Raw genomic sequence first — 57,300 nt, forward strand, 5'->3', positions numbered from 1 at the left:
GCAAAAAACGGTCTCAAGGCCAGGCAAGGCCGGTCAGTAAAACCAGCAAGCTGCAAAAAAAAACAGAATATAACGCGGGGTGGAGCAGCCCGGTAGCTCGTCAGGCTCATAACCTGAAGGCCGCAGGTTCAAATCCTGCCCCCGCAACCAAAACACCTGATGAATACAAATAAAAGCCCCGGACGCAACAGCGCCGGGGCTTTTGTCGTTCTGGAGCCGTGCGCTCCTATCGCCAAATCGGCACCCTTGCTGCCGTGCGACAGGTTCGAGCCATTTGCTCAATTAGCCCAATTTTCCAGAGGTCGTGGGCGCTCATAAAATGGGGACAAGATGGGTCTTGTTTAGCCTTCTCTTGCCATAATTTATTCGGTAGAAAATTTTGTGAAAAAAATAATATATGAATGATATTTGTATATTAATGTATTTATTGATTATTTTTTACTATTATATGGATATTACTTTGATTCAGATAGTTTGCGCCATCTGGGGGCAGAAATACAACGATAATTATGTTAACAAAATTTATCGCCAAATCACCTGTAAAACAACGGAGGAATTCCGGTTTATTTGTTTAAGCGATCGGCAAGACAGGAAATTCGACGCAGGAATAGAGATTGCTTCGTTCTCTACGCTCGGTACGTCTTTCGAAATGCTTCGGGTGGGTTGTCGAGCGAAACTCTCGATTTTCGACTGTATCAAGTTGGATCCAGACAAGGTTACCATTTTCTTTGATTTGGACACAATGATTATTGGTGACGTTGCCTTGATTGCACAGCAAGTCAGAAAAAGGCCGGGCATTTATATGCTGCCGAATCATCTTGTTCCGCACTGGCGTTGTAAAACATTGGTAAGTTGGCTGTTCCCAAAAATGTACTATTTTGCCAACTCATCCGTTATTGGGTTCTATCCGAAACAGATGGGTTTCATAGCGGAGCAATTTCGGGAGGAATTCTCCTGTTCCGCTGAACGAAATAATGGCGGTAGTTCGGCTCAAGCGAAACATTTTGGCGGTGACGACCGCTACATTAGTTACGCTGCCAGGAAGCATGTAAGGGTGCTCAGCAATCGTCTGGCTGTCAAGTATACGGACGAATATATGAGCTTGTCGGCTACGCTAAGTGCTTTAAAAAGCAAGTTGCCCTGGGTCAGAAAACGGCGAGCGAATCTTGTCGCCGTGACGTATCAAGGAGACGTGTGCAAACCTGAAAACCTGGTGCGATTTCGCGCCGGCAGCTTAGTGCGTTACAAGCATTACAGATGCTGGTGGGCGGATGAGGGGCGGTCAGAATATTGGAGCTTCTTGGAGAACTCCTAATGCCTCCAGCTTTGTCGCTGGCGCGTTGGGGCGTATTCATCTGGTGCTTTCATCTCGAACCAGCACCGCCCGGCGTCCTCAACAATGCTCTGAGCTAGATATTCGAGATATCCAGGGGCTGTCTATTCCTAATTAAAAGAGCTTCTATCGGCCGTGTTGGTGGAGCGATGTTCTCGTGCGGCAGATAGAGGCCCGTTGCCACTCCTTGCCCTTCCTTATCCGGGGCCGTCGGTTTGCCGGTAAGAGGGTGTCTATGCGGCGTTTGCCTGGGCATCCGACAAGAAGGCATGGATTGCCGCCGCATCGCTTGACCCACGGATCTTGGACGCCACATTTGCGTCGCGCATGGCGCGGGCAATGCGCGAAAGGGCCTTGAGATGATCGGCCCCAGCGCCTTCCGGCGCGAGCAAGAGAAATACGAGATCAACCGGCTGTTCGTCGATGGCTTCGAAATCCACCGGCGTCTCCAGTCGCGCGAAGACACCTATGATCCTGTTGACCCCCGGAAGCTTTCCGTGCGGAATGGCGATACCATTCCCGACGCCGGTCGAGCCGAGGCGTTCGCGTTGAAGGATAACCTCGAATATCTGGCGTTCCGGTACACCAGAGATCTCGGCTGCCTTCTCGGAAATTACTTGCAGAAGCTGCTTTTTCGAATTGACCTTGAGCGCCGGCAAGATGGCCGATTCTGTAATCAGATCACTCAGATACATGTCATTGCGCCCTTCAATCCGTCCGGCATTTCACAGCCGTTTCAAGGCTGATTATCGTACCCATAAACGAAAGCGGCCGCTATTTCGAGCCGCTTTCGTCTCTTGTCGCCCGATCCACAACACATCTTGCACTGCCTAGATCAAATCACCGCTACAAGTAAAGGTGATGCAGGTCGGCTCCGCAAGAAAATCAATAGCCGAACACGATGCCGTCATTGGGGTTCCGAGACCTTGTTCAGTTGGGTTTCTTTGCGGCGTTTGAAGGATCGATCCAGCCAATATTCCCGTCATTGCGCCGATAGACGATGTTTATAGCGCCGGTGCCGGCGTTGTTGAAGACGAGAACAGCCCCTCCTTGCAGATCGAGCTCGATGACGGCTTGCGCCACACTCAGGGTCCGCAGCGCCAGAGTCTGTTCCGCGACGACGGTCGGAGCATAATCATCAGGTATTTCTTCGTCGTCTTCGTCAAAGCCGGACATAACGGTGTAGGAAATGTCAACAGCATCCTGACCATTCCCGTTTCCTTGATGGGACTTCAGGCGACGCTTGTAACGCCTCAAGCGCTTCTCGAACCGCTCAGCTGCATCATCGAATGCCGCGGTGGGTTCCTGAGCCTGGCCGGAAGTCTGCAGCGCGACACCTGAATCCAGGTGCACGAGACAGTCGGCCGTGAAACGAGTGCCAGTTTTCGCCACTGTTACTTGTCCGGAGAAACCGCCGTCGAAATATTTGTCGATCGCTTCTCCAATTCGTCCTTCGATGCGTTCACGGAAGGCGGCGCCAATATCCATGTGCTTGCCAGAAACACGCAGGTTCATAATCGACCTTTCCTATTGCCAACATCTTCAAAAGCCACGTCTCCGCTCCGCCGATTTTGCTTCACGAAGGTGACTGCCAAACCATAATCCGCCTGTTTGGGCTTGGTTGCCAGCGATTTTTTTGCCCCGCCTTGCGCGGCGGAGCTTATTTGGCTCAGGAAGTCGGACTTTGCTGCTTCATCCGTTTAGCGTGCGGTTTAGTCGCTTTTCGCGTCTGCGCTGTACGGAGGAGGGAATGTCCATGGCTTCGCGGTATTTGGCGACCGTTCTGCGGGCGATGTCGACCCCTTCCTTTTTAAGAGCGTCGACCAACATATCGTCGGACAGAATGTGGTCCGGGCTTTCCTGGTCTATCAGTCGTCGAATTTGATCGCGGACGGATTGAGCCGCGTGCGCATCTGCCCCGTCTGTGCCGTTGACGGCTCCGGTAAAAAAGTACCGGAGCTCAAAAAGTCCCCGCGGAGTCATCATGTATTTGTTGGAGGTTACGCGAGAGACAGTCGATTCATGCATGCCAATGGCTTCCGCAACGACTTTAAGGTTGAGTGGACGCAAGCCACTAACGCCCAGGTCGAAAAAGCGCTGCTGTTGCCGCACAATCTCGGTGGCGACGGCCAGGATCGTGCGCATTCGTTGATCCAGACTTCTGGACAACCAGCTGCCGTTCTGCAGGCAGTCGGCGACAAATTGTTTCTCCACGCTGTTCATGTTGCGCGAAACGCGTCGGGCATAGGATCGATCGAGCAGGACGCGCGGAAGGGCGGAGTCTTCGATTTCCACGCGCCAGTCGCCTTCTTGTGAGCGTGAGACGATCACGTCAGGGATCACCGGGATCGCATTATCCTGTGAGAAGGCGTGGCCGGGTCTGGGTGACAAACTTCGGATTATCTTTACCATATCGGCCAGCTGCGCGGAGCCGACGCCGCAAAGCCTTGCTATCTTGCCATAGTCCCGCTGTGCGAGAAGGTCCAGGCGTGCCAGAAGTAGCTGGAAGGCAGGTGTCAGGCGGCGCGCAGCAAGAAGTTGCAAGGACAGGCATTCCCTAAGATCGCTGGCAAAGATACCTGCGGGGTCAAATCCTTTGCATGTCGCCCATACGCGGTCGACTTCATCAGCAGCAAAGCCCATTTCAGTGCAGAATGCCTTTTTGTCGAAGCGTAGATATCCATCATCATCGAGATTGTCGGCAAGAGCGAAGGCGATCGCCAATCGGCGCTTGTCGGGGAAAGTAAGCGCAATTTGTTCACGGACATGCTGGCGAAGACTCCTGCTTTCGGGAACCTGCGTGAAATCGAACCCCTCCCCAGATCCGGACGCTGCCTGTCGAAAATTCACGTCACGGGAGCTGTCAAGCTTGACCTCGAGAAACGGGTTCTTCTCCGCTTCTCCCGAAAGAAACTGCTCTAGCTCCTGTCGGGTCATCTGCAATAACCGGATGGACTGAAGCAATTGCGGCGTCAAGGACAGGCTCTGAGCCTGCTTCAGCTGCAATCTCGTATTCAGAGCCATGATTTTCAGCCTGCGGGTGGCACACGTGAATCAGCCGCTCGGCTGTAGACGAACGGCATTGCGGGTATTCCTTCTCGCGGAAATATTCAGCGATTAGCGGATGGTTTATCAAACTGGCCCATTCCTTGCTTGTCAAGGAAATCATTTATCCATCAGCTATCCGAAAAGCCAAACGGTGCTTCCGTACGACGATAATCGTCGGAGAGGATCTGTCGTCCTATGGGTGGCTCGGCGCGCGCCACGCAATCCGTACGTTGGCAGAGGCGACAAGCTATGCCGATAGGTGTTGCTGGTGACTGATTTGCGGCGTGATAGATTAGGCGTTCGGCATGGCGTGCCTCGCAGACGAGTGCGATCGCGCGCTCTATGCGGGGCGATCCAAACGCACCTCCCTCTGAGTTGACGGTTCGCGCGACGGAAAAGAAGCGCTGACCGTCAGGCAGCTCCAGCCATTGTGTCACTACGCGCATGGGCGATGTGAAAACCTGATGCACCGTCCAGAGCGGGCAGCCGCCTCCATGACGTGCGAATGGGAAATTGGCGCTGTTCAGTCGTTTGGAAACATTCCCAGCCACATCCACACGCAAGAAAAAGAATGGGATCCTTTCCTGGCCGGGCTTCTGTAGTGTCGTCAATCGATGGGCGGTCTGTTCGAAGCTCGTATCGAATTGTCGTGACAGAGCTTCAATGTCGTATTTTTTCTGATCAACCGCTTTCACGAACGGCGTGTACGGCATGAGAATAGCCGCTGCGCAATAGGCGCCTAGCGCGCGGTGCGCTAGGCGCCTCGCATTTTCCGATCCAAAGCGCGCCTCTTCGACGATCGAGACGATTTCACGCTCGAATTCGAGATATGACAGTTGCTGGGCGAGCTGGAAGTTAGTGCTGGAGTGGTCGAGCCTGTCATCGAGCAAGATTTCATGTCGGTGCCGATCAAATCGGCGGCGCATGCCATGCATGATGTTTGACGGCAATCGACGGATACGTATGCCATGTTGCTCCTGGAGATAAGCGCGCATACTGCCTATCTCCGCCATTTTGACGACCAGCCGCTCGGCAACTGTGTCGAGAACAGGAAAACAGTTCAGCCGTGCGGAGAGAAAATTGCGTACTGCTGCGACCGGGTCGTGATCATCATCGCCTGCACTGCCGCCTTGGCGGCTGCGATGGTCGGCCAAAGCGAGTTGTTCCTCGCGATACGCCGTGTAAAGCCTTAGCAAAGCCTCACTCAGGCCAGGGGAGTTGCCAACGCTATCCGTTATCTCCAGAGGGAGGAAATCTATGTCGCCGAAGATCGGATCCTTCATGATGCTTTGGAGGCGCGCGATCTGTTCTGACATCGTGTCTTGGGCAAATTCTGCCATATCCAGACGATAGGTCCTGGCGAGGCGCAGCAAGACCTCCGCAGTCACGGGACGCTGATTGCGCTCCATTAAAGCAATATAGGAGGAGGAAATCTGAAGATCCTCCGCCATGTCAGCTTGGGTCAGTCCGAGGTCGCGTCTTAGACGTCGCAACCGGGGTCCCATATAAACACCCTGCTTTTCCACGTCCTTACAACTTTACATTCTATCGTTGTAAAGTTTTACAGATGGACACGGATCGCCCTCCAAGTCAATTCGCAGCGCTGCTAGCCTCCTCTGAAGCAGGAACCGGAGGAAACCATGGCCTATCAAGAACGCATAAATTCAGCACAGGAAATAATTGCAGGCCGGGACAACTGGACAGGGATCGACAGCGAAGCCGTAGCCCGTATGCAATTGCAGAATCGGTTTCGCACCGGCCTGGATATTGCGCGCTACACGGCCGCAATCATGCGTCGTGACATGCGAGCCTATGATGGGGACTCGTCTCTTTACACGCAATCGCTCGGCTGCTGGCATGGCTTTATCGGCCAGCAGAAGATGATCGCCATCAAGAAGCACTTTGGGTCGACCGACCGGCGTTATTTGTATCTGTCGGGTTGGATGGTCGCTGCTTTGCGTTCGCAGTTCGGTCCGCTGCCGGATCAGTCAATGCATGAAAAGACCAGCGTCCCCGCCCTGATCGAAGAGCTTTACACGTTCCTGCGCCAGACGGATGCACGCGAACTTGGTTTGTTGTTTCGGGAAGTTGACAGGGCGCGAGAAGCAGGTGACTCGGTTCGAGAGCGGCAACTTTTGCAGACAGTTGATAAATTTCAGACCCATGTCGTGCCTATTATTGCCGACATCGACGCAGGCTTCGGTAATGCTGAGGCGACCTATCTGCTGGCAAAGAAAATGATCGAGGCAGGAGCGTGCGCCCTCCAGATCGAGAATCAGGTTTCTGATGAGAAGCAGTGCGGACACCAGGATGGCAAGGTCACTGTACCGCACGACGAGTTCATCGCGAAGATTCGCGCGATTCGTTACGCGTTTCTAGAGCTGGGGGTCGAAGAGGGTATTATAGTGGCGCGGACGGATTCGCTCGGTGCGGGTCTTACCAAGCAGATCGCCTATAGCGAAAAATCGGGCGATATTGGCGATCTGTACAATTCCTACCTCGAGTGCGAGGAGGTTTCCGAGGGCACTATCCGCCATAACGACGTGTTGGTTCGGCGCGATGGTAAAATTCTTCGTCCGAAACGTTTGCGCTCTAATCTTTTCCAGTTTCGCGAGGGAACGGGCGCTGATCGCTGTGTGCTGGACTGTATCAATGCGCTGAATAATGGCGCCGACCTGCTTTGGATAGAGACGGAGAAGCCTCATATCGAACAGATTGCCAGCATGGTCGATCGTATCCGGGAGAAAATTCCCAATGCGAAGCTGGTTTATAATAATTCTCCGTCCTTTAACTGGACGCTGAATTTCCGTCAGCAGGTGTTCGATGAGTGGGGGAAGAGCGGGCGAGACATGACAGTCTATGACCGCAGCAAGCTCATGAGCGCCGATTACGATGATACGGAGTTAGGTCGTGAAGCTGACGAACGTATCCGTACCTTCCAGCAGGATGCAGCGAAGCGGGCAGGAATCTTCCATCACCTGATCACCTTGCCAACCTATCACACGGCTGCCCTGTCCACCGACAATCTGGCGAAAGAGTATTTCGGCGAAGCGGGCATGCTTGGCTATGTTGCAGGCGTTCAACGCAAGGAAATCCGCGAAGGGATCGCGTGTGTCAAGCACCAGAACATGGCTGGTTCGGACATTGGCGACGATCACAAGGAGTATTTTGCAGGCGAAGCCGCGCTCAAAGCGGGAGGTGCTCATAACACGATGAATCAGTTTGCCGCTTGAAACGACAATGAACAATGCATCCGATAGGAGGATACGATGTATACCGAAACGCAAACGAATGAAATGCCACAACCAAGCCGGTCGCGCGCAGTCTTTTCTCAAGAAGATTCCGAACTGATCCGCACCGCGATTGCGCACTATCTTCAGGATATTCGCGACACTCCGGAAGCAACCAAATATTCCCATCTCTACCACCGTTTGGGGCGCTTGGCCTGAGGCAGGGCATGGAAATTCCAAGGCTCGTCGAATGATCTTCGACGGGCCTTGGTCTATTCGTCCGAAAGGATCAGAGACTAAAGCTTTCGCCGAGGTAGAGGCGGCGGACATCCGGGTTCTGGACGATCTCATCCGGCAAGCCGTGTGTCAGTACCTGGCCAGCGTGAATAATATAGGCACGGTCAATCAGACCAAGCGTCTCGCGGACATTGTGATCGGTGATCAGGACACCAATGCCGCGCGCCGTCAGATGGCGCACAAGCTGCTGAATATCTGCAACTGCAATTGGGTCGATGCCTGCGAATGGTTCATCGAGCAGCATGTAGTTCGGTCGGCTGGCAAGCGCACGGGCAATTTCGAGACGGCGGCGTTCGCCACCCGACAAAGCGATTGCCGGCGACTTGCGCAGGTGCACTATGTGGAATTCTTCCAGCAATGCGTCGAGCTGCTTCGTGCGCTCCTTCGAGCTTTTCTCGACGACTTCAAGGACTGCCTTGATATTGTCTTCAACGGTCAAGCCGCGAAAGATGGAGGCCTCTTGTGGAAGATAGCCGATGCCCAGGCGCGCGCGTCGATACATTGGCATGTTCGTGACATCGAAGCCATCGACTTCGATTACGCCTTGATCGACGGGAACAAGTCCGGTCACCATGTAGAAACACGTAGTCTTGCCGGCGCCATTCGGACCAAGCAAGCCCACAGCTTCGCCGGCGCGCACACCGAGCGAAACGCCGCTCACGACCTGGCGATTCTTGTAGCTCTTCGTCAACCCGCGGGCGATCAACGTGCCCTTGAGCTGACTTTTGTCAAGAATGAGGTTCGGCGCAGCGATGTTGGCAGGGGGCCTTTTATCAGGCACGTCCTCCGACTTCACAGCCGCACGTCTTTTGGAAAGAAGCGTTTTGATCACTGATTCTGGCTGCCCGGTTGAAGAAGCATACGTACGCGGCCCGAACCGCTCTGCTGCGACTTGCACCCTTCCAGGTCGGCTTTGCCGGAGTTCATCTGGATCGTGAGCTTGCAGCCAGTCAGAACATTGTCGCCCTCTGAGAGAACAACCTTTTCGCCCGTCATTATGAGCACCTCGGTTGCCATGTCGAATGTAGCCCTGTCACCCGTGGCAACACGGTTCTCCGATTTCACGTAGACCTTCTGTTCGACTTCCAGCCGTTCTATATTACCGCCCTGAGACGAGGTGCTGGCGTCAGCGCCTTCCGTCCGGTAATGCACTACCATGCGACCCGCGCGCATGACCGTTGGTCCCTGCGTCGCCTGGACATTGCCGGAGAACACGGCCACACGTTCTGCATCACGTACTTCGAGCCGATCGCTTTCGATTTCGATGGGCTGGTCGCCTGACAGGTTGAGGTCGGCAAGCCCTGAACGGGATTGCTGGGCATACGCCATAGTTCCGGTGCTCAGGATCAAGAGAAGGCCGAACAGAGCGGCAGAGTGCTTATTCCAAAACAGTGTCTTTTGCATCTACCATCGTCCCCTGGGCCGGCTCATCCTGTCGATTTGTCTTTTGTTGATTGGCCGATTTTGAATCAATACGCAACCGTACGCTATTTTCGAAGAGGATGATCTTGCCGTTTTCGCTTATTTGCATGGAGTTTGCCGTTAGGTTTGCTCCCTCCATGGAGATCGCGACGGGGCTGCTGGTGCTAAGAGCACCGCCGCGAATATCAATAGAAGCATCCTGCAATTCGGCACGCTTTCCATCGCTTGTCTCGACAATGATGGGCGAGGGAACGGTAAGAGAATTCTCAGTCCGGTTGAAGATGCCTTTTGCCGCTGTAATTCGGGCAGAAACGTCTGCGTCCATCGGAATGCGCGCATTAACATCTTCCAGCGTAATAATGTCGAGTGCTGCCGGATCTTGAATTGCTCTGGCTGCCGTCAGAAGATAGGGCAGATTTTCCTGCGTGAAACCATTGAGCGTCGGATTAGCCATTACAAGCTTTCCATCCGACGTTGCGCTGTCGACAACATTGACCGTCTGGGGTGCGTCTGGCGTCACGGCATAAGTATAGGCCAGGAAGGTGCCGCCCAGGAGGACGGCGAGCGCCGGCAGAATGATCTTGAGGCGTTGAACGCGGCGCGAATGACTTTGCGCCTTCGCGAAATCGCGATTGCGTTCAATGACGATCCCGTCGCCAGTCATTTGTTTCTTTGTTCCAGCCAAACGTGCCAGGTCCTCATCGGTGGAAAGGCGGCTTCACATAGGGCAGACGATTTGCGACGCCCGGAATATCCTAGTATGCAGCCTGCTCTTTCGGCTTTTGAAATAGATCGGTCTGTCGGCCTGATCCTGGCGAGAATCCATGCGCTTTAAGAAAGGCCGTACGGTGCCCGGTATATGGTGCTTTGATGTCCTTTGCGAAAGAAGGCAACGAAATTTTCGTAACAGTCCGACTTGAAAGGGAATATATACCTGTTTTTCCCTTGTCGCTTCTACTGATCGTAAAAGTCATGTAGGAAAACGCTCGATGAAAAGATATGGGTCTGGAAGGGTCGAAGCGCGATGGCATTTCAAGTCGAGGAGATGATTGATCGCAGCCGCCTGCGGCGCAAGCTGAGCTTCTGGCGGATCATCACTCTATTTGTCATTGCATTTATGGGTGTTTTCGTTGCGTCGTCCTTTGGCTTGTTCAAAGACGCCGGGACTGCTCTCCCTCACATCGCGAAGATACGTATCGAAGGCACAATCCTTGAAGATGAGGATTTGATTGAGCGACTAGGAAAGATCGCCAAATCAGATACCGTCAAAGGCCTGATAGTCGTTATCGATTCTCCCGGTGGCACAACTGTCGGAGGTGAAGCAATTTTCGGCGAATTGCGTACCGTCGCCGAGAGGAAACCGGTTGTAGCACAACTCGGAACGCTCGCAGCCTCTGCTGGGTATATGATCGCTAGCGCGGCTGATCACATCGTCTCGCGCGAGACCTCGATTGTCGGTTCGATCGGCGTATTGGCTCAGTTTCCAGACGTTTCAGAGTTGATGGCAAAATTGGGCATTCGCTGGGAAGCCATAAAATCTTCACCACTTAAGGCTGAACCTAACCCCTTTACGCCAACGACCGATGACGAGCGAGCGATGATGCGGGCCATGATCATGGACAGCTACGACTGGTTCGTTGACCTTGTCGCGTCACGCCGGCCATTGACGCGTGAAGAAGTGCTTCCTCTTGCAAACGGTGCCGTCTTTACCGGTCGCCAGGCGCTCACCAACAAGCTTGTCGATCAACTCGGTGGAGAGCGGGAAGCGATTGCGTGGCTGCACTCCAAAGGGGTTGATGAAACCCTTCAAGTCATAGAGTGGAAGCCGAAGGAGAGTAGTCTACCGCTATCATTGGCGCCTTTTGCGCAAGCCAGCCTCAATCCGCAGGCTCTTGGAGCGATTTTGAAGCAAATGGGTCTTGATCGCTTCGTCCTTGACGGCATGGTATCGGTCTGGCACCCTGACGCTTCTTTCGGGGGAAAGAGTGTCCGTTAGCTTTTTTCAAGCGCATATTTCCGCATTCAGGATGCAACGTTCATGATCAAGTCGGAGCTGGTCCATATCATCGCCGAGCGCAATCCGCATCTCGCGACGCGCGACGTCGAGGCCATCGTTAATGCTGTTTTGAATGAAATTTCCGATGCGTTGGCAGACGGAAATCGCGTGGAGCTTCGGGGCTTTGGCGCCTTTTCCGTCAAGAATCGTCCTGCCAGAACGGGCCGGAACCCTCGGACGGGTGATGCCGTTGAGGTCGATGAGAAATGGGTTCCGTTTTTCAAGACCGGCAAGGAACTGCGCGAGCGCCTGAATATGGACGACGAATAGGCCGTCAATATTTCTGAAAGGACATGGGTATGATCAATCGGCTGGTGGTCGTTCTCATCATCGTACCGATGGCGGCGCTTCTGATCGCGTTTTCCGTTGCGAATCGCGCGCCGACCTTGCTCACCTTCGATCCTTTCAATCCCGGCAATCCAGCATTAAGCATCCAATTGCCGCTGTTCCTGCTTCTTTTCGTGGCCTTCGCGCTCGGCCTGCTGGCTGGCAGCATGATTACTTGGTCGCGGCAGAGTCGATATCGCAAGCTTGCACGGGAGCGCGACCGCGAAGCGCAGTCTCTTCGTCATGCCGCTAAGGCGCAAGGCCAACAGAGTGTTCCAGCGCTTCGCCCCTGATAGCCTTCACTCGAAAGCGTTTAGCTTTTTTAGAAGTGGCGGAAGTTCGATGAAGGTGCGCACGACGTAATCTGCGCCGTTCTTCGCCAATGTATCGTAATGCTCCGCACCACAGTGACCTCCTCCAGCAAAACCGATAACCGTCATTCCTGCCGCTTTCGCGCCACGCATGCCGTTGATGCTATCTTCGATGACCACGCATCGTGATGGCTCTGCGCCTAACGTATGAGCCGCATGCAGGAAGAGATCAGGCGCGGGTTTTCCGTGCTGGACCATTTGTGCGGAGAAGACCGCCTCGCCGAACAGTGGAGCAAGACCAGTATGAGCGAGCTTCCAATGCAGGCGCTCTGTGCCGCTGTTGGATGCTACGCAAACTTTCTTTTTGATCTGCGAGATCACGTCGTTCGCATTGGCCATGGCAGTCAGTTTGGTCTCGATCATAGCCGCTACGACTTGATGAAGGCCTTCAAAGAACATCGGATCGGCCGGTTTCCCGGTGCAATCGAAGATGAGTTTCTCGATGCGCTTTTGCCATTCCGGGTAAGAAAGGCCCATATAAGTCGCGACATAGAGGCTGCGCTCGATCGTCACTCCGATTGTTCGGAGTTGCGCCAGCTCGCAAGCGAGATAGATTTCCTCGCTGTTGACCAGAACGCCGTCGCAGTCAAAAATTACGAGATCCATCATTCACCCCCGGGATACCAATTTCGATGTCTGAGGGTTTGTCTGTTCGGCTTCGTGAAATCAAGCCAAGATGGAAAATGGACAAAAAAAGCGTTTGGTTGCCACCATGAGGCAAGCTGTGGCAAAAGCCGCCTTGAAACAAGTTTACTGAAAGAGCAGAAGTGGCGAAGGATCGCAAACGCAATGGCGCTGGGCGCAAGGATCAAGGAACGCCGCGCGTTGCCAGACCGGCATCTGTGCCGCGTGAATATGCCGTGCGCGTCAAGGGCGCGAGGACGAAGCTCGACCGCCCTGCCCAGAAGGTTTCCACAAGCGTAGTTCATCCGAACGAAGGTGGGTCATCAGAAGCAGCGGCCAAGCGGGAACTTTTACCTCCGCGCTCCGACGCGCCTTTGCCCGAAGAGCGTCTTCCAGTCATTCTGGAAGTTATGCCGGAAGAAAATTATGCATTGCTCGACAGCGGCAATGGGCGCAAGCTCGAGCAGTACGGCCACATTCGCATCATGCGTCCGGAAGGCCAGGCATTGTGGCAACCGGCTCTTAATGACACAGAGTGGGAGAAGGCCGACGCTATCTTTACGGGCGATACGGATGAAGAAGGCATGGGCCGCTGGCGCTTCCCGCATGAGCCGCTCGGCGAAACTTGGCCGATGAAGCATGATGAAATCGATTATCTCGGTCGCTTCACTTCGTTTCGGCATGTCGGCGTTTTTCCGGAACAGGCACCGCACTGGCGCTTCATGTCCGAGCAGATCAGAGATCGTCTGAAAGGTCGTAAGGGTTCAGAGGTTCGCGTTCTCAATCTCTTCGGCTATACAGGCGTTGCGTCGCTCGTTGCCGCACAGGCGGGTGCCCACGTCACCCATGTGGACGCCTCGAAGCGCGCGATCGGCTGGGCGCGTGAGAATCAGGAAATGGCGGGCCTTGCTGATAAGCCTATCCGTTGGATTTGCGAAGACGCCATGAAATTTCTCGAGCGCGAGGTTCGTCGTGGCAACAGCTACGACATTCTGCTGCTGGACCCACCGGCATATGGTCGAGGACCAAAGGGTGAAGTTTGGCAATTGTTCGAGGATTTGCCGGCGCTTTGTCATCTTGCGCGTCAACTGACCTCACCCGACGCGCTTTCCGTAGTGCTGACGGCTTATTCAATCCGGGCTTCTTTCTTCGCAATTCACGCGCTCCTGCGCGATTCTTTCGCGGGTATGGGTGGCCGCATCGAGTCTGGCGAGTTGGTTATCCGTGAGAAGTCAGCCGGTCGCGCGCTTTCCACCTCTCTCTTTTCCCGATGGATCAACGCATGAACGACCGTGAAAAAAGACTGCAAGGTCCGGGCCGCGTCAAGGAAGTTACCAGCCTGAGCAATCCGATTGTCAAGGATATCAAGGCGCTACAACTTAAAAAACATCGCGATGAGCAAAAAGCCTTCATGGCCGAAGGTCTAAAGCTCGTGATCGACGCCCTGGAACTGGGCTGGTCGATGACGACGTTGATCTTCGCGAAAAGCGCACGCGGTAATCCTTTGATCGAGAAAACAGCGGCGCGTGCCGTGGCTAGCGGCGCAGATGTGCTGGAAGTGTCGGAAAAGGTGCTGGGTGCAATTACAAGACGCGATAATCCGCAGATGGTCGTCGGTATTTTCAAGCAAACGATGCTACCCCTCGACAAGCTGAAACCTGCGGGGACGGACGTCTACATCGCGCTCGATCGTGTGCGTGATCCAGGCAACCTCGGAACGGTCATTCGCACGGCCGATGCTGTAGGGGCAAAGGGGGTCATACTGGTTGGCGATACGGTTGATCCGTTTTCGCTGGAAACCGTGCGTGCAACAATGGGCTCCATTTTTGCCGTGCCGCTTCTGAAATCGTCTGCCGGCGAATTTCTCTTCTGGCGCGAAAAGATTAATGCCCTCGTGGTGGGAACACATCTTCGGGGATCGGTTGATTATCGCTCGGTCGATTATTCCGGGAGACCTGTCATTCTCCTTATGGGTAATGAGCAGCAAGGGCTGCCCGATCCGCTTGCTAATGGCTGTGAAAAGCTGGTTCGCATTCCGCAGGAGGGGCGCGCGGATTCGCTTAACCTTGCGGTCGCTACGGGCGTAATGCTCTATGAGATTCGTCGCTCGGTCTTGCCGGACGGAGGCTACCATGCCTGAGGCAAAGACTGGCATACGCGCCTGGTTATGGCTGCTTTTTACGGTAGTTGCGACCGTTGCCGTGGACCAATGGCTCAAAATGCTGGTTACCATGCACATGGAACTCTACCAGCAAATCGATCTCCTTCCCTTTTTTGCACTTTATCGCACGTTCAACACGGGCGTAGCTTTCTCCATGCTCTCTTTCATCGATGATCGTGGCTTGGTGCTTCTTTCGCTCGTGGTGATCGCCTTCGTCCTTTATCTGTTCTACAAGTCCGATCCGAGGCAGAAGATTGCCCGTCTTGGTTTTGCGCTCGTTGTCGGCGGAGCCGTCGGTAATGTGATTGACCGCGCTCTACTCGGCCACGTCGTCGATTATTTCCTCTTCCATACGCCAGGATGGTCCTTTGCCGTGTTCAATCTGGCCGATGCGTTCATCAGTGTAGGCGCAGCATTGATCGTTCTTGACGAATTGCTTCAATTGCGCCGAAACAAAAAAGCAGATCGATAAAATTTTAGTGCTCTCGAATATCGTTACATAAGGGCTTTCTGTCATTGTAGCGCTTATGGCAGCAAGAACCCAACGACAGAACGGCCTCATCCGGTCTCTCTTCAGCTCTATTGGAAGATCTGGTCCAGGTGCTGATGCGGAACGAGGCCCTCCTTCCCTTCCACTCCGCTCTCTTTCTGCGGAGCTGGTCTATCTGCGATCCCTGATGCCGTCGCAAGAGGCGGCCGTGCTGTGCTTTGTGGCCGGCGCGGTTTTGCTCGCCATGTCCTTCGCATTTATCTTTGCAGGATTAAGCGGCCCCGCCTTCGCGCTGTCGTTAGCGCCCTCCGCTCTTCTCTTGTACCTGGGTTATTCTCTGAGAGACAAGGCGAACGCTTCCGCGTCCGAACTTGCTCGCGTCAACTGTCTCATCGAAGCCGAGCGCCATAGATGGCGGTTGCGCCTCGATATGCAAGCTGAGGAACTGACACGGCTACGCGAACTGGTTGCCGCGACCGGAGACATGCTGATCCAGCGGGATGACAAGGGCAAGATCGTCATGACAAGCCCCGCGTTCGGAACGCTTCTGCACCGGGATAGTCTCCGCGGCCTCACGCTTGCGCAGCTTGGGATCGAGCTGCCACCGACAACGACGTCGATGAGCGCCACGGAGGGTGTGGATGAGACCCGTTTTGAAATTCCGATCTCCACCGTGCAGGGCGCGCGTTGGTTCGAATGGCACGAGCGCAGCAGTTTCGATTCTTTCGCACAAACGGTGGTTCATCGCGCCATTGCGCGCGATATAACGGATCGGCGTCGCAGCGATCTGGCACTTCTGTCTGCTCGGGAGCGTGCCGAATTAGCGAATGAGGCAAAGTCGCGCTTCCTCGCGACGGTAAGTCACGAAATTCGGACGCCGATGAACGGCATCATAGGCATGGCGAGCCTCCTTGCCGAAACACGACTTTCTGCAGAGCAGAGGACGTATGTGAACGCAGTTTCTACCTCCGGCGCCGCGCTTCTGGCGCTCATCGAAGATCTTTTGGATTTTTCACGGATCGAGTCGGGCAAGTTTCACGTCCAGGCACAGACCATGGCAATCGGCGAGGTCGTGGAGAGCGTAATCGAGCTGCTTGCCTCCAAGGCCCATCAAAAACATATTGGCCTGGGTTATTTCATAGCGCCAGATGTGCCTGCGGTCATCGAATCGGATCCGGGACGTCTCCGTCAGGTCCTGGTCAACCTCGTGAGCAACGCGCTTAAATTCACTGACGCAGGTGGCATCGCTGTCATTCTCTCATTTGATGATGACAAGCAGGAACTGAGCTTGCAAGTGCGCGACAGCGGTTATGGCATCGCGGCGGACGATCTCGATCGTATCTTCGACGAATTTAGCCAGGTAGACAATTCCTCAACTCGCAAACATGAAGGAGTGGGCTTGGGGCTGTCCATCTGTCGAGAGATCATGGAGGCGCTGGGCGGCTCTATCCTGGTGGAAAGTCGTTTGGGAGAAGGTAGCTGTTTTACTGCCCGACTCCCCGTCAAGGTGATCGAAAGTCCTGCGAAGCATGATTATGCGCAGCTATATGGCAGGAGAGTTCTAATTCTGCATCCGAGCCTCCTCGAGGGGCAGACCCTTGCTTCCGCTATCGAGGCACGGGGCGGTCACGTTCATGTTGCACAAACACCGGAGCAGGTCAGCCTCGACGCGGAAGGCATCTTTGACACTATTATCGCCGATTCCACCGTGGAGCATCTTCACGCCGACGTCATTACGTGGCTGAAGAAGGCTAACAGGCTGAGGATTGACGCACAAACGATCGTCATGATTACGCCGGATGAGCGCGCGCACTTGGGGGATCTCCGGCGTGCGGGCTATGGCTCGTTTCTCGTCCGGCCGGTCCGCAGCCAGACACTGGCACGTCTTCTTGCTCAGCCAGCACGCGAGCATGGTCCGTCACTGCCGGGCGATCAGCCGGCATTTTCCCAAGCAAGCCGCATGCTGCGTATCCTGCTAGCCGAGGACAACGACATTAACGCTCTTCTCGTAAAGGCCGCCTTGTCGAAAGCTGGGCATGAAATCGTCCATTGCCGCAATGGCAAGGAGGCTGTCGATATTCTGTCTGCTGACGGTCCAGGCGGCGTCTTTGATGCGATCCTCATGGATATGCATATGCCTGTTCTGGACGGTCCCGATACGGTAGCGAGAATACGCGGGCTGGAGAAAAAACAAGGTTTCTCGCCCGTACCCATTCTCATTCTGTCCGCTGACGGTCAGGAGGCAGCCAGGGAGAAGGTGACGGCTCTCGGAATTTCCGGTTATTTGCTGAAACCCATCAGTCCGCCGGATTTGCTGGCGCAGATCGATCGGCTCGCTGCCGGGTAAGGGGGCATGCTCCTGCCGTTAAGATAAAGGCGCGGAACGCATCCGCGCCTTTTGGCCTGCTTCAGATGGGGGATCAGGCTGCTTTCGTCTGTTGCTTCTTTGCAAGACGCGCACGGATCGACTCGACATCGGCGCGCGGCGTGGCGGCAAACAGCGTCTTCGTATAGGCGTGCTGCGGATCAGAGAATACAGAATCTCGTGAGCCATGCTCCACGGCCTCGCCGTAATACATGACCATAACTTCGTCAGCGATATATTTCACGACCGAAAGATCATGGCTGATGAAGACATAGGTCAGGCCGAATTCTTCCTGCAGGTCGGCAAGCAGGTTCAATACCTGCGCCTGTACTGAAAGATCGAGCGCCGAAACCGGCTCGTCGAGCACCAGAAGCTTCGGATTGAGCATTAGCGCACGTGCAATGGCGATACGCTGGCGCTGACCGCCCGAAAACATGTGCGGATAGCGATTATAATGCTCGGGGCCAAGGCCAACCTTCACCAGCATCTCGGTGGCACGCTCACGCCGCTCGCCAGCGGACATGTTGGTATTGATCAGCAGTGGCTCGCCGAGCACGTCGCCGATCTTCTGGCGCGGGTTGAGTGAACCATACGGGTTCTGGAAGATTATCTGCACCATCTGGCGCATTTCCTTGGTGATGCCGTCCTTTGCGACATCGACCTTCTTCCCGTTGATGATGATTTCGCCACCGGTCGGTGCGTCAATAAAGGTCAGTATACGCGCTAGAGTGGATTTGCCGCAGCCGGATTCTCCGACAATGGCCAGCGTCTTGCCCTTTTCCAGGGTGAAGCTGACGCCCTTGACGGCGCTGATGACCTTGTCTTTCTTCAGAAAACCGCCTGGAACGACATAGTCACGCTTGATGTCGCGTGCCTCAAGAATGACCTCGCTCATGCCGTCGCTCCCTTGCTGGCTTGCTCTGTCATGAATGAGGAGACGGTTGGAAGGCGGTCACCGGTGGCGTTTTCCGGCAATGCGGCGAGAAGCGCCTTGGTGTAGGCGTTCTGGGGGCTTTCGAAAAGGGAGAGCACGTCTGCCTCCTCCATCTTGCGTCCTTTGTACTGGACGATGACCCGGTCGGCAGTCTCAGCAACGACACCCATATCATGAGTGATCATAATGAGAGCCATGCCATAGCTCTGCTGCAAAGCAACCAGAAGGTCGAGGATCTGTTTTTGGATTGTCACGTCAAGCGCGGTGGTCGGTTCATCGGCGATGAGGAGCTTCGGATTGCAGGCAATCGCAATCGCGATCATCACGCGCTGACATTGGCCGCCCGACATCTGATGCGGGAACTGCTTCAGCCGTTCTGCCGGGTTGGGAATGCCAACCTGATCGAGCAGCTCAATCGCCCGTGCTCGCCGTTCCCTCTTGCCGAGTCCCATGTGGATTCGCAGCACCTCTTCCAGCTGGAAGCCGACCGTAAAGCAGGGGTTCAGGCTGGCGATAGGTTCCTGGAAGATCATGGCGACGTCCTTGCCGATGATCTTGCGCTTTTCCGACTTCGACATCGTCAGCAAATCCTTGCCATCGAAGGTCAGCTTGTCGGCGGTGATATGGGCGGTCCAGGGAAGGAGCCCCATGACTGCCAGCATCGCTACCGATTTGCCGGAACCCGATTCTCCGACAATAGCCAGAACGTCGCCCGGATCGACAGACATTGAGACGCCGTCGACGGCTCGAAACATGCCGCTTGCCGTCTCGAATTCGACAGTCAGATTCTGAATTTCCAAGAGCGCCATGGATCAGGACCTCTTCAGTTTCGGATCAAGCGCATCGCGAAGACCGTCGCCCATCAGGTTGATGGCAAGAACAGTCGTCAGGATAGCGACGCCGGGGAACGTGACAACCCACCAGGCACGCAGAATAAACTCGCGCGCTTCGGCTAGCATGGTACCCCATTCCGGCGATGGTGGCTGTGCACCCATGCCGAGAAAGCCGAGTGCAGCCGCGTCGAGGATCGCGTTGGAGAAGGAGAGCGACGCCTGCACGATGAGCGGAGCTGCGCAGTTGGGCAGGATTGTCTTGAACATGAGCCGAAGCGGGCTTGCACCGGCTAGACGCGCCGCGGTCACATAATCCTTGCTCGCTTCGGTCATGACGGCCGCGCGTGTCAGGCGCACGAAGTGCGGTTGGAGCGTGATCGCGATTGCGATCATTGCATTGACGAGACCTGGCCCGAGAATGGCAACAAGGACAAGCGCCAGAAGCAGAGAAGGAAAGGCTAGGATGATGTCCATGATGCGCATGATCACAGTGTCGATCCAGCCGCGGAAGTAGCCAGCGATCAGGCCGATCAGAATTCCGCCGAACAGCGCAATCACTGTTACGAAGACCCCGATGAACAGCGAATAACGGGCGCCATAGATCAGGCGGGAAAGAATGTCGCGTCCCACTGGATCGGTGCCGAGCAAGAACGTCGTACGTCCGCCCTCCTGCCAGAATGGCGGAAGAAGAACGGCGTCGCGATATTGCTGGTGGGGCAGGTGAGGCGCGATCACAGGTGCGAGGAGTGCGACTGCAACGAGAACCACGAAGACGCAAAGACCGGCAACGGCCCCTTTGTTTTCGGAGAAATAATACCAGAACTCGGCGAACATCTTGCGGCGAATGGCGCTAGATGACTCAGCGACTGCTCCGGCAGAACTGGTTTGCGTGGTCTGAGACATGGTCTTCTCTTCCATTAGTGCCGGATACGCGGATTGATCAGTCCGTAGAGGACATCGACGATGAGATTGACCACCATGATGATGCCGGCGATGATCAGAAGGCCGCTTTGGATGACCGGATAGTCCCGACGGAACACGGAATCGACCATCCACTTGCCGATGCCCGGCCAGGAGAAGATAGTTTCCGTCAGGATCGCGCCCGCGAGCATGACCCCAATCTGGAGGCCGATGGTCGTAATGACCGGGATGAGCGCGTTACGCAGGGAATGAATGCCAACGACGCGAAAAGTGGAGAGACCCTTGGCGCGCGCGGTGCGCACATAATCTTCCGAAAGCACTTCCAGCATGGCCGAACGCGTCTGACGCGCGATCACGGCCAAGGGAATGGTGCCAAGGACGATCGAAGGCAGGATGAGGTGGCTTACGGCTGACTTGAATGCTCCGCTCTGTCCGGAAAGCAAGGAGTCGATCAGCATGAAGCCGGTGACTGGCGGGAAGAAATACATGAGTGAAATGCGGCCTGAGACAGGTGTCCATTGAAGGATGCCCGAAAACAGGATGATCAACAGAAGGCCCCACCAGAAAATAGGCATGGAATAGCCTACAAGGGCTGTTCCCATTACGGTCTGATCAAAGAACGAGCCGCGCTTGATGGCGGCGATTACGCCCGCGGGAATGCCGATCACGATGGCAAGGAACATGGCGCACATGGCCAGTTCGAAAGTGGCCGGGAAGAGCTCGAAGAACTGGTCCAGTACAGGGCGTTTGGTAACGATGGAATTGCCGAAATCGCCGGTCAGAACGCCCCCGAGATAGTCCAGGTACTGTATGACCAGCGGACGGTCGAGGCCGAGCTGGGCGCTGATTTGTGCATGGCGCTCGGGGGACATGACGCGTTCGCCCGAAAGCAGCGCCACCGGGTCGCCGGGAAGCAGGCGGATGAAGGAAAAGGCAATTATCGACACACCGATGAATGTCGGTATGAGGACGGCAAGCCGTTTTAGAAGAAACCGGAGCATGGAAGACCTTCGGTAGTTTCCTTTGCTGCATGGACCATAGCACAGAACCAGAATCGGTTCAGGAAGGCGTTGCGGCAGCGTGAATATCAGGGGTGCCGCGCGAAAGAAGCGGATGGTCACCGACGACTGATCGATAGTCTATTCAAAAAGGCGCCCGTTTTACCACGGGCGCCTCGATAGGCCGAATTTCGACGACTGTTTACTCTGCGATGTCCACGCCGTCAAACGCGAAGTCGCCAAGCGGGCTCTGGACGAAGCCTTCGACTTCCTTGCGCATTGGAACGAAGGAGATCGAATGGTTGAGCGTCGCCCATGGTGCTTCGCGCTTGAACACAGCCTGCGCCTGCTCGTAAAGTTCGGTGCGCTCGGCCTGGTCCGAGGTTTCCTTCGCCTTCAGGACGAGATCGTTGAACTCGTCATTCGCCCACTGCGCACGGTTATTGCCGCCAACGGCGTCCTTGCCGAGCAGGGTGTGCAGGAAGTTGTCTGGATCGCCATTGTCTCCGGTCCAGCCCAGAATGACGGCGCCGTCGCGGTCTTTCGCTTTGGAGCGTTCCAGATATTCCGCCCATTCGTAGGAGACGATTTCAACCTTGACACCGATCTGCTGGAAGTCGTTCTGGATGATCTCGGCAGCGCGGCGGGCATTCAGCATGTACGGACGCGAAACAGGCATCGCCCAGATCTTCATCGAAAGATCGGTTACGCCAGCGGCTTCGAGTTCAGCCTTTGCCTCTTCCAGATTGTAGGCGTCGTCCTGCGTGTCCTCGGCGTAGGACCACATGGTCGGTGGAAGCGGGTTCTTAGCCGGCTCGGCCGCACCCTGGAACACAGCATCGACAATGGCCGGCTTATTGATGGCCTTGTTGAGTGCCCGGCGCACTTCCGGCTTGTCGAACGGAGCCTGGGTGGTGTTGTAGGCCATGTAGGCGACATTGAGACCAGGTTGTTCCATGACCTTCAGGTTCGGGTCGGCCTGCATTTTCTCGACGTCGGCAGCATTCGGGAACGGCATCAGGTGGCATTCACCAGCGGTGAGCTTCTGATAGCGGATCGATGCATCAGGCGTGATGGCGAAGACGAGATCATCAATCTTCTGCGCGCCACCCCAGTAGTCAGGATGTGCCTTGTATCGGATCACGGCGTCCTGTTGGTAGGCAACGAAAGCGAACGGGCCAGTGCCCAGCGGCTGCTGGTTCAGCTTTTCCTTGACACCATCGGCTTCGAGCTTGTCTGCATATTCCTTCGACATGATCGAGGCAAAAGGCATTGCGAGGTTGGCAAGGAATGGCGCTTCAGGCTTCTTCAGCGTGAACTTGACCGTCATGTCGTCGACCTTTTCGATCTTTTCGATCAGGTCTGGCATCCCCATTCCATTGAAATATTCCCAGGAAGCGCCAGCAACATACTGGTTCCAGGAGTTCTCTGAGCTGAACTGGCGTTCGAACGAGAAAATGACATCATCAGCGTTCAATTCACGCGTCGGTGTGAAGAAGTCGGTGGTCTGGAACTTGACACCCGGGCGCAGCTTGAAGGTGTATTCGAGGCCATCTTCCGAAATTTCGTAGCTTTCCGCGAGGCCAGGCTCGGTCTCGGTCGTGCCCTTCTTGAATTCGAGCAGTCGGTTGTAGACTGTATGCGCGGCGGCGTCGAACGTGGTGCCTGCGGTATAGAGGCTGGGATCGAAGCCCTCTGGCGATCCTTCCGAGCAGTAGACGAAGGTCTTTGCGCTCGCTGCGCCTGAGAACATGGTGGCAGCAAGTAGCGCCGCGGCAAACGCGGTTTTCAGTTTCATGGAACACTCCCCATTGATTGGGCTCTTGAAAGAGCCGTGTCAAATATCTAAGCAAAGTTTTAAACCGAATGAAACAAGCTTTTTCGGGCTGGTTCCTTGGCGGAAGGTGTTAAAGCGTCTCGACAAGACGCAATGATCTTTCCATGAAACGAAATGCCGGAAATCTTTCAAAAATAGACGTAAACGTAAACGGAACTTCGAAACTCATTTAACAAAGATGCGTTTCATATGACGTGACCGGATGGTCCGGCGCTTGTAAAAAAGGTGTGAAATGGCGATGACTGGTTGGCAGCAGAAGGTCCTCGACTTCTGGTTTAAGCAGATGGACAGAGAAAACTGGTTCAAGCCGGGCGGGGAAACTGACAGGCAGATTCGCGACGAGTTTGCCGATCTTCACAGTAAGCTTTCCAGCGAGATTCCGACCCAGTGCCTTTATGACGCCCGGTCGGCGCTTGCTGCCATCATCGTTCTCGACCAGTTCTCACGCAACATGTTCAGGGGAACGGAGAAAGCATTTGCATTCGATCAGGTCGCACTCGCCTTGGCTCGCAACGGCCTTACACAACAATTTGATGCCGTCCTCTCCGAAGAGGAGAAAGTTTTTCTCTATCTCCCGTTTATGCATGCCGAGGATCTGGCGGCGCAGCAGGAAAGCGTCAGACTGTTCCTGAAATTCGAGGGGAATCTGGGTTTTGCGCTGGAGCACCACGATATAATCGCTCGCTTTGGCCGCTTTCCGCACCGAAATCAGGCGCTCGGGCGCGAGACAACTCCTGCCGAAGCCAGGTTTATGGAAACTCATAAGGGCTTCTGATGAAGCTTGTTTGACGTTTACGTAATTGTCGCTCTTGCAGAGTGCCCGATAGTGGAACTAGGATCGTGGCGGGAAGAGGAGCAAGCGGTCGGCTGATCGCAAGTGGAGGGTCTGATGAGCGACAAGCCAGATACGTTCGACAATAATTCTATTTCAGGAACAGCCGATCGGACAGCCCGGCCATGGCTGTCGTCATACCCGGAGGTCGTCCCGGCAGAGATAGGCCCGCTGGAGGATGCCTCGCTGGGCGAGATGATCGAAAAAAACTGCGAAGTGTATGCTACACGCCCCGCTTTTTCATGCATGGGTAAAGAGCTTAGCTACGCCGATCTCTTGACAACGTCCACGCGGCTGGCTGCGCATCTGCAGGCGCAAGGCCTTGAGAAAGGCGCGCGGGTTGCGTTGATGATGCCGAACATCCTGCAATACCCGGTTGCCATGCTGGCACTGCTGCGCGCGGGTTATACCGTCGTCAATGTTAACCCGCTTTATACGGCTCGCGAACTGGAGCATCAGCTCAACGATTCCGGTGCGGAAGCCATTATAATTCTGGAAAATTTCGCTCACACTCTTCAGGCCGTGATTGATAAGACCAAAGTTCGCCATGTCATCGTTGCAACGATGGGCGATATGCTGGGCGGCTTGAAAGGCGCGATCGTCAATCTTGTCGTGCGTCAAGTGAAAAAGCTGGTGCCGGCATGGTCACTGCCACGCTATGTCTCATTCAAGCAGGCACTAAGCGACGGTGCCCGCCGATCTTTCACGCCGCAGATGGTGGGGCCGGAGGATATTGCCTTCCTGCAATATACGGGCGGCACGACCGGCGTCTCCAAGGGAGCGGTGCTCCTGCACAGAAATATCCTGGCAAATGTCGCCCAAACCTCCCTCTGGTTCAAGGCCGCGTTTATCGAGCGCCCGCGGCCAGAACGCCTTGTCTTCATTTGCGCGCTGCCACTTTATCATATCTATGCGCTGACGGTGAATGCGATCATGGGCATGAAGATGGGCGCAATGAATGTGCTTATTCCCAATCCGCGCGATATTCCGAGCTTCGTCAAGGAACTCAGCAAGCACAAGTTTCATATGTTTCCAGGCCTTAATACTTTGTTTAATGCGCTGATGAATAACCCCGATTTCAGCAAGCTCGATTTCAGGGAACTGGTCCTTACCTTTGGGGGCGGCATGGCGGTCCAAGCCGCAGTTGCCGCGCGTTGGAAGGAAATAACGGGCAGTTTTATATGCGAGGGCTATGGACTGTCGGAAACCTCGCCGGTTGCTACTGCGAATCCTTTCAGTGCCAAGAGCTTTAGCGGGACCATCGGCTTGCCAATGCCCTCGACCGATGTAGCCATTCGCGATGATTCAGGTTGTGAGGTGGAAACCGGCCAACCAGGCGAGATTTGCATTCGCGGACCGCAGGTCATGGCTGAGTATTGGAATAATCCGGCTGAAACAGCCAAGGTTATGACTGCCGATGGCTATTTCAAGACCGGTGACATAGGCATCATGGATGAGCGTGGCTTTATCAAGATTGTCGATCGCAAGAAGGATATGATCCTTGTCTCCGGCTTCAACGTCTATCCCAATGAAATAGAGGATGTCGTGGCGCGTCATCCGGGGGTTCTGGAAGTCGCGGCTCTTGGGGTTCCGGACGAGCATTCTGGCGAGGTGCCGAAGATATTCGTTGTGCGCCGCGATCCGATGCTTACGGCGGCGGATCTTCTAGAGTTTTGCAAGGAAAACCTGACTGGTTATAAACGCCCGCGGCACGTCGAATTCCGCGACGAATTGCCGAAGACGAATGTTGGAAAAATATTGCGGCGCGAGTTGCGCAACTGACCTCAAAGAAATTCCGGGCGACGGCGACATCGCCCGGAATCCTCATTCTAGTTCTTTGCAAATCCTGCCGCGATTGTCTTGGCATTGTGACGCATCAGGTCGAGGTAGGTTGGCGCCTCGCCATTTTCATCGGTAAGTGCATCGGAGTAAAGCGTGCCGCCCGGTTTGAGGCCGGTCTCGGATGCGAGCTGCTCGATCATGCGTGGGTTGGTAATATTCTCCACAAAGAGGGCAGCAGCCTTATCATGCTTGATCTGGTCGACGAGTTTCGCAATGTCGGCAGCCGAAGCCTCACTTTCGGTCGAAACGCCTTCTGCGCCGATGAATTTGATGTCGTAGTCGCGCCCGAAATATCCGAATGCTTCATGGGAAGTGACGACGACGCGATTTTCCGCCGGAATTTTTGACAACTGAGCCTTGATCTCCTGATCGAGCGCATCAAGTTTCTGCTGATAGGCGTTTGCGTTTTCTTCGAACTCAGCGCAGTCTGGCTCGGAGATTTCGCACAGGGCTTTTGCGATATTGTCGATATAAACCTTCACATTCGCAACCGACTGCCATGCGTGCGGGTCGAATTCCCCGTGGTGATGATGGCCATGACCATGGCCGTGGTCATCGTGGCCATGCCCTTCGCTGTGACCATGATCATGTTCGTGAGCATGTGATCCGTGTTCTTCATTTTTAAGGGTTTGGATGCCATCCGAAACCGTTTTCACCGGCGCCTTTGTGCCGCTGGTTTCTAGGAGCCGGGTTAAAAAGCCTTCGAACTCAAGTCCATTTACCAGAATAAGGCCGGCTCCACCCAGTGTGGCGGCATCGGCAGGGCGAGGTTGATAAACATGGGCGTCACCATTGACTGGCACGATGCTTTTGACGTCGACACGGTCGCCGCCCACGTTCTTCGCCAGATCCTGCAGGATTGAGAAGCTGGCGACGACGTTGAGCTTTTCGGCGGCGAGTGCCTGCGAGCTCGTCGCCGCCATGAACAGCGACGAAATTGCTGCGATACGAGTGATTGTCTTCTTCATAAGGTGCCTCATTTAATGCTCCCTGGGTTAAAGGTTATGTTATTACATTTGTCAACGCTGGACATGATCTAAAGGACGCGATATTGTAATGTAATTACATAACGATGGAGAATTGAATGATGAAGCATTTGCGCATGGTCGCGCTTATGTCCGTGGCCGTGGCCGGAATCATGGCCCCTGCTGTGGCAGACGAGCAAACTGCCTGGCGTCTGTTCGTGGCCGATCATACAAAACCAGTCGTCCATGCCATCGACATGAACGACGGCCGGGAAATCGGCAAGTTCGACGTCAAGGGTTGGACAAACCTCGCACCGAGCGCTTCAGGAAAGACGGTTTTCGCTGCACAGCCCGATTTCGATATGGTCAATGTCATTGCCACGGGCATCGATTTTTCGGATCATGGAGATCATCGCGATCTTTCCGTGTCCGAGACGAAGCTCCTGCCGGTAACGTTTGAGGGGCCGCGTCCTTACCACGTCGTTGCGCATGACGATCATCTGATTCTCTTCTACGACCGCGGCGGGAAGGCGGAAATCATTGACGAAGCCGCGCTGCTAGAAGGTCAGAAAGAGGTCACGTCAATCGATACGACGAAGCCGCATCATGGCGTTGCGGTCACCATGGGCAATCATGTCCTCGTTTCCGTACCTAACACCGAAGTGGAAGTGAATGAAGGCGAGTTGCCGCCACGCATTGGGTTGCGGGCCGTCGACCGCGAAGGCCATCAGGTGGGCGATATTGCTGCGTGCACCGACCTGCACGGCGAGGCCACATCCGCACGCATCGTGGCGTTCGGCTGCAAGGAAGGCATACTGGTTGCAAGTCCTGGCAAGGATGGGCCTGAGTTCAAGATGCTGCCCTATCCCGACGCGTTCCCGAAGGCGCACTCTGGCACACTCCTCGGCGGCAAGGCCATGCAGTTCTTCCTGGCAAACTACGGCGAGGACAAGGTTATTCTCATCGATGCCGAAGCCGCGCAACCTTTTCGTCTCGTTGAACTTCCCACCCGCCGCGTGGATTTCATTCTCGATCCAGCCAAGGCACGGAATGCCTACATCCTGACCGAGGATGGCGATTTGCACGTGTTGGATGTAATCACCGGTGAAATCGTTCGCAAAGCCCGCGTCACCGAGCCCTATAGCAAGGACGGTCATTGGCGTGATCCACGCCCGCGTCTTGCCGTTGCAGGCGAACATGTTGTCATCACGGATCCGCGTCACTCGCTGATCCGTCTAATCAATGTCGAAACCCTGGCAGAAGATCGGACCATTCCGGTCGAAGGACAACCGTTCTCGATCGTTGCAATTGGCGGATCGGGCGCTACGCACTAAAGCAGTTGCTGGCGCGCCGGAAACAGCGCGCCAGCAATGTTAAGAGACCGGTTGCGTCTCAAACAGGCATGTAAAATCAGCAATGGAATCGAGAAGGAGGTCCGCCTCACGCAATGTTTGACGGGTTCCGGTTCCTGTGAGCACCCCGACGGTGAGTGCAACGCCGGCGCGTTTGCCCATAAGTATATCGTGATGGTTGTCGCCGATCACGGCGATCTGACGGGGGCTCAAGCCCGTTGTATCACAAAAGGCGATCACAGGGTCTATTGCCGGCTTTGGATTCGCGACGGCGTCATAGCCAAAGCAAGCTGTGAAGAACTGCGATATTCCGAGAGCTGAAAGCGTCTCTTCGGCACCCTTCGTCGAATCATTCGTGACGACGGCGAGCTTCATCGACTGGTTGAAGAGGAATTGCAGCACGTCCCGGCATTGCGGCACTGGCACTGCTCTCTCAGCGGCAATTCTGGAGATAATCCGCTCCACGCCGCTAAGAATTTCGAGTTTGGCGCTTTGGGTATAGGTCGGGAACCAGAGGTCAATAAGCTCAGCATTGGTTCCGGCAGCAAACACCGAGTCTGGCCTGAAGCGCTTGCTCTGCGAGTCGTAGCCGGCGAGCACCATCAACTCCTCGGCTCGCTCCTCATCATTGACTGCCGCCGCCATCGCCAGGTCCAGCCCGATTGATGTCCAGCTTTGATGAAAATCGATCAGCGTGCCGTCTTTGTCGAAGATCACGCCCTTGATGGTGGAAAGATCAACCGTTGTCACTGCGCCAAATCCCGAATTTTCTGGACCAGCCCCTTGGTCGATGTGTCTAGGGCACTTCCTTCATCTCTTCCCTGAACGATAGGGAGAAGATCCGTAGCCAGTTCCTTGCCCAGCTCGACGCCCCACTGGTCGAAAGCGTTGATCCCGAAGATCTGTGCTTCCACAAAAACGCGGTGTTCGTAGAGCGCGATAAGCCGCCCAAGCGTGTAAGGGTCGAGCTGGCGATAAAGCAAGGTCATGCTGGGCCGATTGCCTGCAAATACGCGGTGCGGAGCCAGTGCTTTTGCCTGGTCTTTCTTCACGCCCTTGGCAAGAAGCTGTGCTTCGGCTTCCTCTCTGGTCCTGCCCCTGGCAAGTGCCTGCGATTGCGCAAGACAATTTGCCACGAGAAGGTTGTGATGCTCGTCGAGCTCAGGCTCGTGTCCCTTTGCGGCCAGAATGAATTCGACGGGAATGATGTCCGTGCCCTGATGCAGTAACTGGAAGAAGGCGTGCTGGCCATTCGTGCCAGGTTCGCCCCAGACCAGTGGGCCGGAGACGCAGGCAACGTCTTTACCGTCGAGTGTCACGCTCTTGCCGTTCGATTCCATGTCGAGCTGCTGGAGATAAGCCGGCAAACGCGACAGTCGCTGATCATAGGGGATGACGGCGCGTGCGGAATATCCGCAGATCAGGCGATGCCAGATGCCGAGCAGCGCAAACATGACAGGCAGGTTCTTTTCGAGCGGAGCCTTGCGGAAATGCTCGTCCATGGCATGTCCGCCGGCAAGGAAAGCTTCGAAATTTCTGGGGCCGATGGCAATCATGATCGGTAAACCGATTGCTGACCACAGCGAATAACGTCCTCCGACCCAGTCCCAGAAGCCGAATACACGACTCGGATCGATACCAAACGCCGAAACTTTATCAAGCGCTGTTGAAACCGCGCAGAAATGATCGCGAACTGCGTCTTGTCCGAGCTTCTCGACGATCCATCGCTGCGCAGTCCGGGCATTAGTCATCGTCTCGATAGTGGTAAAGGTCTTTGAGGCGATGATGAAGAGGGTCGTTTCGGGCTCGAGTGCCTTTATCGTGTCGGCGATGTGGGCCCCGTCGACGTTTGAAACGTAGTGCAGCCGCGGGCCGTCATGGTAAGGGGCCAGGGCTAGCGTCGCCATGGCAGGCCCAAGATCCGACCCGCCAATGCCGATATTGACCACGTCGGTGAAGGCCTTTCCGGTCTTACCCTTTATCTCGCCTTGACGGATGCCGTCTGCGAACACGCGCATCGAATCCAGAACCCGATGCACATCGGCCATCACATTCCGCGCATCAGCCGTGAAGTTCGCATCGCGTGGAGCACGGAGGGCAACATGCAGAACCGGCCGATCTTCGGTCGTGTTGATCCGCTCGCCCGCGAACATGGCTTCACGCTTTTCCTCGACATTTGCAGCAGTGGCAAGCTCAACAAGGAGTGCCACTGTCTTCTCGTCGAGCGCGCATTTGGAAAAGTCGAGCAGCATATCTTCAAGACAGAGATTGAAGCGGTCGAAGCGATCTGTCTCTGAAGAGAGCTTTTGGCGAATATCAACGGGATTCTGCTGAAGATGCAGTTTCAAGGCTTTGAGGGAAGCGGTGATCGGCTGAGACACGCGGAACTCCGGTTGGAAGGACCCTGAGGGCTCCTAATCTTGATGAGGGAAATAGCAGAGTTATTAACGGCGTAACAGCCTGGCCGAAGCAAGAGTTAGCCGTTTCGAATGATAAGATCAAAATAGAAGCGCGAAACGGAACAAAATTGTGACCGTCACAAAATTCAGGTGGCGCAATTTTTTGGTCCAGAATTATGATGCATCAAGTACTCTGGCATGAAGGGATTGTACTGTGGCGAAGGACGATGCGACAGCGTGGGCCGGGCTCTTCCGCCTGTCGACGGAAACGGGGCAAACTTTGCAGGCGCAGATCAGGCAGGCTGTCGTGGCGGCCATCCTCGATCGGCAGATTTCGGCATCAATGCCGCTGCCCTCTTGCCGCATCCTGGCTCAGAAACTCGGCGTCGCTCGTGGTACAGTGGTTCTCGCCTTCCAGCAGCTGGTCGATCAGGGCTTTTTGGTGGCGCGCGAACGTCGCGGCCACTTCGTCAATCCGGAAATGCTGTCGGCTGCAACCGTGGCTTCGCCTAAGCGGAGTGCCGAGACCGTTGACTGGAAAGCCCGCAAACGTGTGGCCTTTTCGCCTATTCCTGCAAGCTCGAAGTCACAAGATTGGATGAAGGCGCAATATCCCTTCGTCTATGGCCAGTTCGACCCGTCCCTCTTTCCGACCGCGGAGTGGCGCGAATGCAATCGCATGGCGCTTGCCGTTCTGGAAATTCGCAACTGGGCAGCCGATATGGTGGATCGTGACGATCCATTGCTGATCGAGCAGATCCAGGCGCGGCTGCTTCCACGGCGCGGTATTTTTGCGGCTCCCGATGAGATAATCGTCACGCTGGGAGCGCAAAACGCGCTCTACATGCTGGCGACCCTTCTGATGGGCAACGGCTCCAAAGTTGCGATGGAGGAGCCCGGCTACTCCGATGCGCGCTCCATCTTCAAGCTTGCCGGCTGTGAAATAGTGCCGATTGGCGTCGATTCCGAAGGTTTAATCATCGATCAGATTCCGGCGGACGTCGATTATGTTTTCACGACGCCCAGTCATCAATGTCCTACCATGGTGCCACTGTCGCCGACACGTCGTGAGGCCCTTCTGGAGCGAGCGCAGCGCGACGATTTCGTCATCATCGAGGATGGCTATGACAGCCAGCTTTTCGACAATTCTCCCCAACAGGCGCTTCGCAGCATGGATCAGGGCGGGCGTGTAATCTATGTGGGCTCCATGTCGAAGACTCTCGCTCCGGGACTGCGCATTGGCTACGTGGTTGCTTCTCGCGAATTGATTGCCGAGTTGCGCACGCTGCGCCGCTTCATGTTCCGCCATCCGCCCGCCAACAACCAGCGCGCCGTAGCGCTGTTTCTGTCGCTGGGTCATCACGATTCGCTCATCCGCAGACTCTCGACCGCTTTTGAGGAACGCCGGCGTTGTCTCGTCCAGGCATTGGACACCTATATGCCAGACTGGGAGGTGGCGCCGGATGCAGGCGGCAGCTCAGTTTGGCTTCGGGGGCCGGAAGGCACGAATGCGGCGCTTCTCGAAGCGCGCGCCGCCAAGCTGGGAATTATGGTGGAATCAGGAGACAGGTTTTTTGCAGCTGGTATCGCGGATGCGCCCTATCTGCGGCTCGGAATTTCTTCGATCGCCGCGCATCTGATCGAACCTGGTATCAAGACGCTTGCATCCCTTACTCAATTGCGTGCCATTGCGGCCTGATCGTGACTTGTCCGCTGTCTTGTCCGTTCGACCTCCTTTGCTTATGTCAGGTGGCATAGGAATGGGATGAGCCGATGACCACTGCCATTGACGGCGAACAGATGATCGATGCCTCGAGCCAGCGCGTCTGGGAAGCTATGAACGATCCGAAGATACTGATGGCTTGTGTTCCTGGCTGCCACAGTTTTGAAAAGATCGGTGAGAACCTCTTCGAAGCGGCTATCACTATCAAGTTCGGGCCGATCAAAGCGGATTTCTCCGGTCTCATAACGGTTTCAAACATCAATGCGCCGAAGAGCTATACGATTTCGGGGGAGGCCGCAGGCAGCATTGCCGGTTTCGCCAGCGGCAGCGCGGATGTTGTGCTGTACGATGGCGAAACGCCGGACCAGACGCGTCTGGTCTATACGGCGAGTGCCGATCTTGGCGGCAAGATCGCGCAGCTTGGCAAATGGGTCGTGGGCTCCACCTCACGCAAACTGGCGCAAAAATTCTTCGAGCGGTTCAACGATCAGATCAAATTGCAGAATGCGACAAGCAGCTGATCATTCGAAGATGATTTTGGGAGCGGCCGGTTGCGCGGAAGAAGCGATGCGCGACGCTATCTGTCTACCGATCTCAAGGTAAATTTGCGCTGCCGGGTCCTGTGGCTGGGTGGCGACGATGGGCCTTCCTTCGTCGGAGCCTTCCCGAAGTGCAATAGTGATCGGTACAGCACCAAGGAATGGCACACCAATCCGCCGGGCTTCGCGTTCTGCGCCACCATTGCCGAAAATGTCGTAGCGATTTCCGGTATCGGGTGCGATGAAATAGCTCATGTTCTCGACAATTCCCAGGATCGGAACATCGACCTTTTGGAACATGGCAATTCCCTTGCGCGCATCGATCAATGCAAGGTCCTGGGGCGTCGAAACAATGACAGCCCCTGCCAGCGGCACCTTCTGCGCCAATGTCAGCTGCGCATCGCCGGTGCCGGGCGGCATGTCGACGACCATCACGTCGAGCGGTGCCCACTCGACCTGATAAAGCAGCTGGGTGATGGCGGAAATCACCATTGGCCCGCGCCAGACGACGGGGGTGTCCTCCTCCAACATGAAACCCATCGACATGGCTTTGATGCCGTAAGCCTCGTGTGGAACGATGCGCTTTCCGTCCACAGTGTCGGGCTTGCCGAACAGGCCAAGCAGACGGGGCACCGATGGACCATAGATGTCTGCATCCATCAGTCCAACCTTCAATCCCTGTGCCTTCAAAGCAAGTGCGATATTGGCAGCAGTCGTTGATTTGCCGACGCCGCCCTTGCCGGAAGCAACCGCAATGATAGCGCCTACGCCCTCAATGCCCTGCTTTGCCTGCGGTGCGCGCGAAGCAGTGGCTTTAGGGGGGGGCGCTGGTTTAGACTGTGCTGGACGCGACTTGGAGACGGCTGCTTCCATGCCGCCCCCGCGCTTTTCGGCTGTGAGTGCGACCATCACCGAGCGTACACCCTCCAGCTGGGCAACGCCTTCTTGTACGCGGTAGCGAAACGGCTCCAGGGATGCTGCCATGTCGGCTGGGACGGAAAGCGAAAAAAATACCTTCCGATCGGCGATGAAAATGTCTGAGACCATGCCGCGCGAAATGATATCGCCTTTGCCACCGGGCTCTTCGATGGCGCGTAGATAGTCGATTATCATTTCCTTGTCGGGCGTCGTCATAGCCAATCCTCACGCAAAACGTGATCTTCACATAAGACCTCGCGAGCCCAAGACCAAGCCAAACTTTCTTATGCCGGCACATGATGCTGTACGTGCATGAGATGCGCCAAAAATTTCAACGATATCTCCTCCAGCCCTTCTTCCTTTGCCTTGCTCCAGGGTGCAAGAATGCGGCTTGTACTGAAATTGGATACCCTGCATGTACAGAAATCGAGATCATGGCCTATGGGAGAAGACCGCGCCTGCGGCACCTGCCACGTCACCATTGCTTGCCGACATAGTTTCCGACGTCGTCATCCTGGGTGGTGGTTATACGGGGCTTTCGGCGGCGCTCCATCTCGCCAAGCGAGGCGTGAAGGCAGTCGTTCTGGAGGCGGAATCAATTGGCTTCGGGGGCTCGGGTCGCAATGTAGGCCTTGTCAACGCAGGCATGTGGGTCATGCCGGACGATCTTCCTGGCGTGCTGGGCAAGGTGCATGGTGACCGTCTCCTGCAGACTCTCGGCAGTGCGCCTGATCTCGTTTACGAGTTGATCGACGAGTTCAGGATTTCCTGTCAAGCCGTGCGCAACGGTACTCTGCATTGCGCGGTGGGTGCAGATGGATTGCAGCAGTTGCGCGACAGGGAGAGCCAATGGCGCGCACGCGGTGCGGATGTGGAGTTGCTGGGCAGGCGGGAAGCAGCGCGCCTCATCGGCACAGCCGCTTATGAAGGCGCATTGCTTGATCGTCGCGCGGGAACGGTTCAACCGCTTGCCTATGCACGTGGATTGGCGACTGCGGCCATTCAATCCGGTGCTATTGTTCATACAAACTCCCCCGTTACAAAGGTCGAGCAGAGCGGGCCGCGCTGGACGGCGTTTACTCCCCATGGCCGCGTCCTGGCGGATTGGGTAATTGTCGCGACCAATGCCTATACGCACGCGCCCTGGGAAAGCATCGCGGAGGAACTTGTGCTTCTTCCCTATTTCAATTTGGCAACCGAGCCGCTTCCTCGCGAGTGGCGCGAGCGTATCTTGCCTGAGCGGCAGGGCGCATGGGATACGCGTGAGGTCCTCACATCTTTTCGCTGGGACGATAGCGGCCGCCTTGTCTTTGGCAGCGTGGGCGCATTGCGAAATACGGGCTTGAATGTTCATGCGACCTGGGCTCGCCGAGCCATGAAAAAGCTTTTTCCCGGTATTGGAAACGTCGGGTTCGAAGAAGGCTGGTATGGAATGATCGGGATGACGGATGACAGTCTGCCGAAGTTTCATCAGCTCGGCAAAAACGTCGTTACCTTTGCGGGCTATAACGGTCGCGGCATAGGCACGGGCACCGTGTTCGGAAAGATTCTATCCGAGCTGATCTCAGGTGACATTTCCAGTGAAGAACTGCCTCTTCCAGTATCCCTTCCCAAGAGCCAGCCATTCAGGAAAATTCGTTCTATAGGCTACGAAATGGGTGCTCAGGCGCTTCATCTGGTCGAAAAGCGCTAAGGTTTTGCGTCATCCGGTTGACTTCGGCATCCCGTGAGGCCACTTCGTTTTGAAGCAGCAGCAGCAGATGGCGGGAACGACATGGCGACGAAACCGGAGGTTACGGCATTTTACGATCCGCGCACCTTTTCGATCCAGTACGTGGTTGTCGATCCTGAGACCAGACATTGCGCCATCATTGACCCTGTTTTGGATTTCGACGAGAAGTCCGGCTCGATCGCGACGATCCGCGCCGATGAACTGCTTTCTTTTCTTGTCGAGCAGGGACTGACGCTCCAGTGGATTTTGGATACGCACCCGCATGCGGATCACCTCTCCGCAGCGAGTTATCTGAAACAGAAAACGGGAGCACCCATTGCCATCGGCGAGAAGGTGCGAGGCGTGCAGGAACTCTGGAGAGCGATCTATAATCTGCCGGATTTTCCTGCTGACGGCAGCCAGTGGGATCGTCTTTTCAGCGATGGCGAAACCTTCAAGATCGGCAGCATCGAAGCGCGTGTCATGTTTTCGCCCGGCCATACCCTTGCCTCGATCACCTACCTCGTGGGCGACACGGCATTCATCCATGATACCCTCTTCATGCCTGATAGTGGCTCGGCACGTGCCGATTTTCCTGGCGCTGATTCAGGACAACTTTGGCATTCGATCCAAGCGATCCTTGCTTTGCCCGAGGAAACCCGGCTATTTGTGGGGCACGATTATCAGCCCAACGGGCGTCAACCGCTGTGGGAAACAACGGTTGCTGAACAGAGATCGAAGAACACCCATATCGTCAACTATCCGACAAAAGAGCAATATGTTGCCGCACGCAATGCGCGTGACGCGACACTGCCGATTCCGCGCCTCATGCTTCTGGCCCTTCAGGTCAACATGAATGGTGGAAGGCTGCCGGAGCCGGAAACCAATGGCATGCGTTATCTACGCGTTCCGTTGGGTGCGCTTCCCGACGCAAATTGGGACTGATCAGAGTTTAAGGGCCATTGCCAGAGCTCCGTCCAGAGCGCTTCCCTTCGGTTCGATGATCTCTTGAGTGAGGCCTATCGGAAGGTAGGGACGGTAGGAGGAGGCCAGTCCCCCAAGGAGTACCAATGGCAGGCGCCCCGTCTGTAATGCTCCCACGGCGCTTTCAATATATGTAATAGCCTCGTTCAAGATCAGCCGGGCAAGCGGATCGGCTGTTTCGGCAAAACGAAACAGATCCCCGGCAAACCGCGCGAAGTCCCCTGGTTGAGCCGAACGCGCGAAGCTGACGATGGCCACCGGGTCATAGTCGAACTTTTCGAGAATACTACGGGAAAGGTTGCCTGCCGCGATTATGCCGTCATGTGCAAGCAAGGTATGCTCCAGGCAGTCGCGGCCGAGACGTGCTCCGCTGCTCTGATCGCCTAGCGTAAAACCCCAGCCGCCAATACTGTCTATCCTTCCGGCCAATCGTCGCAGATAAACCGAACCGGTTCCGATAATGGCAACAATGCCGTCGTCCGAACCGAGTGCACCTTCCAGCGCGATCTCGGCATCGGTGACAATCTTCGCCCGTTCCAGCCCAAGAGAAATACCCACTCTTTCGAGATCGTGGCCGATATTGACACCTGCAAGTCCGAGGACGGCAGGAAGCCGGAAGGTCTCATCCGGCGTCAGGCCGGCATCCTCACCTGCCGAAACGATAGTTTTTCGAATGCGAGCGATCGCTCCATCAGGATCGCTGAAGATATTGGCGCTGCCACCGGTTGCACCAGCAATTACCACGCCGTTGGTCTTGGCAATGGCAACACGGCAACTCGTGCCGCCGCCGTCGATGCCGATCACAAGCGGAGCGCGGGGCGCAATCATGTCAGCCGACAAAAGCGCGTTCGACGACGAAGTCGCCGGGTCTTGCAAGCGAACCTTCCTCGAAGCCTGCCTTCTCGACAATCTCCTTGAGATCCCGCAGCATTTCCATTGAGCCACAGATCATGACACGGTCGGTTTTTGGATCGAGTGGTGCAATGCCCATCTTTTCGTAGAGCTGCCCGCTCGTCATCAGATCGGTGATCCGGCCCATATGTTCACTCGGTTCGCGTGTCGTGGAACAGAAATGATGCAGCCGGCCCTCTGTGAATTCGCCGATCAATGGATCTTGAGCGGCGTTGGCAACGAGCTCGCGACCGTAATCCAGTTCTGCTACGTCGCGGCACGTGTGCGTCAGAATGATCTCGTCGAATTTCTCATAGGTTTCCGGGTCACGGATCAGGCTGGCGAACGGTGCAAGACCGGTGCCGGTCGAAAGCATGAAGACGCGCTTGCCGGGCGATAGTGCATCGGTGACGAGCGTGCCGGTCGACTTCTGGCGCATCAACACCGTGTCGCCTGGCTCGATATTCTGCAAATGCTGCGTCAGCGGGCCATCGGGCACCTTGATCGAATAGAACTCGACTTCTTCATCCCAGTTAGGACTGGCGATCGAGTAGGCACGAAACACTGGCTTGGCAGCATTTGGCAAGCCGATCATGACGAATTCGCCGGAACGGAAGCGGAAGGCTTGCGGACGGGTGATGCGGAAGGAAAAGAGCCTGTCGGTATAGTGTTTCACCGAAACGACCGTTTGCGCATAGACATTGGCCGGGATCGGAAACGCTTCTCCGGCGGCTGGCGTCATGACGGCGTCGGACATGGGGTAGGACCTTCTTCGCATTGCGTAAGTGGTGATGCCAGGCTTCGTGCTTCACAGGCTGGAACAATGCGGTGAGGCGACCGGCTCGGGGAAAGTGGATATATCGGCACTGGTATTGGGTCAAGCATTTGGATTGACGTAAAGTCCATGAATGCTACACCACCTTGACGTCTTAGAAGGAGAAAAAATGGCTGGCGATGAAGCACTGATCGTTATCGATGTGCAGAATGATTTTTGTCCAGGCGGGGCGTTGGCCGTGGCCGGCGGGAACGAGATCGTACCGCTCGTCAACGATCTGATGAAAAGCCATGACAATGTTATTCTTACACAGGACTGGCACCCGGCGGGGCACTCCTCCTTTGCCTCCGGCCATGCCGGGAAAGCTCCCTTTGAGAGCGTAGAATTGCATTATGGGACGCAAACATTGTGGCCCGACCACTGCGTTATCGGTTCTGAAGGCGTGGCGTTTCATCCGGCACTCAACGTCGATAAAGCGCAACTCGTCCTCCGCAAGGGATTTCGGCCAGGCATAGACAGCTACTCTGCCTTCTTTGAAAATGATCACCAGACCAGCACCGGCCTTGCCGGATACCTGAGTGAACGAAGCTTGCAGAAACTCGTTCTGGTCGGTCTCGCGACCGACTTCTGCGTTGCTTACTCGGCGCTCGATGCGCGAAAGCTCGGTTTCGAGGTTTCTGTGAAACTGGATGCTTGCCGCGCCATTGATCTTGGCGGTTCTTTCGGGCGGATGATCGATGAAATGCGTGATGCGGGCGTTGTTCTCGCCTGAACTCAGACGCCCATGAAGCGCTTTACCAGATCCTCGTCGGCTGCTAGCTCGGCCGGTGAAACTGCTGGCCGCGTGCGTCCATTTTCCATGAAGATCACGCTATCTGCGACGGAAAGAACGGCATCAATTCGTTGTTCAACCAGAAGCACGGCGACGCCCGCCGCCGCCAGTTCGCGCACGATCTGGCGGATCGCGTCGATCATCGAAGGCATCAATCCCTCGGTCGGTTCGTCGAGAAGTAGCACGGCAGGATCGATGGCAAGCGCGCGCGCAATCGCCAGCATCTGCTGCTCGCCGCCAGACAACGAGCCTGCACGTTGGCTCAACCGCTCTCGCAGCACAGGGAAGCGGGAGAGCACGCTATCGCGTGTGGCGTTTGTCTCGCTTCGCGCCATCAGGCCGATCTCGAGATTTTCGTCTACTGTGAGTTCGGCAAACAAGCGGCGCCCTTGCGGAACATAGGCGATACGATGCGCCGCGATCTCATGTGTCTCCAGTTTGACTATATCTGTTCCTTGGACGCGGATTATCCCGCCCTTGCGGCTTGCCAATCCCATGATGCCGCGTAGAAGCGTCGTTTTGCCGGCGCCGTTGCGCCCGAAAAGGCAGGTAACCCGCCCCTCGACAAGGGTCAGATCGGCTGACTGAACGATGGTGGTTAGACCGTAGCCGCAGGAGAAGTTCTCAAGGCGCAGCGCCGTCATGACTTTGATCCGAGGTAGGCCGCTTGCACTGCTTCGCTGGCACGAATTTCGGCCGGAGATCCTTGCGCTAGGATGCGCCCACGCTCCAGAACAGTGATGCGATCCGCCAGCGCCATCACGACCTGCATATTGTGCTCGATCAGCAGGATTGTCGTGGTCTTCGATACTTCCCGGATCAACGCGATGAAGCCTTCGATTTCAGAATCCGCCAGCCCTTGTGTCGGCTCGTCGAGCATCAGGAGCTTTGGTCGCAAGGCTAGGCCCATCGTCAATTCAAGCAGCCGTTGATGCCCATAAGCCAGGTCGCGCGCTGGCATGAAGGCATGAGCTTCCAACCCGGTGGATTTCAGCAGGGAGAGGATTTCGGCTGCGGATGCGGAACGCTCACGCTCCAGTGCCAGCCGGACATTGTCCTGGACAGTGAGTTGAGCAAAGATCGAGGTCACCTGAAACGTATAGCCGAGGCCAGCTCTGACGCGGCGATATGCTGGCTGGCGCGTCAGGTTCCGTCCATCAAAAAGAACCTCGCCGCTCTCTGCCATCAGGCGTCCGGAAAGAAGATTGACGAAACTTGTCTTGCCAGCACCATTTGGGCCGATAAGCGCATGTATTTCCCCCGATTGTAGCGAAAAGTCGATGTTATCGACCGCCTTCAAAGCACCGAAGCTGATCGAGAGTCCGCGTGTTTCGAGAAGCGCACTCATGGCAACCACCGCGCGTACCGCTCGCGAAGCGATCCCAGCATCCCCTTCGGGAAGAACAGCACGAGCATAACGAGAACAGCTCCGACGAAGAAGAGCCAGGCGCTGGTAAATGCGCTGGCAAAGTCGATCAGGTAGGAGATCGCCAGCGTGCCCAACACGGGTCCGAGAGTCGTTGCGGCACCGCCGGCCAAAACCCAGAGCAGGGGGAGAATGGAATATTGTACGCCGGCAAAGTTTCCGCCGACATACCCGAATAGAATTGCATAAGCGCCACCGGCCAAACCTGACAAGGCAGCCGAAAGAAGCAGCGCTTTCAAGCGGATCGCAAAAACATTATATCCCAGCAATGCGGCGCGCTCTTCGTTCTCACGGGTTGCCACGAGACTGCGCCCGAAGCGACTTTTGACAACGGCAAGCGTCACTGCCAATGCGGTCGAACAGATGGTCCAGGCAATGAGATAGCGCGCGGTCGGATCGGTGGGGGCAATCCCGAAGGGAAGCATGCGTTGGGATATGTGCAGGACGAAACCCTCGTCGCCACGTGTCCATTCCGAAAAATAGAGAACGGCATGTGCCCCGACTTGCGCGAACATAAGCGTGACGATCATGAAGGCGACGCCCCGTGTGCGCAGCGCGAGGGACATGGTCACGAGCGAAAGGATGAGAGCTGATATGATGGAGGCGACTAGTCCTGCCGACGCGCTCCAGCCGAAATGCAGCATAGGCAATCCGGCGCCGTAAATACCTGCTGCAAAGAACATCGAATGCCCGAGGCTGAGCAAGCCACCATAGCCGAACGTTAAATTATAGCCCATTGCGAAGGCGGCTAGTACGAGCGCGCGTGCAACGAAGGTCTGATGATAATCCGGTAATAGGAATCCGGCTAAGAGCAGTGCTCCCAATACGCAGACATGAAGGAAGACGATCCGCAAACTCATGCCGCGCCCTTCTTCCCAAGCAGCCCTTGAGGGCGGAACACAAGGACGAGCGCCACCGCGCCCGTGGCAATCATCTTTGCCAATGTGGGAGAAAAGAACACCGAGATGACACCGTCCGCCACGCCGATCAGAAGCGCAGCAAGTACTGTGCCGCCAAGGGATCCCAGCCCGCCGATAATGACGACAATGAAGGAAAGTAGCAGCGCATCCTGACCCATCAGATAGTGCGCCTGCTGGATCGGTGTAATCAGCACGGCGGCGATCGCTGCAAATCCAGCGCCCAGCACGAATACGCCGGAGAACACGCGCTCGACCGGGATGCCGAAGGTCGAAGCGGTTTCACGATCCAGCTGTGTCGCGCGCATGACCAAGCCAAATCTCGAGCGACGGTAGAAGGCCCAGAGACCGAGCAGTAGCACGCCTGAAATGGCGATAATGGCCAGCTTGTAGCCGGAATAGCCGAACCACGGCAACTGGATGCGGATATTAAAGGGAGCTGCGACCGGTTGGGCATTCGGCCCGAAGAAGGTCAATGCAGCCTGCTGAAGCATGTAGAGAATGCCAATAGTCGCAACAATGGTTGCTTCGGGATCATATTTCAGCCGTCGCAGCACAAAGCGTTCGCAGAGCCAGGCAATGGCACCCACCACCACCGGGGCCAGCACCAGCGCTGCCAGGAAGCCAACCGCCGGGTGCGTGCCAACAGCTTGGCTTACCCACCACGCAACTATCGCACCGAGCATGTAGAACTCGCCGTGAGCCACGTTGACCACGCGCATCACGCCGAAGACCAGTGACAGGCCGACCGCCATCAGGCAAAGGACGGCAGCAGTCACCAGGCCTTCAAGCGTCGCCAGCAGCAGGTAAGGGCCGAAACCCATCAGAAGGTCTGCATCGTGTAGTCGCCTTCCGGCTCATACAGCCCGTCTTCAATCGCTGTGCGGTGCACAACATGCAGGCGACCGCCTTCGACACGAGAAATATTCTGTTCGCCAAAGACTTGATGGATTTTGCCGATGAAACGTTTCTTGCCTTGCGGATGTTCGAGGCCTGCTTCGAAATCGGTCATCGCTTCAGTCGCTTCGATCAGCTTTGCGCGATCTTCGATTCCGCGATAGCCGCTGGCCTCCATGGCGCGCTTTATGATGAACAGCGTTTCCCAGCAACCGAACATGTGGCCAGCCGTGGAGATATCGCCCTTGTCATGGATGCTGGCACCATTGTCGTCGAGTCCGACGGCGGTACGATAGTCCTTCTCGTAATCAGGCATGTCTGCCTGCGCATAGCGCGGCATGCCTTCCCAGAAGTGACTTCCGTCAAGGAACTCAAGTCCCGGGCTGTTGATATCGATCGCTTCGAGCGAGTCGATATAGCCAAAAAGCTTCGGGCCACTGGTGCCGTAAAACTCGCCGAGCTCCTTCACGAAAGTCAGAACGGCCGGGCCGACCATGACATGATAGATTACCTCTGTTTCAGCCGGAATCTGCGGCAGGTAACGCGTGAACGAGGTCTCCGTCGGCGGGATCGCGATTTGCGCGATCACTTCGCCTCCCTGGGCCTCGAAGGCTGACGGAAAATAGTTGCGATGGTCGTGGCCGAATGCGAAATCCGGAAAGATCATCGTTACTTTCTTGCCGGCATTCTGGGCGATCCAGGGCGCCATGGCGATCACTTGGCTGCGGACATCGGTGATGCCCGGCTGAAGCACGTAGCGATTGAGCTTGCCGGAGGCTACATGATGCCCCTCCGAGACCACGTAATAAGGAATTTTTAGCTCGCCTGCCGCAGGAGCCGAGCCGATCACTACGTGCGAATAGAGCGTTCCGAAAGCAATGTCGCATTTGTGCTGGCTGGCAAGCTTGGCAACCACTTCCGCGCCACGCCGCGGATCCGTGCCGTCATCCTCCGTCACAATCTGCACTTCGCGTCCGTTGATGCCGCCCATTTCGTTGATCTTTTTGACGGCTGCCATTGTCGTGCGTTCATACCACCGCCCATAAGGAGCGCCGATACCTGTTCGGTGCGCCTGAAAGCCGATACGGATCGGCGCGGAGTTCTGAGCCTGCGCATAGCGGACGAAACCCGGTGCAGCTGTCAGTGCGGCGCCTGCGCCGAGCAACTTCAGCGCCTCGCGACGCGTTGGCAGGGAGTTTGGAAGAATAAGTTTCGACATGGAACGGCCCGCTCGATGGGAGGGTGGGTCTAGGCACGCAACCTGGGAAAAGATGGCGGCAATTCAACACAAGGAAAGTGCAACAGCAATGTATTTTTAACGCAGGAGGCACGATTTATTCAGCCGGCTGCCGGTGTGGCAAGCAGCCAAAGCCCAAAAATCGTATAGAAAATCATAAGGGTGGTCAGCGGTAATTCGAAGCGGAAGCGTTGAAGTCGCGTTTCGTAAAGAGAAGCGACGGTCAGATGCGCCCGGTAGACGGCGCCGACATGTCCAAGCGTGATCGCAAACGCCTGCAAGTTCCAGACGAGCCAGACGGGACCATGCCCCGATGTAAGTCCCGCCCGTACGTGGAGATTGCGCAGACCCAGCAGGTTCCATCCCAGTCCAAACGGATCTGACAGCGCTGCCAGCGCATACTGGCCCTCGATAAGCAACGAGGTGAGATAGTGTGAGAAATGATATACCAAGGCGATCGGAATAAGCGAAATCGCCACCGTTCCCATGTGGTCAGCGAAAGATCCCTTGGCACCTGTCAGAGCGTGCCCAATGGCAATCATGGTATAGAACAAGGCAATCATGACAAGCGCAAAACCTGCCATGCCTACGCTGTTAATGATCATCATTGCGCTTCGTCCGGGGTAGTCGAGCGGATTGATGCCGACATGACCAAGCCAGAAGAACGTCTTGGAAAAGCCATCAAACGAAACGCTGGCCAGAACGCAGATCAGAAAGATCGTCTGGGTCCTGGAAAGCGCTCGCGGCGTTTTCGTTCTCAGGATGGCGTAGAATGCAGAAAGGAACTCGCCGCGTCTCATCCAGTCGCGATAGCCAAACAGCACTGCCGCGATCAGGTTGACACAGAAGTAGATGAGCACTGCATTGGCCAGCCTGCCGGGATCCGTCGGGGCCGGATCGATCAGTTCGAACCATGCGAAGCCGATAAACTGGAAAAGCGCCGGCCAACTACCCAGCCATTGCGGAAGGCGATAACGCGGCTTCCCAAACAGATGGAAAATCAGCCAGCAAGGGAAGCGCCAGGGATTGATGAAGCGCCAAAGGTCGCCTGCCAGACCTTGCACCAGCGTCACACCAACCCAAAGCACGGTCCAGATCATGAGCGGCAGAGGGTTCGAAAGCGGATCGCGGCTGCCGATGTAGCCCGCGCTTATCAGCATGATCAGAAATACGAAGGACAGAGCACTTGTGGCCGAAAAGCGGGAGAGGTCGGATCTATTTGCTTCCTGCTCTCTATGCAGCGGTTTTGCTGGTGCAATGAGAAAGATGAGGAAGCTCGCCGCAACGCTTAACGCGGCCGCGGCCATGTAATAGCCGGTTGGCAAAATCAGCAGATGCCCACCGTCGGATGCGTGCCCGAAAGCCTGTACCGTCGCACCGAAAAGAGCAATGAATCCGATCAAGCCGCGTCGCATCACACCTTGACGGGCTTTTCGAGGCGGGCTTCTTGTCCGAACACGCGGATATAGCGTTCGATCTCGCGTTCATCACCGGTTGCCTTGGCCGGATTGTCGGAAAGCTTTACGGCGGGGCGACCATTTGCTTCGCTCACCTTGCAAACCAGCGAAATCGCATGAAGCCGAGAGGTGGGTACCGGAGCGCAGCCTTCGAAATCATTGGTCAGGTTCGTGCCCCATCCAAACGCCATACGGACGCGACCTTCGAAATGGCGATAGGTCTCCTCGATCGTGTCCACGTCGAGTCCGTCGGAGAAGATCAGCATCTTCTCGCGCGGGTCCTTACCATGCTCCTGCCACCAGCGAATGATGCGTTCGCCCCCTTCTATCGGCGGTGCGCTGTCGGGACGAAAACCCGTCCACTCGGCAAGCCAGCCCGGAGCGTGTTTGAGAAATGAGGCCGTGCCGAACGCATCGGGCAGGACTATAAGGAGATTGCCGCCATAATAGCGCTGCCAGTCTTCCAGGACCTTGTAGGGCGCCTGGATGAGTTCCTGGTCGCTTTCTGCAAGCGCCGCCAGCACCATAGGCAATTCATGGGCGTTCGTGCCGACGGCCTCCAGATCGGTATCCATCGCCAGAAGCACATTGGAAGTGCCGGTGAAATTGTCGCCGATCCCTTCCTTGAGAGCTTCAACGCACCACCGTTGCCACAGGAAGGAATGACGCCGGCGCGTACCGAAGTCGGAAAGTTTTATGTTCGGCAACTTCCGTAAACGCTCGGTTTTTTCCCACATCTTGGCTTTGGCACGTGCATAGAGCACGTCGAGCGCGAAAGGCCCGTATTCGCGCAGGGCCACTCGCGATCGCAACTCGTTGATGATGGCGAGGGCTGGAATCTCCCACATGGTGGTGTGTGTCCAAGGTCCGTGGAACTCCAGTTCGAACTGGCCGTCGCGCACCGAAATTTCATATTCCGGCAGTTGGAAATCCTCAAGCCACGCTAGAAATTCCGGCATGAATATCTGCTTGCGGCCATAGAAGGTGTTGCCCGCCAGCCAGATCATTTCCTTCTTCGAGAAGCGCAGCGTCCTTGCGTGGTCCAGCTGTTCGCGCAATGCGCCTATGTCGATCTCATCGGCGAGGCGGATGTGTTTGGCGCGGTTGATGACATGGAAGGTCGCGTCGACCTTCGGGTAGACGCCCCAAATCATCTGAAGCATGAGGAGCTTGTAGAAATCAGTATCAAGCAAGGAGCGTACGATCGGGTCGAGCTTCCAAGTGTGATTATAGACGCGTCGCGCTATGTCGGTCCGTGCCATTCATCGCTCCCCTCATTGCCGCGATGTGCAACCATATGGTTGCATGGCTCCTAACATGTGCGGAGCCCGCAATAAAAGCGAAAAGCATCGAATGATGCCGCAGTAAAATTGCACGGCATCAGATCAAACCCAGGCGATATCTGTTTAACCAGCGATAGGTCAGCAGCATCGCGACGATGACAAGCCCCGCCACGAGCCCGATCCAAATGCCGACACCACCCATGCCGAGGCCGAAGCCGAGCCCGATACTCAAGGTAAGGCCTACGCCCCAATAGCCCACAGCAGCGTAGACCATCGGGACGGTGGTATCGTTCAATCCGCGCAGCATGCCGGCAGCAACCGCCTGTATGCCATCGAAGATCTGGAAGAGGGCAGCGAAGAACAGGAAGGTCGACGCGGTCTGCACCACGGCATGATTTGCCGGATTTGAGAGGTCGAGGAAGCCACCGATCAACACCTCCGGAATGACCACCATGAGAATGCCCATGGTCGCCATGAAGCCCGCGCTCAACGCGTAGGCCACCCATCCTGCCCGTGTTACCCCAACCGGGTTTCGCGCGCCATGCGCGCGCGCCACGCGTACCGTCACGGCCTGTGCAAGGCCCATCGGTACCATGAAGGAGAGTGAGGCGATCTGCATGGCGATCGCATGGGCAGCTAGCGCCGTCTCGCTCACCAGTCCCATGAAGAAAGTTGCCGCGTTGAAGACCGAGATTTCGAAGGCGAGGATCGCTGCGATAGGCAGGCCGATCTTCAGCAAGGCCAGGAAGCGCGGCCAATCCGGGCGCCAGATACGCCCGAACAGCGAATAGCGCCTGAATTTCCTGTGCAGGCTGACGACGGCGACCATGCCCAAGAACATTAACGTATTTGACACCGTGACCGCGATACCCGATCCGAGAATGCCGAGCTCGGGAAAGCCAAGCCTGCCGAATATCAGGCACCAGCTCAGAAAGGCGTTGCAGATGATGCCGCAGAACGCAACGACCAGCGTCCAGCCCGGCTTCTCCATGGCGGCCAGGAAGCAGCGCAGCACTATGTAGAAATAGAAGGGCAAAAGCGCCCATTGCAGGGCGCGCATGTAATGCCCCGCCTCTGCTGCCAAGGCGGGCGGCTGTCCCATTGCGGCAAGAATGGCACCCGCGTGCCAGAGCAGGAGCCAGATAGGAAGCACGGCAAAAAATGCGATCCATAGTCCCTGCCGGACAGTGCGGCGAACGTCGCGCACGGAGCTGCGCTTGCGTCCCAACTCGCTTGCCACCATAGGCGCGGTGGCAAGAATCAGGCCCATACCCATGATCATCGGGAGGAAGTAGAGCGTCAATGCAAGCGAGGCGGCTGCTATCGCTTCAGGTCCAACGCGCCCCAGCATGACGGTGCCCGTTGCGGTCATCGCGGTCTGGGCGATCTGCGTCAGAATCATCGGCCAGCCGAGCTTCAGCGTGGCAGCAACTTCCGCTAGCCAAACCGATCTACCGTTGCGCGTGTCTTCGACCGCGGCATGCATTTAAGCCACCCTCCGATTTCCCTGCCTTGGCTACTAGCCTCGGCACGCTGAGCTTTGCAAGTCGAAGCGATAAGGCCAGCTATCAGCAATCGGCGTGTCCCGTTTCAGAAGAATTCATATGCTGCGCATCACCTTCCTCTGGTCAGAGCGGAAATCTCGGCCTAGATGCTAGATCGATAAAAATTGCTGACCGCTGGAGTGGGAAATGAAACTCAAGATCGCCGTGCAAATGGATCATGTTTCGACCGTGCAAATTGCCGGGGATACGACCTTTGCCCTTTCTCTCGAGGCGCAGCGCCGCGGCCATGAACTCTTCCATTACGTGCCGGACCAGCTGTCGATGCGGGACGGCGAAGTCATCGTTAAGGCGGAGCCGATGACACTACGCGATGAAAGGGGCAATCATTTCACCTTGAGTGCGCCATCGCGCATGAAGCTGGCTGATCTCGACGTTGTGCTACTTCGCCAGGATCCGCCTTTCGACATGCATTATATCACCAACACGCATCTGCTCGAACGCGTTCATGGCAAGACGCTTGTGGTTAACGACCCAGCATGGGTGCGCAATAGTCCCGAGAAGATCTTCGTAACCGAATTTCCGGACTTGATGCCTGCGACGCTCATCACGCGGGATCGCGAGGAAGTGAATGCCTTTCGCGCTGAGCATGGCGATATCATCGTCAAGCCGCTGTATGGCAATGGTGGAGCTGGGATCTTCCACGTCCGCCCTGACGATCGCAACCTCTCCTCGCTTCTGGAAATGTTCGAAAAGATTTCGCGTGAACCCTATATTGTCCAGCAATATCTCCCCGACGTGCGCAAAGGCGACAAGCGCATCATTCTCATCGATGGCGAGCCGGTTGGCGCGATCAACCGCGTTCCGGCCGAACACGATTCCCGGTCCAACATGCATGTTGGCGGCGTGGCCGAGCATTCGGTGCTGACCGAGCGCGAACGTGAGATCTGTGCCCGCATCGGGCCCTCGCTCAAGGAGCGCGGCTTCATTCTGGTGGGCATCGACGTCATCGGCGATTACCTGACGGAGATAAATGTCACGTCGCCGACCGGCATCCGCGAGATTGCCAAATTCGGCGGAGCCAACATTGCAGCGCTGTTTTGGGATGCCATCGAACAAAAAGTGCAAAAAACCTACGCGATCGCGTAATAGCGCAACCGAAAAAGATAGCGCATTATCCCCTCCGGCAAATTTGCCGTGAGGGGACTTTATATGGTGGCGCGTGTTCAGACGGTGGCCTTTCAGGGCATCGAAGCGGTTAGTGTCGATGTGCAGGTCATGGTCGCACCTGGCAAGATGGGGATGCAGATTGTTGGCCTGCCGGACAAGGCTGTTGCCGAAAGTCGGGAGCGCGTGCAGGCCGCGTTGCATGCGTCGGGTCTGTCGATGCCGACGAAGAAGGTCACGGTTAATCTTGCCCCCGCCGATCTTCCAAAGGAAGGTAGCCACTATGATCTGCCCATAGCGCTCGGGCTGATGGCAGCGATTGGCGCCATTCCGGCGGACGCCTTATCGCGCTACGTCGTGCTTGGCGAACTCTCGCTTGATGGAACGATCGCTGCCGTGGCGGGCGCATTGCCCGCAGCGATCGGTGCCGACGCGCGCGGCATGGGACTGATCTGTCCCGCGGCATCGGGCCCGGAGGCGGCTTGGGCAGGTGAGGATTGCGAGATTATCGCACCGCGCAGCCTCATTGCCATCGCCAATCATTTCAAGGGTACGCAGGTTCTTTCCCGCCCTCAGCCGCAGCTGCGCACCACGGCCGGCGATTTGCCTGACCTATCGGATATCAAGGGACAGGAGACGGCGAAACGCGCGCTCGAAGTTGCCGCCGCCGGTGGTCATAACATGTTGATGATCGGGCCACCTGGCTCCGGAAAGTCGATGCTGGCGCAGCGCCTGCCGTCAATCCTGCCGCCGCTTGCACCGAAGGAGCTTCTTGAAGTCTCGATGATCTCCTCGGTGGCCGGTATCCTCGCAGACGGTCAACTCACGGACAGGCGGCCTTTTCGCGCTCCGCATCATTCTGCTTCGATGGCAGCGCTTGTGGGGGGAGGTTTGCGCGTTCGGCCCGGCGAGATTTCACTTGCGCACCGCGGGATTCTTTTTCTTGACGAATTGCCGGAATTTGCTCCTGCTGTTCTGGATTCGTTGCGTCAGCCGCTCGAAAGTGGCGAATGCGTCATTGCACGGGCCAATTCGCGCGTCACCTATCCGGGTCGTGTGCAGCTGATAGCCGCCATGAACCCGTGCCGTTGCGGCATGGCGGGCGAGCCGGGCCATCGCTGTGCTCGCGGGCCTCGCTGTCAAAGCGAATATCAGGCTCGTATATCAGGCCCGTTCCTCGACCGCCTGGATATTAGGCTCGAAGTGCCGGCCCTTTCGGCGGCTGATCTCATTGCGCCGGGAAAGGCCGAAACCAGTGCCGCGGTCGCTGCACGCGTGGCTCGTGCGCGCCAGTTCCAGCAGTCGCGGTTTGCCGAACTCGGTTTGGAAAATGTCACAACCAATGCGCAATGTCCGACGGGGATGATCGAGACGATGGTGCGGATTGATCAGGCAGGAGGGGCGCTGCTGCAGGACGCCAGCGAAAAGATGCGTTTATCCGCGCGGGCCTACCATCGCGTTCTGAAGGTCGCACGTACGCTAGCCGACCTCGAGCAGTCGGAGACGGTGTCCCGCATCCATCTGGCCGAGGCCATTTCCTACAGAATTCGTAGCGATTCCATGGCCGAGGCGATCTGAGGCAATGTCGTCGTGCTAGCCGTTACAGGCTTTTCATGGCCCATTCGTCGGCGGTTTCGTCGCGCAGGCCCTGGAGGCTGCTGAGGCCCCGCTGATCAAGGAAGCGCTTAAGGCCGATCAGAATGTCGCCCGCGAGACCTGGACCGGCATAGACCATGCTGGAATAGAGCTCCACGAGATCGGCGCCGGCGCGTATTTTGTCGATCAGTGTTTCCGCGCTGTCCACGCCCCCCACGCCGATGAGCTTCATATCGGGGCCGACGAGCTTGCGGGTCTTTGCCAGTGCGATCGTCGCGCGCTGGAAAAGCGGCTTGCCGGACATGCCCCCGGCCTCCTTCGCGTTGGCGCTGTGCAGGCCTGCACGCGAAAGCGTCGTATTGGAGATAATCAGCCCATCTATTCTCTGCGTAACGGCTTCGGCAGCAACGTCTTCGAGATCGCTATCGGCAAGGTCTGGCGCGATCTTCAACAGGATCGGAACGTGGCGCGTCAGCGCAAGCCGCTCGCGTTCCTCCAGAACGCGGCTTAGCAGTTCGGCGAGCGCGGCGCGGGCTTGCATGTCGCGCAGGCCCGGCGTGTTCGGCGAGGAGATGTTTACGGTGAGATAGCTCGCAAAGGGGGCAAACCGGCGTACCCCGAGCACATAATCCTCGATCCGGTCGGTGCTATCCTTGTTCGCGCCAATGTTAACGCCGACGATGCCGTTGCCCCGCCGCCCGCTGAGGCGTTCACAGGCGGCGTCGTGGCCCTCATTGTTGAACCCCATACGGTTGATGACTGCTTCGTCTTCCTGCAGGCGAAACAGGCGCGGTTTCGGGTTACCTGCCTGGGCTTTCGGCGTCAGCGTCCCAACTTCCACGAAGCCGAACCCGAGGCCAAGAATAGCGTCTGGCACTTCGGCATTCTTGTCAAAGCCTGGCGCCATGCCGAGCGGGTTTGGAAAATCGAGGTCCCATAATCGCGTCGCCAGCCGAGGATCCTGGCGCGCCTGGGGCGCGACGGGCAGGTTGAGCTTCAGCGCCTTGATTGCCATGCCGTGTGCCGTTTCGGCATCGAAGGAAAACAGCGCACGTCGACCGAGCGATTGCAGGAACGGGTTCATCATTGCAGCTCCGGAAATATATGGATGCCATCAGTTCCGAGGTCTAGAGGCGTCTCTCCAACCACCGCATGAACAGGAAGAGGTCCATAAAGATGGGGGAAGAGCGCGCCGCCGCGCGAGGGCTCGTAGCGCAGCGCGTCCTGATCGAGACACAAGCTGTCGATTGCCAGCAGAACGAGATTGGTTTGACCCGCAAAATGCTTGGCCGCCGTTTCCTTCACTTGCGTGGCGGTCGAGAAATGGATGAAGCCATCCTGCAGATCGACAGGCGAGCCGTCGAAACTTCCACTTTCTTGCGCCAGCGCCCATGCGTCGCGCTCGGTAATTTTGTAGATAATTCTGCTCATATCAGCCCTATAGGCACAAATCCCGACAAGTGAAAGACGACCCGGTAGCTGTTTCCCGGTTAAGTTGACGGCAATCGCGCTTTCTTTCTTGAACTTTCGACTAACACAGGGCTATCCATAGATGTGGGAGAAAGATACGAGGATAGCGGCTGGTGGGCAGCAAATTCATTATTGCAGATGACCACCCTCTTTTTCGTGGTGCGCTGATCCAGGCCCTGAACGATCTCGACGGACCATTGCAGATATTCGAGGCAGGCGATTTCGCTGGAGCCAAGGAACTGATTGAAGCCCACGATGATGCCGATCTCGTATTGCTCGACTTGCATATGCCAGGTGCAAGCGGTCTCTCGGCGCTGATAACTCTTCGTGGCATTCAGCCCTCAGTACCCATCGTGGTCATTTCGGCTCATGACGATCAACGCACCGTCAATCGCGCACTTACGCTCGGCGCTTCCGGTTTCCTCTCCAAGTCGGCCAGCATAGATGCTATACGCTGCACGATCCAGGCAGTTCTGGCGGGCGATATAACCTTGCCCGCGGACGATCTGGATTCTCTCGAGGCCGACCCCGAGATTTCCGACTTGCTCAAGCGGCTGCAATCGCTCACACCGCAGCAGAACCGCGTGCTTGCAATGCTGGCTTCGGGACTCCTGAACAAGCAGATCGCGTTCGAACTCAAGATTTCGGAAGCGACCATCAAGGCGCATGTCTCGGCGATCCTTCAGAAACTCGAAGTTGACAGCCGAACGCAGGCCGTCATTCTTCTCTCGCGCATTGGTGCTGTCGAGACACGTCTCTGAATGCCAAGCGGGCGTGGACAGGTTTTTTGCGATCTTTATTTTTTCGAAACTAAAAACAAGCGCTTATCATTTTCTTTCTTCGGTTTCCGAGGAAATCCATCCACGCCCTGGCCGGCTGCGCGATACTTCTCGTGCGTCAGGGATAGGTGAGCTCCCGAACACCGAGGCGCTGAGACAGCGGGCGGAAACCGCCGTTTGGCCTGGCAAGCCGGACGGAGGGTCGAACGAGAGAGGATTTGCGACCTTCTCTCCTCTTCGGGTTCTTCCAGACACCGTCAGGGCATGTGGAAGCATGCGAAATTGAATGAAATGCAACGGGCCACATGCCCTGATCCCATTTCATTTCCCATCAACCGTGCGGCACGCGCCGTGGCGGATTTTTCTGCTGCGTTGCTAGATGGTTCCCTCGACCGAACGCATCAAGCGCGCCATCATCACCCGCAATGCAGCTGGTCGTACCGGCTTGTTGAGAACGTGGACGCCCAACTGGTCGGCTTTCTCGCGCAGATCCAGCGAGCGATCAGCCGTTACGAGAATGGCCGGTACTGCCCGACCCCATAGCTGCCGCAAGAGAAGAACGGCATCAAGTCCGTTGGTTTTGTCCAATTGGTAATCTGCCAGGATTATATCCGGAACCGAGCACGTAATTTCAGCAGCCTCCATTCCCGTGATCACCAGGCAGCCCCAGCCGGATAGCATGCGCTGCATGCTGTCCAGAATGCGCATATCATTGTCGATGCAAACCACGCGCGTTCCTTCAAAGGAGTTCGTTGAGTCAAGACCCTGCTCCACCGGCGACATCGCCTTCGGTCGTTCTTTTGCCTCGATGGGCATCACCACGGAAAAACGCGTTCCCTTGTGACGTACAGAGGTAACGCGCAGCTCGAGTTGCAGCACGCGTGCGATACGGTCGACGATGGAGAGGCCAAGCCCCAGACCCTGCGCCTCGCGCGCTCCATCTTCGAGACGAACAAATTCGGAAAAGACGGATTGCAACTCGTTCGACGCGATGCCTATCCCGGTATCTGCGACGATGATTTCCACAAGTTCGCCGCGTTTGCGCGTCCCCATCAGCACCTTGCCGGTACGCGTATATTTAATGGCATTGGAGATCAGGTTCTGGATAAGGCGCCTGAGCAGATTGCGATCCGTGCGCACGATATGACGTGACGCGATAACCTTCAGCTCCAGTCCCTTGGCAATAGCGAGAGGACGAAAATCCGTCTCAACCTGTCGCAGAAGCTCACCGAGCGAGAAGACACTTTCCGAAGGCTTCAGAGCGCCAGCGTCCAGCCGCGATATATCCAGAACTGCGCTTAAAATTGCTTCGACCGAGTCGAGCGAAGATTCGACATTCGTGGCGAGGTCGGCCATCTCGCTTCCTATGGCGCGCGACGACAACGTGTTGGCATAGAGGCGCGCCGCGTTTAGCGGCTGCAAAATATCATGGCCTGTGGCAGCCAGAAATCGCGTCTTCCCAAGATTGGCCTCTTCAGCCAGACGTTGGGCTTGCGCCAGCTCCTCGTTCACCTGCAAAAGCTCAGCTGTGCGCGCCCGCACACGCTGCTCCAGCGTCTCGTTTGCTTGCTTCAAGGCGCGATCGGCCTCTACGCGCTGAGTAATATCGGCATAGGTGACGACCATCCCGCCGCCCGGCATCGGGTTCGACCGCAATTCGATAATACGACCTGTCACCCGCAGGGGAAGTTGCCAGGTACGGCCGAAATCTGTCATCCGGTTGAGCGTCGCAAGATGCTCCTGCTCGGTGATCTCCCGATTGGCGACCAGCCGCTTCAGTACGTCGTCGAAAGAAACGCCGACCTGACCCATCTCTTCGGGCAGGTCGAAGAGAAAGCGGAACTGCCTGTTCCAGCACGTCAGGCGGAAATCTGGGTCGAGGACGGTTATGCCTTGTTCCATCTGGTCAAGGGCGATTTGCAGGAGATCGCGATTGTGCTGCAAGGCTTCCGTTGCGTCGTCGAGCAGACGATAGGCATCGTGGCTGGAGCGCTGATTGCGCCCCATAAGCAGCGAAAGAACAAGGCGCGCTGATGATGAACCGACGGCGCTCGCCAGCAATTGCTCGGAATAGCGGATGATCGAAATGTCGGCGGGGGCGCCCTCATCGATCGGACCGTTCCCTCGTTCATAGCTGTCGAAGGACCTTTTCGTTCGTTCTTCGCCCAGGTAACGCGCAACTGTTTCACGAATTTCGCCAGCGGTCACGTCTGTGCGAAAGCGCCGGAAATGCGGTAAGGGGCTTGCATCGCGCGGAACGAAGGAGGCAGCCTGAATCCGTTCTCGAACGGTTGCTTGCCGCGATAATGATCCGACGACATAAAATAAGAAATTGACCGAAAGGCTCCAAGCAACGCCATGATTGAGAAGCTCTGCCTGCGTTCCGAACAAGGCTTGTGGACGCAGTGCCGCCAGACCGAAGGGGCCGTCGATCAGGATTCGTGAGGCGGGGTCGATTAACGAAGGAAGAAGCAATGTGTAGGCCCAGACAAGCGCGCCTGCCGTCATGCCGAAAGCTGCACCTCGAGCATTGGCGCCGCGCCAGATCAGGCCGCCGATGAAAGCGGGTGCAAATTGCGCCACAGCTGCAAAGGACATGAGGCCGATTGAAGACAAGCGGGTTTGTTGCGTGAGCTGGCGATAGTAGAAATAGGCAATCATCAGCACGACGAGAATTGTAAACCGCCGTATGTTGAGGATGAGTGCGGACCAGTCGGCTGCATTCGTGCCGTCATTGCGTAAGAGGTGCCGGACGAAGATCGGTATGATAATATCGTTCGAGACCATGATGGCCAGCGCCACCGACGCGACGATCACCATCGCCGTCGCTGCCGAAAAGCCGCCGATGAAGGCGATCATCGCCAGAAAATCATGACCGGCGAAAAGAGGTAGCGAAAGCACGTAGAGGTCAGCATTGCTTTGGTCCCCGACAAAATAAGTCCCGGCGAAGGCTAGAGGCAGGACGAAGAGATTGATCGAGACGAGATAGAGCGGGAAAAGCCAGCGCGCGGTCGCAAGTTCGGTTCCTCCACGAGCTTCCACAAACATGACGTAGAACTGGCGCGGCAATGTAAAGATCGCAAAGGCCGAGATGCAGGTGACGATCAGCCACGTACCGACCGACGTTGAATAGCGGAGGGCGTTTTGGGTTTCGGGCACTGCCATGATATTGGCGAACACCTCTCCCGGCCAGCCGAAGATTGCGAAGGTGACGCTGAAGCCGACTATGAGAAATGCCGCGAGTTTGATGACCGATTCAACCGCGACGGCGAGAACCAGGCCATTTTGATGCTCGGTGGCATCTGCATGCCTTGTTCCAAAGAGAATGGTGAAAAGTGCCAGAACAAGCGTCACGACCAGCGAGACGTCTATTCCCCAAGGCGGACGGAAGCCGATTTCCGGCTGGTGATAATAATACGCCGTCATCAGCGAGACGGATCCGGAAATGGCTTTGAGTTGCAGGGCGATATAAGGAATGGCGCTCAGGAGCGCGATCAGGGTGGCAATCATTGCGACCGCCGTGCTCTTGCCATAGCGCGCGGCGAGAAAGTCAGCCACTGACGTAATGCGTTCGGTTTTGCAGATGCGCACGATCCGCTGCAGGAAATTCTTGCCGAAAAGCAGAACGAGGATCGGGCCGATATATATGGCGAGAAACTCCAGACCTCGCTCGGACGCTAATCCCACCGAACCAAAGAATGTCCAGGAAGTGCAATAGATCGCCAGGCTGAGCGAGTAGATATATGGGCGCGGCACCGCGTTTCGCACGCCCACTGCGTGCCGGTCGCCGATGAACGCAATTGCGAACAAGAGCAGCAGATAGGCAAGTGCTACGGCGAATACGAGCCAACCCAACACGACTTTCCCCTCCCGGATGGAGCCGGAGCGGGACTGTTACGTCCAGTCCATCATCCAGTAGACCTATCGCATCTTCTTCGACGCGAAAATAAAAGAAAAATCACCACTGAAAAAGCAAGTCGCCAGTATCCGGCTGTTTCGCTGCGCCAGCAATTTGCTATGGTTGGATTCGTTGGGACTAGGCGAGGTCGGAACTCGGGCTTCCGAATCGCTGGAACGTGTTGGCGAGATCAAGCCGCCATCGGTATCAGGAGAGGTTCATGTTAAAGGAATTCCAGGAATTTATCTCGCGCGGCAATGTCATCGATCTCGCGGTTGGTGTCATCATCGGCGCCGCGTTCAATAAGATCGTCGAATCTCTGGTTGGAGATATTGTCATGCCGATCGTCGGCGCGATCTTCGGTGGTTTTGACTTCCGCGATTATTTCGTCGGCCTGTCTTCGAGTGTCACCGCTTCTACCCTCGACGCCGCACGCGCTCAAGGTGCCGTGCTCGCTTATGGCAGCTTCATCAGCGTTGTGATCAACTTCCTGATTCTCGCCTGGATCATCTTCATCATGGTCAAGAGCATCAACGCGCTGCGTCGCCGCCTCGACCGTCAGAAGGAAGCCGAAGAGGCAGCACCTGCCGCTGCTCCGGAAGATGTCAAGCTTCTAACTGAAATTCGCGACCTGCTGGCGAACAAGCCGGCGGTTTGATCG

The 57,300-nt window shown here is 56.3% G+C and carries 52 protein-coding genes and 1 tRNA gene; 23 read left to right on the forward strand and 30 right to left on the reverse strand.

Annotated features, from left to right (window positions below; genetic code table 11):
* Window positions 1-73 precede the first annotated feature (73 nt).
* Both IE151_RS16300 and IE151_RS16305 read left to right on the forward strand, forming a co-directional pair.
* A tRNA-Met gene (locus tag IE151_RS16300) sits at window positions 74-150 on the forward strand.
* 247 nt (window positions 151-397) lie between these two features.
* A complete protein-coding gene (locus IE151_RS16305) occupies window positions 398-1,315 on the forward strand; it encodes a hypothetical protein (RefSeq protein ID WP_189492677.1) in 918 nt (305 codons plus the stop codon).
* Between the two features lie 251 nt (window positions 1,316-1,566).
* Here IE151_RS16305 and ptsN read toward each other — a convergent pair whose 3' ends face one another.
* From ptsN to IE151_RS16325, 4 genes are all read right to left on the reverse strand, one after another.
* On the reverse strand, window positions 1,567-2,028 hold the full coding sequence (ptsN, locus tag IE151_RS16310; RefSeq protein ID WP_189492679.1) for a PTS IIA-like nitrogen regulatory protein PtsN: 462 nt from the start codon (window positions 2,026-2,028) through the stop codon (window positions 1,567-1,569).
* 235 nt (window positions 2,029-2,263) lie between these two features.
* Window positions 2,264-2,848: a ribosome hibernation-promoting factor, HPF/YfiA family gene (gene hpf / locus IE151_RS16315; protein WP_189492682.1), complete on the reverse strand. Its 585-nt coding sequence runs from the start codon at window positions 2,846-2,848 to the stop codon at window positions 2,264-2,266.
* Window positions 2,849-3,025: 177 nt separating this feature from the next.
* Entirely contained in the window at window positions 3,026-4,357 is a 1,332-nt protein-coding gene (gene rpoN / locus IE151_RS16320; protein WP_189492685.1) for an RNA polymerase factor sigma-54, read from the reverse strand.
* A 152-nt stretch (window positions 4,358-4,509) separates the two neighbouring features.
* Window positions 4,510-5,886: a helix-turn-helix domain-containing protein gene (locus tag IE151_RS16325; RefSeq protein ID WP_189492688.1), complete on the reverse strand. Its 1,377-nt coding sequence runs from the start codon at window positions 5,884-5,886 to the stop codon at window positions 4,510-4,512.
* Between the two features lie 135 nt (window positions 5,887-6,021).
* Between IE151_RS16325 and IE151_RS16330 the strand changes: the two genes are divergently transcribed.
* Window positions 6,022-7,614 carry an isocitrate lyase gene (locus IE151_RS16330; RefSeq protein ID WP_189492690.1) on the forward strand — a complete coding sequence of 531 codons (1,593 nt, stop codon included), beginning with the start codon at window positions 6,022-6,024 and terminating at the stop codon, window positions 7,612-7,614.
* A gap of 36 nt (window positions 7,615-7,650) precedes the next feature.
* On the forward strand, window positions 7,651-7,830 hold the full coding sequence (locus IE151_RS16335) for a hypothetical protein (RefSeq protein ID WP_189492693.1): 180 nt from the start codon (window positions 7,651-7,653) through the stop codon (window positions 7,828-7,830).
* 70 nt (window positions 7,831-7,900) lie between these two features.
* Here IE151_RS16335 and lptB read toward each other — a convergent pair whose 3' ends face one another.
* From lptB to lptC, 3 genes are read right to left on the reverse strand one after another with little or no spacing between them, the layout of a single operon-like run.
* A complete protein-coding gene (gene lptB / locus IE151_RS16340; protein ID WP_382344743.1) occupies window positions 7,901-8,689 on the reverse strand; it encodes an LPS export ABC transporter ATP-binding protein in 789 nt (262 codons plus the stop codon).
* A gap of 47 nt (window positions 8,690-8,736) precedes the next feature.
* Window positions 8,737-9,312, reverse strand: a complete 576-nt coding sequence (gene lptA, locus IE151_RS16345; protein WP_189492695.1) for a lipopolysaccharide transport periplasmic protein LptA — start codon at window positions 9,310-9,312, stop codon at window positions 8,737-8,739.
* On the reverse strand, window positions 9,287-9,994 hold the full coding sequence (gene lptC, locus IE151_RS16350; protein WP_189492698.1) for an LPS export ABC transporter periplasmic protein LptC: 708 nt from the start codon (window positions 9,992-9,994) through the stop codon (window positions 9,287-9,289). Before lptC ends, lptA begins: the two co-directional genes overlap by 26 nt.
* Before the next feature lie 360 nt (window positions 9,995-10,354).
* Here lptC and sppA point away from each other — a divergent pair, with 360 nt between their 5' ends.
* From sppA to IE151_RS16365, 3 genes are read left to right on the forward strand one after another with little or no spacing between them, the layout of a single operon-like run.
* Window positions 10,355-11,326 (forward strand): signal peptide peptidase SppA, encoded by a 972-nt coding sequence (gene sppA / locus IE151_RS16355; protein ID WP_189492702.1) that lies wholly within the window; start codon window positions 10,355-10,357, stop codon window positions 11,324-11,326.
* Window positions 11,327-11,350: 24 nt separating this feature from the next.
* Window positions 11,351-11,656, forward strand: a complete 306-nt coding sequence (locus tag IE151_RS16360; protein ID WP_280517249.1) for an integration host factor subunit beta — start codon at window positions 11,351-11,353, stop codon at window positions 11,654-11,656.
* A gap of 23 nt (window positions 11,657-11,679) precedes the next feature.
* Window positions 11,680-12,006, forward strand: a complete 327-nt coding sequence (locus IE151_RS16365; RefSeq protein ID WP_308430539.1) for a LapA family protein — start codon at window positions 11,680-11,682, stop codon at window positions 12,004-12,006.
* Window positions 12,007-12,012: 6 nt separating this feature from the next.
* Here IE151_RS16365 and IE151_RS16370 read toward each other — a convergent pair whose 3' ends face one another.
* Window positions 12,013-12,693: an HAD family hydrolase gene (locus IE151_RS16370; protein WP_189492708.1), complete on the reverse strand. Its 681-nt coding sequence runs from the start codon at window positions 12,691-12,693 to the stop codon at window positions 12,013-12,015.
* A 158-nt stretch (window positions 12,694-12,851) separates the two neighbouring features.
* On the opposite strand from IE151_RS16370, the gene IE151_RS16375 reads away from it, so the two are divergent.
* The 4 genes from IE151_RS16375 to IE151_RS16390 all read left to right on the forward strand — a co-directional run bounded on the left by IE151_RS16375 (window position 12,852) and on the right by IE151_RS16390 (window position 17,706).
* A complete protein-coding gene (locus IE151_RS16375) occupies window positions 12,852-13,994 on the forward strand; it encodes an RsmD family RNA methyltransferase (protein WP_189492710.1) in 1,143 nt (380 codons plus the stop codon).
* Complete coding sequence (locus IE151_RS16380) at window positions 13,991-14,848, forward strand: TrmH family RNA methyltransferase (RefSeq protein WP_189492712.1); 858 nt, start codon at window positions 13,991-13,993, stop codon at window positions 14,846-14,848. Before IE151_RS16375 ends, IE151_RS16380 begins: the two co-directional genes overlap by 4 nt.
* Entirely contained in the window at window positions 14,841-15,341 is a 501-nt protein-coding gene (lspA, locus tag IE151_RS16385; protein ID WP_189492715.1) for a signal peptidase II, read from the forward strand. The genes IE151_RS16380 and lspA overlap by 8 nt, the downstream gene beginning before the upstream one ends.
* A 205-nt stretch (window positions 15,342-15,546) precedes the next feature.
* Complete coding sequence (locus IE151_RS16390) at window positions 15,547-17,706, forward strand: PAS domain-containing hybrid sensor histidine kinase/response regulator (RefSeq protein ID WP_189492718.1); 2,160 nt, start codon at window positions 15,547-15,549, stop codon at window positions 17,704-17,706.
* A 73-nt stretch (window positions 17,707-17,779) separates the two neighbouring features.
* Here the strand turns inward: IE151_RS16390 and IE151_RS16395 are convergent, their stop codons facing one another.
* The 5 genes from IE151_RS16395 to IE151_RS16415 all read right to left on the reverse strand — a co-directional run bounded on the left by IE151_RS16395 (window position 17,780) and on the right by IE151_RS16415 (window position 23,208).
* Window positions 17,780-18,619 (reverse strand): dipeptide ABC transporter ATP-binding protein, encoded by an 840-nt coding sequence (locus IE151_RS16395; RefSeq protein WP_189492721.1) that lies wholly within the window; start codon window positions 18,617-18,619, stop codon window positions 17,780-17,782.
* A complete protein-coding gene (locus tag IE151_RS16400) occupies window positions 18,616-19,467 on the reverse strand; it encodes an ABC transporter ATP-binding protein (protein WP_189492724.1) in 852 nt (283 codons plus the stop codon). Before IE151_RS16400 ends, IE151_RS16395 begins: the two co-directional genes overlap by 4 nt.
* Before the next feature lie 3 nt (window positions 19,468-19,470).
* Complete coding sequence (locus tag IE151_RS16405; RefSeq protein ID WP_189492727.1) at window positions 19,471-20,394, reverse strand: ABC transporter permease subunit; 924 nt, start codon at window positions 20,392-20,394, stop codon at window positions 19,471-19,473.
* 14 nt (window positions 20,395-20,408) lie between these two features.
* A complete protein-coding gene (locus tag IE151_RS16410; RefSeq protein WP_189492730.1) occupies window positions 20,409-21,413 on the reverse strand; it encodes an ABC transporter permease subunit in 1,005 nt (334 codons plus the stop codon).
* Between the two features lie 199 nt (window positions 21,414-21,612).
* Window positions 21,613-23,208 carry an ABC transporter substrate-binding protein gene (locus tag IE151_RS16415; RefSeq protein WP_189492733.1) on the reverse strand — a complete coding sequence of 532 codons (1,596 nt, stop codon included), beginning with the start codon at window positions 23,206-23,208 and terminating at the stop codon, window positions 21,613-21,615.
* A 277-nt stretch (window positions 23,209-23,485) separates the two neighbouring features.
* On the opposite strand from IE151_RS16415, the gene IE151_RS16420 reads away from it, so the two are divergent.
* Together IE151_RS16420 and IE151_RS16425 are read left to right on the forward strand one after the other, a co-directional pair.
* The gene (locus tag IE151_RS16420) at window positions 23,486-24,022 is read left to right on the forward strand and encodes a DUF924 family protein (RefSeq protein WP_189492736.1); all 537 of its coding nucleotides are present in this window, start codon (window positions 23,486-23,488) and stop codon (window positions 24,020-24,022) included.
* Window positions 24,023-24,136: 114 nt separating this feature from the next.
* Complete coding sequence (locus IE151_RS16425; protein WP_189492739.1) at window positions 24,137-25,861, forward strand: long-chain-fatty-acid--CoA ligase; 1,725 nt, start codon at window positions 24,137-24,139, stop codon at window positions 25,859-25,861.
* A gap of 47 nt (window positions 25,862-25,908) precedes the next feature.
* Here the strand turns inward: IE151_RS16425 and IE151_RS16430 are convergent, their stop codons facing one another.
* Complete coding sequence (locus IE151_RS16430; RefSeq protein ID WP_189492742.1) at window positions 25,909-26,889, reverse strand: metal ABC transporter substrate-binding protein; 981 nt, start codon at window positions 26,887-26,889, stop codon at window positions 25,909-25,911.
* Window positions 26,890-27,035: 146 nt separating this feature from the next.
* Here IE151_RS16430 and aztD point away from each other — a divergent pair, with 146 nt between their 5' ends.
* Complete coding sequence (gene aztD, locus IE151_RS16435) at window positions 27,036-28,220, forward strand: zinc metallochaperone AztD (RefSeq protein WP_382344858.1); 1,185 nt, start codon at window positions 27,036-27,038, stop codon at window positions 28,218-28,220.
* Window positions 28,221-28,259: 39 nt separating this feature from the next.
* Here the strand turns inward: aztD and IE151_RS16440 are convergent, their stop codons facing one another.
* Both IE151_RS16440 and pgi read right to left on the reverse strand, forming a co-directional pair.
* Window positions 28,260-28,988, reverse strand: a complete 729-nt coding sequence (locus IE151_RS16440) for an HAD family hydrolase (RefSeq protein WP_189492747.1) — start codon at window positions 28,986-28,988, stop codon at window positions 28,260-28,262.
* Window positions 28,985-30,619, reverse strand: coding sequence for a glucose-6-phosphate isomerase (gene pgi, locus IE151_RS16445; RefSeq protein WP_244636846.1), 1,635 nt, complete (start codon window positions 30,617-30,619; stop codon window positions 28,985-28,987). Before pgi ends, IE151_RS16440 begins: the two co-directional genes overlap by 4 nt.
* A 232-nt stretch (window positions 30,620-30,851) precedes the next feature.
* Here pgi and pdxR point away from each other — a divergent pair, with 232 nt between their 5' ends.
* Window positions 30,852-32,336, forward strand: a complete 1,485-nt coding sequence (gene pdxR, locus IE151_RS16450) for a MocR-like pyridoxine biosynthesis transcription factor PdxR (protein ID WP_189492750.1) — start codon at window positions 30,852-30,854, stop codon at window positions 32,334-32,336.
* 74 nt (window positions 32,337-32,410) lie between these two features.
* A complete protein-coding gene (locus IE151_RS16455) occupies window positions 32,411-32,881 on the forward strand; it encodes an SRPBCC family protein (RefSeq protein ID WP_189492753.1) in 471 nt (156 codons plus the stop codon).
* Here the strand turns inward: IE151_RS16455 and IE151_RS16460 are convergent, their stop codons facing one another.
* Window positions 32,882-34,033, reverse strand: a complete 1,152-nt coding sequence (locus IE151_RS16460) for an Mrp/NBP35 family ATP-binding protein (RefSeq protein WP_189492756.1) — start codon at window positions 34,031-34,033, stop codon at window positions 32,882-32,884.
* Window positions 34,034-34,232: 199 nt separating this feature from the next.
* On the opposite strand from IE151_RS16460, the gene IE151_RS16465 reads away from it, so the two are divergent.
* Together IE151_RS16465 and IE151_RS16470 are read left to right on the forward strand one after the other, a co-directional pair.
* Window positions 34,233-35,510, forward strand: coding sequence for an NAD(P)/FAD-dependent oxidoreductase (locus IE151_RS16465; protein WP_189492759.1), 1,278 nt, complete (start codon window positions 34,233-34,235; stop codon window positions 35,508-35,510).
* 81 nt (window positions 35,511-35,591) lie between these two features.
* Window positions 35,592-36,473: an MBL fold metallo-hydrolase gene (locus IE151_RS16470; RefSeq protein ID WP_189492762.1), complete on the forward strand. Its 882-nt coding sequence runs from the start codon at window positions 35,592-35,594 to the stop codon at window positions 36,471-36,473.
* Here the strand turns inward: IE151_RS16470 and IE151_RS16475 are convergent, their stop codons facing one another.
* Together IE151_RS16475 and IE151_RS16480 are read right to left on the reverse strand one after the other, a co-directional pair.
* Window positions 36,474-37,388, reverse strand: coding sequence for a glucosamine kinase nucleotide-binding domain-containing protein (locus IE151_RS16475; RefSeq protein WP_189492765.1), 915 nt, complete (start codon window positions 37,386-37,388; stop codon window positions 36,474-36,476).
* Complete coding sequence (locus IE151_RS16480; RefSeq protein ID WP_189492768.1) at window positions 37,342-38,160, reverse strand: ferredoxin--NADP reductase; 819 nt, start codon at window positions 38,158-38,160, stop codon at window positions 37,342-37,344. Before IE151_RS16480 ends, IE151_RS16475 begins: the two co-directional genes overlap by 47 nt.
* A 187-nt stretch (window positions 38,161-38,347) precedes the next feature.
* Here IE151_RS16480 and pncA point away from each other — a divergent pair, with 187 nt between their 5' ends.
* Window positions 38,348-38,950 (forward strand): bifunctional nicotinamidase/pyrazinamidase, encoded by a 603-nt coding sequence (pncA, locus tag IE151_RS16485; RefSeq protein ID WP_189492771.1) that lies wholly within the window; start codon window positions 38,348-38,350, stop codon window positions 38,948-38,950.
* A 2-nt stretch (window positions 38,951-38,952) separates the two neighbouring features.
* Here pncA and IE151_RS16490 read toward each other — a convergent pair whose 3' ends face one another.
* From IE151_RS16490 to IE151_RS16525, 8 genes are all read right to left on the reverse strand, one after another.
* Entirely contained in the window at window positions 38,953-39,654 is a 702-nt protein-coding gene (locus IE151_RS16490) for an ABC transporter ATP-binding protein (protein WP_189492774.1), read from the reverse strand.
* Entirely contained in the window at window positions 39,651-40,358 is a 708-nt protein-coding gene (locus tag IE151_RS16495; RefSeq protein ID WP_189492777.1) for an ABC transporter ATP-binding protein, read from the reverse strand. The genes IE151_RS16490 and IE151_RS16495 overlap by 4 nt, the downstream gene beginning before the upstream one ends.
* Window positions 40,355-41,296, reverse strand: a complete 942-nt coding sequence (locus IE151_RS16500; protein ID WP_189492779.1) for a branched-chain amino acid ABC transporter permease — start codon at window positions 41,294-41,296, stop codon at window positions 40,355-40,357. Before IE151_RS16500 ends, IE151_RS16495 begins: the two co-directional genes overlap by 4 nt.
* Complete coding sequence (locus tag IE151_RS16505) at window positions 41,293-42,177, reverse strand: branched-chain amino acid ABC transporter permease (protein WP_189492782.1); 885 nt, start codon at window positions 42,175-42,177, stop codon at window positions 41,293-41,295. Before IE151_RS16505 ends, IE151_RS16500 begins: the two co-directional genes overlap by 4 nt.
* A complete protein-coding gene (locus IE151_RS16510) occupies window positions 42,177-43,469 on the reverse strand; it encodes an ABC transporter substrate-binding protein (protein ID WP_189492785.1) in 1,293 nt (430 codons plus the stop codon). Before IE151_RS16510 ends, IE151_RS16505 begins: the two co-directional genes overlap by 1 nt.
* Window positions 43,470-43,588: 119 nt before the next feature.
* Entirely contained in the window at window positions 43,589-44,890 is a 1,302-nt protein-coding gene (locus tag IE151_RS16515) for a hypothetical protein (RefSeq protein WP_244636848.1), read from the reverse strand.
* 11 nt (window positions 44,891-44,901) lie between these two features.
* The gene (pncB, locus tag IE151_RS16520) at window positions 44,902-46,206 is read right to left on the reverse strand and encodes a nicotinate phosphoribosyltransferase (RefSeq protein ID WP_189492791.1); all 1,305 of its coding nucleotides are present in this window, start codon (window positions 46,204-46,206) and stop codon (window positions 44,902-44,904) included.
* Between the two features lie 118 nt (window positions 46,207-46,324).
* Window positions 46,325-47,713 (reverse strand): MATE family efflux transporter, encoded by a 1,389-nt coding sequence (locus IE151_RS16525; RefSeq protein ID WP_189492794.1) that lies wholly within the window; start codon window positions 47,711-47,713, stop codon window positions 46,325-46,327.
* 205 nt (window positions 47,714-47,918) lie between these two features.
* Between IE151_RS16525 and gshB the strand changes: the two genes are divergently transcribed.
* Window positions 47,919-48,878: a glutathione synthase gene (gshB, locus tag IE151_RS16530; RefSeq protein WP_189492796.1), complete on the forward strand. Its 960-nt coding sequence runs from the start codon at window positions 47,919-47,921 to the stop codon at window positions 48,876-48,878.
* A 63-nt stretch (window positions 48,879-48,941) separates the two neighbouring features.
* Window positions 48,942-50,474 carry a YifB family Mg chelatase-like AAA ATPase gene (locus IE151_RS16535; protein WP_189492798.1) on the forward strand — a complete coding sequence of 511 codons (1,533 nt, stop codon included), beginning with the start codon at window positions 48,942-48,944 and terminating at the stop codon, window positions 50,472-50,474.
* Between the two features lie 22 nt (window positions 50,475-50,496).
* On the opposite strand, the gene IE151_RS16540 is transcribed toward IE151_RS16535, so the two are convergent.
* Window positions 50,497-51,576 (reverse strand): quinone-dependent dihydroorotate dehydrogenase, encoded by a 1,080-nt coding sequence (locus IE151_RS16540; protein WP_189492952.1) that lies wholly within the window; start codon window positions 51,574-51,576, stop codon window positions 50,497-50,499.
* On the reverse strand, window positions 51,576-51,923 hold the full coding sequence (locus IE151_RS16545; protein ID WP_189492800.1) for a DUF952 domain-containing protein: 348 nt from the start codon (window positions 51,921-51,923) through the stop codon (window positions 51,576-51,578). The genes IE151_RS16540 and IE151_RS16545 overlap by 1 nt, the downstream gene beginning before the upstream one ends.
* Window positions 51,924-52,075: 152 nt before the next feature.
* Here IE151_RS16545 and IE151_RS16550 point away from each other — a divergent pair, with 152 nt between their 5' ends.
* Complete coding sequence (locus IE151_RS16550) at window positions 52,076-52,723, forward strand: response regulator transcription factor (RefSeq protein WP_244636849.1); 648 nt, start codon at window positions 52,076-52,078, stop codon at window positions 52,721-52,723.
* Window positions 52,724-53,116: 393 nt separating this feature from the next.
* Here IE151_RS16550 and IE151_RS16555 read toward each other — a convergent pair whose 3' ends face one another.
* Window positions 53,117-56,599 (reverse strand): hybrid sensor histidine kinase/response regulator, encoded by a 3,483-nt coding sequence (locus IE151_RS16555; protein WP_189492802.1) that lies wholly within the window; start codon window positions 56,597-56,599, stop codon window positions 53,117-53,119.
* A gap of 260 nt (window positions 56,600-56,859) precedes the next feature.
* Between IE151_RS16555 and mscL the strand changes: the two genes are divergently transcribed.
* Entirely contained in the window at window positions 56,860-57,297 is a 438-nt protein-coding gene (gene mscL / locus IE151_RS16560) for a large conductance mechanosensitive channel protein MscL (protein WP_189492804.1), read from the forward strand.
* Window positions 57,298-57,300: the final 3 nt, after the last annotated feature.

This window comes from Limoniibacter endophyticus, assembly GCF_014652835.1.
Lineage (GTDB): Bacteria > Pseudomonadota > Alphaproteobacteria > Rhizobiales > Rhizobiaceae > Limoniibacter > Limoniibacter endophyticus.

What these genes read in the sequence shown, in the direction of transcription:
- IE151_RS16505 (WP_189492782.1), bottom strand. Translation starts at nt 42,177, where the DNA reads ATGGGTTTCGGCCCTTACCTGCTGCTGGCGACGCTTGAAGGCCTGGTG.
- IE151_RS16335 (WP_189492693.1), top strand. Translation starts at nt 7,651, where the DNA reads ATGTATACCGAAACGCAAACGAATGAAATGCCACAACCAAGCCGGTCG.
- mscL (WP_189492804.1), top strand. Translation starts at nt 56,860, where the DNA reads ATGTTAAAGGAATTCCAGGAATTTATCTCGCGCGGCAATGTCATCGAT.
- lptC (WP_189492698.1), bottom strand. Translation starts at nt 9,994, where the DNA reads ATGACTGGCGACGGGATCGTCATTGAACGCAATCGCGATTTCGCGAAG.
- IE151_RS16365 (WP_308430539.1), top strand. Translation starts at nt 11,680, where the DNA reads ATGGGTATGATCAATCGGCTGGTGGTCGTTCTCATCATCGTACCGATG.
- lptA (WP_189492695.1), bottom strand. Translation starts at nt 9,312, where the DNA reads ATGCAAAAGACACTGTTTTGGAATAAGCACTCTGCCGCTCTGTTCGGC.
- IE151_RS16480 (WP_189492768.1), bottom strand. Translation starts at nt 38,160, where the DNA reads ATGTCCGACGCCGTCATGACGCCAGCCGCCGGAGAAGCGTTTCCGATC.
- IE151_RS16395 (WP_189492721.1), bottom strand. Translation starts at nt 18,619, where the DNA reads ATGAGCGAGGTCATTCTTGAGGCACGCGACATCAAGCGTGACTATGTC.
- IE151_RS16510 (WP_189492785.1), bottom strand. Translation starts at nt 43,469, where the DNA reads ATGTCGAAACTTATTCTTCCAAACTCCCTGCCAACGCGTCGCGAGGCG.
- IE151_RS16500 (WP_189492779.1), bottom strand. Translation starts at nt 41,296, where the DNA reads ATGAGTTTGCGGATCGTCTTCCTTCATGTCTGCGTATTGGGAGCACTG.
- IE151_RS16415 (WP_189492733.1), bottom strand. Translation starts at nt 23,208, where the DNA reads ATGAAACTGAAAACCGCGTTTGCCGCGGCGCTACTTGCTGCCACCATG.
- IE151_RS16490 (WP_189492774.1), bottom strand. Translation starts at nt 39,654, where the DNA reads ATGACGGCGCTGCGCCTTGAGAACTTCTCCTGCGGCTACGGTCTAACC.
- IE151_RS16330 (WP_189492690.1), top strand. Translation starts at nt 6,022, where the DNA reads ATGGCCTATCAAGAACGCATAAATTCAGCACAGGAAATAATTGCAGGC.
- IE151_RS16305 (WP_189492677.1), top strand. Translation starts at nt 398, where the DNA reads ATGAATGATATTTGTATATTAATGTATTTATTGATTATTTTTTACTAT.
- IE151_RS16325 (WP_189492688.1), bottom strand. Translation starts at nt 5,886, where the DNA reads ATGGGACCCCGGTTGCGACGTCTAAGACGCGACCTCGGACTGACCCAA.
- pncB (WP_189492791.1), bottom strand. Translation starts at nt 46,206, where the DNA reads ATGGCACGGACCGACATAGCGCGACGCGTCTATAATCACACTTGGAAG.
- gshB (WP_189492796.1), top strand. Translation starts at nt 47,919, where the DNA reads ATGAAACTCAAGATCGCCGTGCAAATGGATCATGTTTCGACCGTGCAA.
- IE151_RS16455 (WP_189492753.1), top strand. Translation starts at nt 32,411, where the DNA reads ATGACCACTGCCATTGACGGCGAACAGATGATCGATGCCTCGAGCCAG.
- IE151_RS16420 (WP_189492736.1), top strand. Translation starts at nt 23,486, where the DNA reads ATGACTGGTTGGCAGCAGAAGGTCCTCGACTTCTGGTTTAAGCAGATG.
- rpoN (WP_189492685.1), bottom strand. Translation starts at nt 4,357, where the DNA reads ATGGCTCTGAATACGAGATTGCAGCTGAAGCAGGCTCAGAGCCTGTCC.
- IE151_RS16370 (WP_189492708.1), bottom strand. Translation starts at nt 12,693, where the DNA reads ATGATGGATCTCGTAATTTTTGACTGCGACGGCGTTCTGGTCAACAGC.
- IE151_RS16430 (WP_189492742.1), bottom strand. Translation starts at nt 26,889, where the DNA reads ATGAAGAAGACAATCACTCGTATCGCAGCAATTTCGTCGCTGTTCATG.
- IE151_RS16495 (WP_189492777.1), bottom strand. Translation starts at nt 40,358, where the DNA reads ATGAGTGCGCTTCTCGAAACACGCGGACTCTCGATCAGCTTCGGTGCT.
- IE151_RS16405 (WP_189492727.1), bottom strand. Translation starts at nt 20,394, where the DNA reads ATGTCTCAGACCACGCAAACCAGTTCTGCCGGAGCAGTCGCTGAGTCA.
- IE151_RS16460 (WP_189492756.1), bottom strand. Translation starts at nt 34,033, where the DNA reads ATGACGACGCCCGACAAGGAAATGATAATCGACTATCTACGCGCCATC.
- ptsN (WP_189492679.1), bottom strand. Translation starts at nt 2,028, where the DNA reads ATGTATCTGAGTGATCTGATTACAGAATCGGCCATCTTGCCGGCGCTC.
- IE151_RS16545 (WP_189492800.1), bottom strand. Translation starts at nt 51,923, where the DNA reads ATGAGCAGAATTATCTACAAAATTACCGAGCGCGACGCATGGGCGCTG.
- aztD (WP_382344858.1), top strand. Translation starts at nt 27,036, where the DNA reads ATGTCCGTGGCCGTGGCCGGAATCATGGCCCCTGCTGTGGCAGACGAG.
- IE151_RS16540 (WP_189492952.1), bottom strand. Translation starts at nt 51,576, where the DNA reads ATGAACCCGTTCCTGCAATCGCTCGGTCGACGTGCGCTGTTTTCCTTC.
- IE151_RS16465 (WP_189492759.1), top strand. Translation starts at nt 34,233, where the DNA reads ATGTACAGAAATCGAGATCATGGCCTATGGGAGAAGACCGCGCCTGCG.
- IE151_RS16525 (WP_189492794.1), bottom strand. Translation starts at nt 47,713, where the DNA reads ATGCATGCCGCGGTCGAAGACACGCGCAACGGTAGATCGGTTTGGCTA.
- IE151_RS16380 (WP_189492712.1), top strand. Translation starts at nt 13,991, where the DNA reads ATGAACGACCGTGAAAAAAGACTGCAAGGTCCGGGCCGCGTCAAGGAA.
- lspA (WP_189492715.1), top strand. Translation starts at nt 14,841, where the DNA reads ATGCCTGAGGCAAAGACTGGCATACGCGCCTGGTTATGGCTGCTTTTT.
- IE151_RS16470 (WP_189492762.1), top strand. Translation starts at nt 35,592, where the DNA reads ATGGCGACGAAACCGGAGGTTACGGCATTTTACGATCCGCGCACCTTT.
- IE151_RS16390 (WP_189492718.1), top strand. Translation starts at nt 15,547, where the DNA reads ATGCCGTCGCAAGAGGCGGCCGTGCTGTGCTTTGTGGCCGGCGCGGTT.
- hpf (WP_189492682.1), bottom strand. Translation starts at nt 2,848, where the DNA reads ATGAACCTGCGTGTTTCTGGCAAGCACATGGATATTGGCGCCGCCTTC.
- IE151_RS16410 (WP_189492730.1), bottom strand. Translation starts at nt 21,413, where the DNA reads ATGCTCCGGTTTCTTCTAAAACGGCTTGCCGTCCTCATACCGACATTC.
- IE151_RS16535 (WP_189492798.1), top strand. Translation starts at nt 48,942, where the DNA reads ATGGTGGCGCGTGTTCAGACGGTGGCCTTTCAGGGCATCGAAGCGGTT.
- sppA (WP_189492702.1), top strand. Translation starts at nt 10,355, where the DNA reads ATGGCATTTCAAGTCGAGGAGATGATTGATCGCAGCCGCCTGCGGCGC.
- IE151_RS16400 (WP_189492724.1), bottom strand. Translation starts at nt 19,467, where the DNA reads ATGGCGCTCTTGGAAATTCAGAATCTGACTGTCGAATTCGAGACGGCA.
- IE151_RS16425 (WP_189492739.1), top strand. Translation starts at nt 24,137, where the DNA reads ATGAGCGACAAGCCAGATACGTTCGACAATAATTCTATTTCAGGAACA.
- pncA (WP_189492771.1), top strand. Translation starts at nt 38,348, where the DNA reads ATGGCTGGCGATGAAGCACTGATCGTTATCGATGTGCAGAATGATTTT.